At 70.8% G+C, this 57671-nt stretch carries 45 protein-coding genes and 5 pseudogenes (2 of these 50 cut by a window edge); 15 read left to right on the plus strand and 35 right to left on the minus strand.

Features of this window, described 5'->3' with window-relative positions:
* The 4 genes and pseudogenes from OHA25_RS36990 to OHA25_RS37005 all read left to right on the plus strand — a co-directional run.
* Window positions 1–2227, plus strand: partial view of a glycoside hydrolase family 2 TIM barrel-domain containing protein gene (locus OHA25_RS36990; protein WP_327581559.1) — the 3' portion only. The gene continues 734 nt to the left of window position 1, outside the view; only the last 2227 of its 2961 coding nucleotides appear in the window; the start codon falls outside the window, past its left edge; its stop codon occupies window positions 2225–2227.
* Window positions 2224–3918, plus strand: a complete 1695-nt coding sequence (locus OHA25_RS36995; RefSeq protein WP_327581560.1) for an acyltransferase — start codon at window positions 2224–2226, stop codon at window positions 3916–3918. Before OHA25_RS36990 ends, OHA25_RS36995 begins: the two co-directional genes overlap by 4 nt.
* Before the next feature lie 303 nt (window positions 3919–4221).
* Window positions 4222–4482: pseudogene (locus tag OHA25_RS61560) on the plus strand (protein kinase domain-containing protein); the annotation flags it as partial.
* 646 nt (window positions 4483–5128) lie between these two features.
* The gene (locus OHA25_RS37005) at window positions 5129–5392 is read left to right on the plus strand and encodes a hypothetical protein (protein WP_327581562.1); all 264 of its coding nucleotides are present in this window, start codon (window positions 5129–5131) and stop codon (window positions 5390–5392) included.
* Here OHA25_RS37005 and OHA25_RS37010 read toward each other — a convergent pair.
* A complete protein-coding gene (locus OHA25_RS37010) occupies window positions 5389–7170 on the minus strand; it encodes a glycoside hydrolase family 127 protein (protein ID WP_327581563.1) in 1782 nt (593 codons plus the stop codon). The genes OHA25_RS37005 and OHA25_RS37010 overlap by 4 nt on opposite strands.
* Before the next feature lie 42 nt (window positions 7171–7212).
* On the opposite strand from OHA25_RS37010, the gene OHA25_RS37015 reads away from it, so the two are divergent.
* Both OHA25_RS37015 and OHA25_RS37020 read left to right on the plus strand, forming a co-directional pair.
* The gene (locus OHA25_RS37015) at window positions 7213–8871 is read left to right on the plus strand and encodes a hypothetical protein (RefSeq protein ID WP_327581564.1); all 1659 of its coding nucleotides are present in this window, start codon (window positions 7213–7215) and stop codon (window positions 8869–8871) included.
* Window positions 8865–11477 carry a glycoside hydrolase family 78 protein gene (locus OHA25_RS37020; protein ID WP_327581565.1) on the plus strand — a complete coding sequence of 871 codons (2613 nt, stop codon included), beginning with the start codon at window positions 8865–8867 and terminating at the stop codon, window positions 11475–11477. The genes OHA25_RS37015 and OHA25_RS37020 overlap by 7 nt, the downstream gene beginning before the upstream one ends.
* On the opposite strand, the gene OHA25_RS37025 is transcribed toward OHA25_RS37020, so the two are convergent.
* From OHA25_RS37025 to OHA25_RS37165, 29 genes and pseudogenes are all read right to left on the minus strand, one after another.
* A complete protein-coding gene (locus tag OHA25_RS37025; protein WP_327581566.1) occupies window positions 11461–12732 on the minus strand; it encodes a glycoside hydrolase family 28 protein in 1272 nt (423 codons plus the stop codon). The genes OHA25_RS37020 and OHA25_RS37025 overlap by 17 nt on opposite strands.
* 2 nt (window positions 12733–12734) lie before the next feature.
* Entirely contained in the window at window positions 12735–14507 is a 1773-nt protein-coding gene (locus OHA25_RS37030; protein ID WP_327581567.1) for a hypothetical protein, read from the minus strand.
* Entirely contained in the window at window positions 14504–15463 is a 960-nt protein-coding gene (locus OHA25_RS37035) for a DUF5605 domain-containing protein (RefSeq protein ID WP_327581568.1), read from the minus strand. The genes OHA25_RS37030 and OHA25_RS37035 overlap by 4 nt, the downstream gene beginning before the upstream one ends.
* A 1-nt stretch (window position 15464) precedes the next feature.
* Entirely contained in the window at window positions 15465–16823 is a 1359-nt protein-coding gene (locus OHA25_RS37040) for a DUF5060 domain-containing protein (RefSeq protein WP_327581569.1), read from the minus strand.
* A gap of 11 nt (window positions 16824–16834) precedes the next feature.
* Window positions 16835–18253, minus strand: coding sequence for an ABC transporter substrate-binding protein (locus OHA25_RS37045; RefSeq protein WP_327581570.1), 1419 nt, complete (start codon window positions 18251–18253; stop codon window positions 16835–16837).
* The gene (locus tag OHA25_RS37050; protein WP_327581571.1) at window positions 18254–19414 is read right to left on the minus strand and encodes a sialidase family protein; all 1161 of its coding nucleotides are present in this window, start codon (window positions 19412–19414) and stop codon (window positions 18254–18256) included.
* Window positions 19347–20381 (minus strand): sialidase family protein, encoded by a 1035-nt coding sequence (locus OHA25_RS37055; RefSeq protein ID WP_327581572.1) that lies wholly within the window; start codon window positions 20379–20381, stop codon window positions 19347–19349. Before OHA25_RS37055 ends, OHA25_RS37050 begins: the two co-directional genes overlap by 68 nt.
* Complete coding sequence (locus OHA25_RS37060; protein ID WP_327581573.1) at window positions 20378–21400, minus strand: ABC transporter ATP-binding protein; 1023 nt, start codon at window positions 21398–21400, stop codon at window positions 20378–20380. Before OHA25_RS37060 ends, OHA25_RS37055 begins: the two co-directional genes overlap by 4 nt.
* Window positions 21397–22392, minus strand: a complete 996-nt coding sequence (locus OHA25_RS37065) for an ABC transporter ATP-binding protein (RefSeq protein ID WP_327581574.1) — start codon at window positions 22390–22392, stop codon at window positions 21397–21399. Before OHA25_RS37065 ends, OHA25_RS37060 begins: the two co-directional genes overlap by 4 nt.
* Entirely contained in the window at window positions 22370–23653 is a 1284-nt protein-coding gene (locus OHA25_RS37070) for an ABC transporter permease (RefSeq protein WP_327581575.1), read from the minus strand. Before OHA25_RS37070 ends, OHA25_RS37065 begins: the two co-directional genes overlap by 23 nt.
* Window positions 23654–23655: 2 nt before the next feature.
* Window positions 23656–24654, minus strand: coding sequence for an ABC transporter permease (locus tag OHA25_RS37075; protein WP_327581576.1), 999 nt, complete (start codon window positions 24652–24654; stop codon window positions 23656–23658).
* Window positions 24651–26648, minus strand: a complete 1998-nt coding sequence (locus OHA25_RS37080) for an ABC transporter substrate-binding protein (protein WP_327581577.1) — start codon at window positions 26646–26648, stop codon at window positions 24651–24653. Before OHA25_RS37080 ends, OHA25_RS37075 begins: the two co-directional genes overlap by 4 nt.
* 10 nt (window positions 26649–26658) lie before the next feature.
* Window positions 26659–28776, minus strand: coding sequence for an Ig-like domain-containing protein (locus OHA25_RS37085; protein WP_327581578.1), 2118 nt, complete (start codon window positions 28774–28776; stop codon window positions 26659–26661).
* 271 nt (window positions 28777–29047) lie between these two features.
* Window positions 29048–30052: a sugar-binding transcriptional regulator gene (locus OHA25_RS37090; RefSeq protein WP_327581579.1), complete on the minus strand. Its 1005-nt coding sequence runs from the start codon at window positions 30050–30052 to the stop codon at window positions 29048–29050.
* Window positions 30042–31373 carry an FGGY-family carbohydrate kinase gene (locus OHA25_RS37095; protein ID WP_327581580.1) on the minus strand — a complete coding sequence of 444 codons (1332 nt, stop codon included), beginning with the start codon at window positions 31371–31373 and terminating at the stop codon, window positions 30042–30044. The genes OHA25_RS37090 and OHA25_RS37095 overlap by 11 nt, the downstream gene beginning before the upstream one ends.
* Window positions 31370–31954 (minus strand): annotated as a pseudogene (locus tag OHA25_RS37100) (transketolase); the annotation flags it as partial. The gene OHA25_RS37095 and the pseudogene OHA25_RS37100, both read right to left, overlap by 4 nt.
* Window positions 31955–32101: 147 nt before the next feature.
* Complete coding sequence (locus OHA25_RS37105; protein ID WP_327581581.1) at window positions 32102–32644, minus strand: TIM barrel protein; 543 nt, start codon at window positions 32642–32644, stop codon at window positions 32102–32104.
* Window positions 32641–32901 carry a hypothetical protein gene (locus OHA25_RS37110; RefSeq protein WP_327581582.1) on the minus strand — a complete coding sequence of 87 codons (261 nt, stop codon included), beginning with the start codon at window positions 32899–32901 and terminating at the stop codon, window positions 32641–32643. Before OHA25_RS37110 ends, OHA25_RS37105 begins: the two co-directional genes overlap by 4 nt.
* The gene (locus OHA25_RS37115) at window positions 32898–33740 is read right to left on the minus strand and encodes a nucleoside hydrolase (protein ID WP_327581583.1); all 843 of its coding nucleotides are present in this window, start codon (window positions 33738–33740) and stop codon (window positions 32898–32900) included. Before OHA25_RS37115 ends, OHA25_RS37110 begins: the two co-directional genes overlap by 4 nt.
* Before the next feature lie 22 nt (window positions 33741–33762).
* Window positions 33763–34863 carry a hypothetical protein gene (locus OHA25_RS37120; protein ID WP_327581584.1) on the minus strand — a complete coding sequence of 367 codons (1101 nt, stop codon included), beginning with the start codon at window positions 34861–34863 and terminating at the stop codon, window positions 33763–33765.
* A 68-nt stretch (window positions 34864–34931) separates the two neighbouring features.
* Window positions 34932–36371, minus strand: coding sequence for a pectinesterase family protein (locus tag OHA25_RS37125; RefSeq protein WP_327581585.1), 1440 nt, complete (start codon window positions 36369–36371; stop codon window positions 34932–34934).
* A gap of 88 nt (window positions 36372–36459) precedes the next feature.
* Window positions 36460–37680 (minus strand): glycosyl hydrolase, encoded by a 1221-nt coding sequence (locus OHA25_RS37130; protein WP_327581586.1) that lies wholly within the window; start codon window positions 37678–37680, stop codon window positions 36460–36462.
* Between the two features lie 299 nt (window positions 37681–37979).
* Window positions 37980–39263: pseudogene (locus OHA25_RS37135) on the minus strand (glycosyl hydrolase); the annotation flags it as partial.
* On the minus strand, window positions 39158–40945 hold the full coding sequence (locus OHA25_RS37140; RefSeq protein ID WP_327581587.1) for a right-handed parallel beta-helix repeat-containing protein: 1788 nt from the start codon (window positions 40943–40945) through the stop codon (window positions 39158–39160). The gene OHA25_RS37140 and the pseudogene OHA25_RS37135, both read right to left, overlap by 106 nt.
* Entirely contained in the window at window positions 40942–41700 is a 759-nt protein-coding gene (locus tag OHA25_RS37145; RefSeq protein WP_327581588.1) for a hypothetical protein, read from the minus strand. Before OHA25_RS37145 ends, OHA25_RS37140 begins: the two co-directional genes overlap by 4 nt.
* A gap of 8 nt (window positions 41701–41708) precedes the next feature.
* The gene (locus OHA25_RS37150; RefSeq protein ID WP_327581589.1) at window positions 41709–43613 is read right to left on the minus strand and encodes a hypothetical protein; all 1905 of its coding nucleotides are present in this window, start codon (window positions 43611–43613) and stop codon (window positions 41709–41711) included.
* A gap of 1 nt (window position 43614) precedes the next feature.
* The gene (locus tag OHA25_RS37155) at window positions 43615–44421 is read right to left on the minus strand and encodes a carbohydrate ABC transporter permease (RefSeq protein WP_327581590.1); all 807 of its coding nucleotides are present in this window, start codon (window positions 44419–44421) and stop codon (window positions 43615–43617) included.
* A complete protein-coding gene (locus tag OHA25_RS37160; protein ID WP_327581591.1) occupies window positions 44418–45338 on the minus strand; it encodes a carbohydrate ABC transporter permease in 921 nt (306 codons plus the stop codon). The genes OHA25_RS37155 and OHA25_RS37160 overlap by 4 nt, the downstream gene beginning before the upstream one ends.
* Before the next feature lie 2 nt (window positions 45339–45340).
* A complete protein-coding gene (locus tag OHA25_RS37165; RefSeq protein ID WP_327581592.1) occupies window positions 45341–46609 on the minus strand; it encodes an ABC transporter substrate-binding protein in 1269 nt (422 codons plus the stop codon).
* A gap of 144 nt (window positions 46610–46753) precedes the next feature.
* Between OHA25_RS37165 and OHA25_RS37170 the strand changes: the two genes are divergently transcribed.
* The gene (locus OHA25_RS37170) at window positions 46754–47794 is read left to right on the plus strand and encodes an FCD domain-containing protein (protein ID WP_327581593.1); all 1041 of its coding nucleotides are present in this window, start codon (window positions 46754–46756) and stop codon (window positions 47792–47794) included.
* Here OHA25_RS37170 and OHA25_RS37175 read toward each other — a convergent pair.
* The 3 genes and pseudogenes from OHA25_RS37175 to OHA25_RS37180 form a co-directional block, all read right to left on the minus strand.
* A complete protein-coding gene (locus OHA25_RS37175) occupies window positions 47778–48254 on the minus strand; it encodes a glycoside hydrolase family 95-like protein (RefSeq protein ID WP_442941934.1) in 477 nt (158 codons plus the stop codon). The genes OHA25_RS37170 and OHA25_RS37175 overlap by 17 nt on opposite strands.
* Window positions 48215–48379: pseudogene (locus tag OHA25_RS61565) on the minus strand (hypothetical protein); the annotation flags it as partial. The gene OHA25_RS37175 and the pseudogene OHA25_RS61565, both read right to left, overlap by 40 nt.
* Window positions 48301–48774, minus strand: a pseudogene (locus OHA25_RS37180) (glycosyl hydrolase family 95 catalytic domain-containing protein); the annotation flags it as partial. The pseudogenes OHA25_RS61565 and OHA25_RS37180, both read right to left, overlap by 79 nt.
* A gap of 302 nt (window positions 48775–49076) precedes the next feature.
* Between OHA25_RS37180 and OHA25_RS37185 the strand changes: the two are divergent.
* From OHA25_RS37185 to OHA25_RS37205, 5 genes are all read left to right on the plus strand, one after another.
* A complete protein-coding gene (locus OHA25_RS37185) occupies window positions 49077–49523 on the plus strand; it encodes an amidohydrolase family protein (protein WP_327581596.1) in 447 nt (148 codons plus the stop codon).
* A gap of 86 nt (window positions 49524–49609) precedes the next feature.
* Window positions 49610–50254, plus strand: a complete 645-nt coding sequence (locus OHA25_RS37190; RefSeq protein ID WP_327581597.1) for an aspartate/glutamate racemase family protein — start codon at window positions 49610–49612, stop codon at window positions 50252–50254.
* 5 nt (window positions 50255–50259) lie between these two features.
* Window positions 50260–51546 carry a RuBisCO large subunit C-terminal-like domain-containing protein gene (locus OHA25_RS37195; protein ID WP_327581598.1) on the plus strand — a complete coding sequence of 429 codons (1287 nt, stop codon included), beginning with the start codon at window positions 50260–50262 and terminating at the stop codon, window positions 51544–51546.
* Complete coding sequence (locus OHA25_RS37200; protein WP_327581599.1) at window positions 51543–52727, plus strand: four-carbon acid sugar kinase family protein; 1185 nt, start codon at window positions 51543–51545, stop codon at window positions 52725–52727. Before OHA25_RS37195 ends, OHA25_RS37200 begins: the two co-directional genes overlap by 4 nt.
* A 276-nt stretch (window positions 52728–53003) precedes the next feature.
* Window positions 53004–53216, plus strand: a complete 213-nt coding sequence (locus tag OHA25_RS37205) for a hypothetical protein (RefSeq protein ID WP_327581600.1) — start codon at window positions 53004–53006, stop codon at window positions 53214–53216.
* 377 nt (window positions 53217–53593) lie between these two features.
* Here OHA25_RS37205 and OHA25_RS37210 read toward each other — a convergent pair whose 3' ends face one another.
* Both OHA25_RS37210 and OHA25_RS37215 read right to left on the minus strand, forming a co-directional pair.
* The gene (locus OHA25_RS37210) at window positions 53594–54859 is read right to left on the minus strand and encodes an ArgE/DapE family deacylase (protein WP_327581601.1); all 1266 of its coding nucleotides are present in this window, start codon (window positions 54857–54859) and stop codon (window positions 53594–53596) included.
* A gap of 1 nt (window position 54860) precedes the next feature.
* Entirely contained in the window at window positions 54861–55703 is an 843-nt protein-coding gene (locus OHA25_RS37215) for an MBL fold metallo-hydrolase (RefSeq protein WP_327581602.1), read from the minus strand.
* A gap of 118 nt (window positions 55704–55821) precedes the next feature.
* Here OHA25_RS37215 and OHA25_RS37220 point away from each other — a divergent pair, with 118 nt between their 5' ends.
* The 3 genes from OHA25_RS37220 to OHA25_RS61570 all read left to right on the plus strand — a co-directional run.
* Window positions 55822–56730 carry a LysR family transcriptional regulator gene (locus OHA25_RS37220; protein WP_327581603.1) on the plus strand — a complete coding sequence of 303 codons (909 nt, stop codon included), beginning with the start codon at window positions 55822–55824 and terminating at the stop codon, window positions 56728–56730.
* 350 nt (window positions 56731–57080) lie between these two features.
* A complete protein-coding gene (locus OHA25_RS37225; protein WP_327581604.1) occupies window positions 57081–57479 on the plus strand; it encodes a MarR family winged helix-turn-helix transcriptional regulator in 399 nt (132 codons plus the stop codon).
* A 90-nt stretch (window positions 57480–57569) separates the two neighbouring features.
* Window positions 57570–57671, plus strand: the beginning of a protein-coding gene (locus OHA25_RS61570) for a recombinase family protein (RefSeq protein WP_442941935.1). 405 nt of this gene lie beyond the right edge of the window; the window shows 102 of its 507 coding nt (coding positions 1–102); the start codon lies at window positions 57570–57572; the stop codon falls past the right edge of the window.

Raw genomic sequence — 57671 nt, forward strand, 5'->3', positions numbered from 1 at the left:
CGAGCCGTGGAGCGCCGAGCGGCCGCACCTCTACCACGGGACGCTGTCGGCCGCGGGAGAGACGATCTCCCTGGCGATCGGCTTCCGCACCGTGGCGGTTTCCGGGGGCCGGTTGCTGGTCAACGGGGCGCCGGTGTTCCTGCGCGGGGTGAACCGGCACGAGCACGATCCCACTCGCGGGCGGGCACTGGACCGGGACACGATGATCCGCGACATCGTGCTGATGAAGCGGCACAACATCAACGCCGTCCGCACCGCGCACTACCCGCCGCACCCGGAGTTCCTGCGGCTGTGTGACGAGTACGGATTGTGGGTGGTCGAGGAGTGCGACATCGAGACGCACGGATTCATCTACGCGGGATGGGAGGGAAACCCGCCGGACGAGCCGATGTGGCGGGAGGCGCTGCTGGACCGGACACGGCGCATGGTGGAGCGGGACAAGAACCATCCGAGCGTGATCATCTGGTCGCTGGCGAACGAGAGCATGGGCGGTTCGGCGTTCGCGGAGATCGAGTCGTGGATCCGCGCCCGGGACCCCGGACGGCCACTGCACTACGAACGCGATCCCACCTACCGGCACTCGGACTTCTACAGCCTCATGTACCCGTCGCTGGACGACCTCGCCCGCATCGGCACACGGACGGAACCCGCGCCCGACGGCATCTCGCCGTCCGACGACTCGCGGCGGCGGGGGTTGCCGTTCCTGCTGTGCGAGTACGCGCACGCGATGGGGAACGGGCCCGGGTCGCTGCAGGACTTCCAGGAGATCCTCGAGTCGTCGGAACGCTTCTGCGGGGCGTTCGTCTGGGAGTGGATCGACCACGGACTGACCGGGGTGGACGCCTCGGGGCATACGTACTTCCGGCACGGCGGCGACATCGACGCCCAGCCGAACGGCGGCACGTACTGCCTGGACGGGCTCCTGTTCCCGGACCGCACACCGTCGCCGGGCCTGGCCTCGCTGGCCGCGGCCCTCGCGCCCGTGGGGATCGCCTTCGGGGACGATCACCTGACGATCATCAACAAGTACGATATTTCCGGACTCGACCACCTCGCCTTCCGCTGGCGCGTAGAGGTGGACGGCATCCCCACCTCCAGCGGCGACCTCCCGGCACCGCCCTGCCCACCCCACGAGACCATCCACATACCCCTCCCCGCCCCCGCCATCGGGCCCGCCGCCGCGCCCCGCATCCCGGAGCGGCAGGGGGAGGCCTGGCTCACGGTGGAGGCTGTGCTGGCCGCCGACACGCCGTGGGCTTCGGCCGGTCACGTCGTCGCCTTCGCTCAGACCCAGCTCGCCCCACGCACACGCCACCAGCGCGCCTCCGAGCCTCCTGAGACGGCCTCCGCGTCCGGGCGCCCAGCAGATGCCCCTTCGACCGGCGGGGACGTGCTGCGGCTCGGGGAGGCGACGTTCGACCCGCGTACCGGACGCCTGGTCCGGGTGGGGGACGTCGAGGTGGACGGGCCCGTGCTGGACGTGTGGCGAGCGCCCACCGAGAACGACCGCGGCCAAGGCGACAGGAACGCGCTGGCCGCCGACTGGGACGCGGTCGGGCTGGACCGGTTCGTGCACCGTACGAGCAGCGTCCACCGCCCGGACCCAGACACCCTCGTGGTATGCGGAAGGAGCGGACCCGCCACCCGGACGCTCGGGTTCCGCACCACGTACACCTGGCAGTGGCGGGCGGAGGTGCTGCGGCTAACCGTGACGGCCGATCCGGTGGGCGACTGGGAGGACACCGCCTACGGTCACCTCCGGGTGAACCCGCCCCGGATGGGGGCACGGTTCCGGCTGCCCGGCGGATATCGGGACGTGACGTGGTTTGGACGCGGCCCCGGCGAGTCCTATGCCGACAGCCTGGGCGGCACCCGGATCGGACGGTTCGCGGCGGCGATCGACGACCTGCAGACGCCGTACGTGGTGCCGCAGGAGAACGGGAACCACATGGGCACCCGATGGCTGGAGCTGTCCGGGCCGGGGCTGGCGACGGTGCGCGTGGACGCGGAGCCGTACGTGGACTTCACCGCCCGCCGGTGGACCAGCGAGGCGTTGCGGGCAGCCCGCCACGTGCACGAACTGTGTGACTCGGGACATGTTTGGCTCAACCTGGACCACGGCCAGCAGGGAATCGGGAGCGCCTCCTGCGGTCCGGCCCTTCCCGAGCGCTACCGGCTGGCCGTCCGGTCCTTCTCCTGGTCGATGACGTGGAAGGTATGCGCATGAAACTGGACTACTGCCCTTGGTTGTACTGGGACCACGCGACGGAGGAGGACCGGCGGGCGCAGGAGTTGCACCTGGCCGAGCTCGCCGAGCGGATGGAACTGGAGGCCGCGGAGAAGATCTTCGTCTCGCCGCTGGCGGCCGTGCTCGCGGATCGGCTGGAGATGGGGGATTTCAGCTACATCGCGGCGCAGGTGTACGTCACGGATGAGCTCGTCATGGGGCGTGACTGCACGCTCAATCCCTATGCCGTGGCACGCGGGCGGGTGGTGATGGGGGCGGGGGTTCGCGTGGGGGCGCACACGTCGCTGCTGGGGTTCAACCATCAGGCGGCACCGGATCGGCCGGTGTTCCGGCAGCCCATCGTGTCGCGGGGGATCGAGATCGGGGACGACGTGTGGATCGGGTCGCACGTCGTGGTGCTCGACGGGGTACACATCGGCGACCACGCCGTCGTGGGGGCGGGGGCGGTGGTCACCAAGGACGTTCCGGCCTGGGCGGTGGTGGCGGGGAATCCGGCGCGCCGGATCCGCGACCGCCGGGATCCGCGGCCGGGTCCGGGCTCCGCGGGAGAGGCCGAAGCCGCTTCCCCGGTACGCCGGGAGGACAGTGCTTCCCTGATACGCCGCGAGGACGGTGGCCTGGAAGGGCGCCTTTCCGCGTTTGCCGATCTGGCGAGGGAGCAGGTGGCCGACGTCCTCGGCCGGACCTGGACCGGCGAACGGTACCTGGACCGGCCAGGCGCCGCCCCGACGGTTCGCGCCTGGTGTGACGCCGTGGAGATCGCCGACCTGCTGCTCGGCACTCCGCCCCCGCAGTCGTCACGGGACGAGATCGTGGCGTTCCTGCGTGACCGCCAGGATCCCCGCACCGGCCTGGTACCGGAGGTCGCCGGAGGCGGTGGCGGGCTGGAGCTGTCCGGCGTCGCCGCCTATCACGTGCTGTGCGTCGGCTACGCGCTCGACCTGCTGGGTACCGGATTCCAGCACCCGGTGCGCGCGGTCGGCGAGCTCGGCTCGGCGGACCTGGTGAAACTGCTGGACGGGCTCGACTGGCGGCGTGCAGCGTGGACGTCCGGGTCGATCGTGGACGCCGTCGGGACCGGGCTGTACTGGGACCTCGCCACGTTCGGCCGGCGCGGGGAGATCGAGACCCTGTACGGCTGGCTGCTCACCCGCTGCCGCCAGGAGCACGGGATGTGGGGCGATCCGGACCCCGGCTCCGGATGGCTGCACGTCGTCAACGGGTTCTACCGGCTCACGCGCGGGACGTACGCGCAGTTCGGGCTGCCGGTCCCGTATCCGGAGCGGGCCGTCGACACCGTGCTGACACAGGCGAGGGATTCGCGCTACTTCCGTCCGGGGGAGGGGAACGCCTGCAACGTCCTCGACGTCATTCACCCGCTCTGGCTGCTGGGACGGCAGACGCCGTACCGGCGGAGCGAGGGGGAGACGTGGGCGCGGACGCAGCTCGACCGGGCGCTCGGCGGGTGGCGGGACGGCGCGGGATGCTCCTTCGAGCTCGACGGCGGTGTGCCCCGGCTTCAGGGCACGGAGATGTGGCTGGCCATCATCTGGCTGCTCGCCGACTATCTGGGGGTTTCGGGGGCGCTCGGCTACCGGCCGCGCGGCATCCACCGCCCGGAACCAGCCCTTCACCTGCCCGATTTCAGGGCTGAGCAAGGCGGTCGCTGAGCGTCGGCCACCGCCGAGTCAGCCATGCGAAACCTTTGGCACTTTGCCATAATCCGTCGTCAAGGGCCCGTCGAAGCAGGTGAGGCCGTATGCCGCAGCGCCGACCGCTGGGCGCGGGAGACTCGACACACCTCGGTGCCTATCGTCTGACCGCGGTTCTGGGTGAGGGCGGCCAGGGCAGCGTCTACCTGGCCCAGGCCCCGGACGGGCAGCAGGTGGCGATCAAGGTGCTGCACGCCCGGCTGACCACCCATCCCGCCGAGAGGCGCCGATTCCGGCGCGAAGCGGAGATCGTGTCTAGCGGTGGCCACGCTGACCGCGCTGGATGCCATCCACCGGGCCGGGATCATCCACCGCGATTTCAAGCCCAGCAATGTGATCATGGGGCCGGTCGGGCCGATAGTCGTCGATTTCGGCATCGCCCGCCTGGCCGAGCGCCTCACGACCCGCTCCGTGACTGTCGGCACCCTGGCCTACCTGGCCCCCGAGCAGCTGGCCAACCAGTCGGCCAGCCCTGCCTCGGACGTGTTCGCCTGGGCCGCCACGATGGTGTTCGCGGCAACCGGGCACCGGGCCTTCCCCGGCGACCATGCCGCCGCGGTGATGGCCGCCATCCTCACGCAGGAGCCGGACCTGGACGGCCTGCCCGGGTGGCTGCGTCGACTGCAGCGGCACACCCCAGCCGGTTCCCCCGCCCCAGTCGATGTCCCACCTGTCAGGGACCGGCCCCTGCGCGTGGTGCTGGCTCTCCTGCTGGCGCTTCTGCTGGCGGCGATCCCGATCGGGATCCTCCAGCCGTGGGCTCCAACGGATGATCCACCCTCCGCCCGTACGCAGCTCCCCGGCTTCGGCGAGCGCATCGGTGGCCCCCTCAAAGTCCGGCCCCATGACATTCTGGACAACCCCGTGTTCACGCTGGTGCTCGGGAAGTTGAACGGGAAGAGCATCGCCGTCACCGGACAGAGTTCGAGCACCGTGGTGTGGGACCTGGCCACGGCCCAGATGCTGAGAAGGCTCCACACGGGAGCGGTGAGGGCGATCGGAAGACTGAACGACAAGCAGGTCGCCATCACCAACGGCCTCGACCGCAGGGGCACGCTTCGGGTGTGGGATCTCGCGACCGGCGAGATGCTGCGGACGCTGTCCGGCAACCCGGTGGATGTCTACGCCGTGGCGATTGACGCTTCCCGACCACAGCCGCGTAAGTGCGTTGGCGATCGGTCAGCAGGTCGCTGTCACCGGCGACAGCGACGGCACGGTCCGTGCGTGGGACCTTGCCACCGGGAAGCGACTGCAGTCGCTCACCGGTCTCAGCGACCCGACCGGTTCGGTGGGGCTCGGGGAGCTGAACGGCAAGCAGATCGTCATGGCCTCGACCGCCGCGGGAGACGGCGTCACCGACGGCGTCACCTGCGATGCCTACGGAGACGTTCAGCTGTGGAGCCTGGCCGGGCCCGTCCCGACACCGCGTTAGCAGTGCATGGGCGTCCACACCCGCATCGGGCCGGCGCCGCGGTTGGCCCAGGTGTGGTAGGGAACGAACGTCAGCTCGACCGGATCGCCGTGCTCGGCCTCCCGCGGTGCCGTCGCGGTCCGGTACGGCCAGCCGCCTTCGTCGCCGTGGACGTGGCGGCGACCTGGGGCGGTCACCGTACCGGCCGGCCCGTCACGAAGGTCCGAGGCGGCCACGCACAGGTCGTCCACGCTCACGCCCGGGTGGTCGGCCTGTTCCAGGCAGTAGACGAGCGGGCCGCGCTCCACGGCCACCTCGCCGCGCGCCACGTCCAGGCGGGGCACGGCGGCCGTCAGGCGGGGGCGTACGTCCAGGTCGAGGACGATCCGGTCGCCCGGCCGCCAGTGGCGGCGGATCCGGTGGTAGGCGCCGGGCGCGGCGGGGTCGCCGTCCACTCCGGCGTTCGCGGCCCAGGCGGGGATGCGGGCCGACAGCGTCCACGGCCGGTCCGGGGTCTCGCGGACCGTCACCTCGACGCGGCCGCTCCACGGGTAGTCGGTCTCGACGTCCGCGTGCAGCCCGCCCGCCTGGACGGAGCCGGTGGCGTACTGGTGGAGCTGGATCCCGTCGGCGTCCTGGGTGGCCAGGTAGTGGCCGAGGGAGGCGAGCGTGCGCATGACGTTGGGCGGGCAGCAGGCGGTGCCGTACCACTCCTGGCGGCCGCGGGCGGGCGTGCGCAGGTCGTCGGGGTCGGCGCCGGCGCGCACGCGCAGCGGGTTGGTGTAGAAGAACAGGGTCCCGTCGCCGGACACGCCGGAGAGGATCGCGTTGAACAGGGTCCGCTCGATCAGGTCGGCGTAGGCGGGGTCGCCGGTGGCCAGGAGCATGCGCCACGACCATTGGAGGCTGCCGATGGCCGCGCAGGTCTCGGCGTAGGCGGTGTCGGGCGCGAGCTCGTCGAGCCCGCCGAACGCCTCGCCGTACCAGAGGGAACCCAGCCCGCCGGTGAGGTAGGTCTTGTGGGCGACCATGCTGCGCCACTGCCGTTCGAGGGCGGCGAGCAGCCTGGTGTCGCCGGTTTCGACGGCGACGTCGGCGGCGCCCGCGGCCAGGTACATGGCGCGGACGGCGTGGCCCTCGACGGTGTCGGCGTCGAGCAGCGGCACCCCGTCCTGGCGCCAGCCGGGGCCGTGGTGGCCCTTGAGGGTGATCGTGGCGTGGCCGCGCTCGCGCACGTGCCGGGCGGCCAGGTCGAGGTGGCGGCGCTCGCCGGTCTGGCGGTAGAGCTCGACCAGGCCCATCTCGACGACCGGGTGGCCGTCCAGGCCGTGCGGCGTCTGAGCCAGGTGGTCGGCGAAGCGGGTGGCGACCTTCAGCAGCCCTTCCTCGCCCGCGGCCCGGCTGCCGGCGACGGCGGCCTGCATGAGGTGGCCCGCGCAATAGAGCTCGTGGTTGGAGGCCATGTCGGCGTAGCGGTCGCGCACGGCGGTGTTGAGGTAGCCGTCGGGGTGCTGCGCGCCGGCGACGAGCGCCACGGTGTCCGGCTCCCGGCCGCCCGACCAGTGGACCGCCTCCAGCCACTTGTAGACGTCGGAGTCGGCGAACACCTTGCCGCGATGGGCCGCGCCGGGGCGGAAGTTGCCGAACGCGCCGGACTCCTCGAGCCGTTCCCGGCCCAGCGGGATGGTGATCTCCTGGTTGATCCACCGCCGTTCGCCCCAGAAGCCGCCGCCGATGCTCCCGCGCGCCGGGCGGAGCGCCGTGGCCGCCCGCGGTTCCACCACCGAAAAAGCCGTCATGACATCTAGCATATACAACGATATATGAATATATATAACAGTATGATCCCTGACACCCTGCTGCTGGAGGAGCGCGCCGCGCTGGCGATGAACGCGGTGGCCGGGTTGCCCGACCCGGACCTGGGCGGCGTGCCGTACTTCTGGGCGAACCTGCTGGCGCGGCCGGCCTCCCTCGCGCACGGCGACTGGGACTACGGCTCCAGCCACGGCCGGCTCCTCGACGCGTGCCTGCTGGCCAGGCACATGACCGGCCGGGACGACTGGAAGGAGGTGGAGGCCGGGTTCAAGGAGCGGCTGCCGACCTTCTTCGGGCCCGACGGGCTGAGTTACCGGCGGCGCAACCCCCACGCCGACTGGGAGCCCAACGCCAACCTCATCGACCAGCGCGCCGTCATCCTGTCCCTCACCACCTGGTACGTCAGCGACGGCGACCCGGAGGCCAGACGCCTGGCCGACCGGCACGTGGCCGCGCTCAAGCGGATCGCGATCAAAGAACGGGACGCCTGGTACTACCCGGCCTCGGAGTACACGCCCGACGGCTGGCCCTCGGGCAACGCCGTGCAACTGCACCTGGCTCCGGATCCGGCCTCCTTCTGCGGCCGGCTCATCATGCCGCTGCTGCGCTACCACCAGGCGACCGGCAACGAGGACGCGCTGGAGCTGTGCGCCTGGTTCGCCCGGCTGATCGTCGACCGCAGCGGGGTGTTCCTGCCCGACGGCGGTTTCAACGCGGCGCTGGCCTACCGCAGCGGCCACTTCCACACCCGGCTCGGCACGCTGGAAGGGCTGGCCCGCTACGCCGCCCACGTCGGCGACCATGCCCTGACCGCCTTCGTGAAGCGCTCCTACGACTGGGCACTCGGCCAGGCCACCGCCTTCGGCTGGACGCCCGGCGACCTGGCCGGGCAGCGGTACGAGCACGAGAGCTGCTCGCTGGTCGACCTCATCGGCGTGGGCACGACGCTGGCGCGCAGCGGGCACACCGAATACTGGGGCGTGGTCGAGCGCTTCCTGCGCAACCACCTCACCGAGTCGCAGCTGCTGGACCTGGACTGGGTGGAGTCGGGCCCCGACGCCTCGGCCGACGTGCCCGGGTGGGTGACGCACGTGCGGGTGGGCGAGCGGCTGCGCGGGGCCTTCGCCGGGTACGGCGCGCCGAACGACTTCGTCTGCGACGTCGAGCTGGGCCGCGGCCACACCGCCGACGTCCAGGCGTGCTGCGTCGGCTCCGGGGTGCGCGGGCTGTTCTGGGGCTGGAACTCGATCGTGACGGGCAACCGGATCAACCTGCTGCTCACCCGGGCCACCCGGCGACTCACCGTGCTCAGCCACCTGCCGCACGAGGGGCGCGTCGACGTCGAGGTCCACGAGGAGCTGCCCGAGGTGCGGATGCGCATCCCCGCGTGGGCCGGGTACGCCAAGGTGCGCGTGGACGGCCGGGAGCCGGAGTGGGCGGCCGACGGCTACCTGCTGGTCCGTGTCCCGCGCGGGCGCTTCACGATCACCTTCCCGGTCGCCGAGACGACGTCCACCGAGGTCGCGGCGGATCGGGAGTATCGGGTGCGGTGGCGGGGCGACGACGTCGTCGGCATCAGCCCCGAGGGCACGGCGCGGCCCATGTACAGCGGGCGCAAGGTCCATCCCTCCGCGCCCGTGCGCGAATACGCCCTGAACCGTCCAGTTTCGGAGATCTCATGGTGAACCCGTATGACCTGAGGTGCGAGCACCGCCGTACCCCTGGCGAGATCGCCGTCGCGGCGCCCCGGCTGAGCTGGCGGCTGGAGGGCTCGGAAGACCCGTCCGCGTACCGGATCGAGGTGCGGCGAGAGGACGGCACGCGGGTCTGGGACAGCGGCTGGGTGGACGGCCGGGACGTCTGGGCCGACTACGGCGGCGCGCCGCTGGCCTCGTTCGCCCGCTACAGCTGGCAGGTGTCCGTCCAGCCGTCCGGGGCGAGCGCCACGTCGTGGTTCGGCACCGGGGTGCTGCACGCCGACGAGTGGGACGCCGCGTGGATCGGGCACGACCCGGACACCGAGCCGCCGTTCGAGCCGCCGACCGACTCGCGTGAGCCGCGCAGCCGGGGTACGGCGTCGCTCCCGGCGCCACGGCTGCTGCGCCGGTCGCTGGAGATCACGCGGCCGGTGGTCTCGGCCCGCGTCGCGTGCAGCGCCCGGGGGTTGTACGAGCTGCGGGTGAACGGGCAGCGGGTGGGCGATGCCGAGCTGGCCCCAGGGTGGACCGATTATCGGTACCGCGTGCCGTACCAGGTGTATGACGTCACCTCGCTGCTGCGGGAGGGCGCGAACTGCGTGGCGGCGATCCTGGCCGACGGGTGGTGGTCGGGGAGCCTGGGGTGGGACAAGCGGCAGGCGGCGCAGAGATACGGGCGGCATCCGCAGTTCCTGGCGCAGCTCGTCATCGATCACGCGGACGGCTCGCGTACCGTCGTCGGGACCGACGCGTCGTGGCGGGAGCGCACCGGGCCGTTCCTTTACGCGGACCTGCTGATGGGTGAGTACTACGACGCGCGGCTGGAGATCACGGGCTGGGATTCTCCCGGCTTCTCCGACGACGGCTGGGCGCCGTGCCGGGTCGTGGACACCTCGCTCGACGTGCTCGTCCCGGCCGGGGCGCAGCCGGTGCGGGTGACGGAGGAGCTGGCTCCGGTGGAGGTGCGCGACCTGGGCGGGCGGTGGATCGTCGATCTGGGGCAGAACATCTCCGGGCGGGTACGGATCACGCTACGTGATGCCCCGCCGGGGACGCGGGTGCGGATCCGGCACGGGGAGGCCCTGGACGAGAAGGGCGAGCTGTACACGGCCAACCTGCGTTCGGCCGAGGCGACCGACGTGTACGTGGCTCGCGGGGGCGCCGTCGAGACGTACGAGCCGCGGTTCACCGTGCACGGGTTCCGTTACGCCGAGATCAGCGGGTGGGCGTGCGAGGTGGCCGGGCGGGTGCTGCACTCCGACACGCCTCCCGCAGGGGAGTTCGCCTGCTCCGACGCGCAGGTGACGCGGTTGACGAGCAACATCCGGTGGAGCCAGCGGGACAACTTCGTGTCCGTGCCCACCGACTGCCCGCAGCGTGACGAGCGGCTCGGGTGGACGGCGGACGCCCAGGTCTTCCTGCCCACGGCGTGCTTCAACGCCGACGTGGCGGCGTTCTTCACGAACTGGCTGGCCGATCTGCGGCACGGGCAGTTGCCGGACGGCGCGGTGCCGGACGTCGTGCCGCACGTGATCACCGAGCGACACGGGGCGCCGGCGTGGGGGGATGCGGCGACCGGGGTGCCGTGGCACCTGTACACGGTGTACGGAGATGAGCGGATATTGCGGGACAGCCTGCCGAGCATGCGGGCATGGGTGGACTACGTGCACCGGCACAACCCTTCGCTGGTGTGGCGGCAGAAGACCGGCAGCCACTACGGGGACTGGCTCCAGGCCGGGGTGACGACGTCGCGGGAGGTGCTGGCGACCGCGTACTTCGCGCTCAGCGCGTCGTTGACGGCGCGAGCGGCGGAGGTGGTCGGCTCGCCCGAAATTTCGCGATATTACATCCAGTTGCGGGATGAGATCGGTGCGGCGTTCGCCCGCGAGTTCATCGCGCCCGACGGCCGGGTCACCGGCGACACGCAGACCGGCTACCTGCTGGCCCTGGCGTTCGACCTCGTCCCCCAGGACCTCGTCGAGGCGTCGGTCGGCCACCTCGTCGCCGACCTTGAGCGACGCGGGCGCCGCCTCACGACGGGCTTCGCCGGAGTGGCCCTGCTCTGCCCGATCCTGACCCGGTACGGCCACGCCGACCTGGCCTACGACCTTCTCCATGACGACCGGTACCCGTCGTGGGGGTATTCGATCCAGCGGGGAGCGACCACGATCTGGGAGCGGTGGGACGGGTGGACGGAGGAGCACGGCTTCGGGCCCGTGGCGATGAACTCCTTCAACCACTACGCGCTCGGCTCCGTGGGGGCATGGTTGTACGGCGGGGTCGCGGGTCTGGGACAGGAGTCGGCCGGGTTCCAGCGTCCGGTGATCCGCCCGGTGCCGGGCGGGCGGCTGACGTGGGCCTCGGCGGCCTACGAGACGCCGCTGGGGCGGCTGAGCAGCCGGTGGGAGATCGCGGACGGGACTCTCACGCTGGACGTGGGTATCCCGCCGGGGGCGGAGGCCACCGTCCACGTTCCCACCACCGCGCCGTCATCCGTGCGCGGGCCCGGGCATGTCGTGGCGCCCGGGGTGTTCCGCACGGGTGCGGGGACGTTCCGGTACACGGCGGAATGGGAGGTCAGGTGCCCACGCTGACCCCGGTGATCGACAGGTTCTCGACGTCGCTGGCCACGTCCGCGCGCAGCACGTGTGCGAACGTGCTGTCGGAGACCGAGATCCCGCGCAGTGGCTGCTCCGGATACCCGCGCAGCAGGTAGGCGCTGCGCGTCCGGTCGCTGCGGATCCCCGCCACGTGGATGTCGCGCACCACGGGCGGCTCGTCGCCTGTGTGGCCGTCGCCGTGGTAGAGGTCGATGGAGATCGCCTCCTTGGTCAGCTCGCTGATCTCCACGTCCTTGACGTGCACGTTCTCCACGAAGCCGCCGCGCACGGAGTTCGTCTTGATGTAGAGCCCGAAATACAGCCCCGGCCCGCCCCACCGGCAGCGGCGGACGAACACGTTGCGTATGCCGCCGGTGGTGTCGGTGCCGATCGCGACCGACCCGTACCGGTAGCGCATGTCGCAGTCCTCGATCAGCACGTCCTCGCACGGCACGTTCACCCGCCGCCCGTCCGGCCCGCGGCCTGCCTTGATCGCGATGCAGTCGTCACCCACGTCGAACGTGCACCCCGAGATCACCACCGAGCGGCACGACTCGGGGTCGCAGCCGTCGTTGTTGGGCCCGCGCGAGAAGATCGAGACATCGCGGACCAGGACGTTCTCGCACAGCACCGGATGGATCTCCCACATCGGGGAGCGGACGATCGTGACGCCCTCCACCAGCACGTTGCGGCACCGGTAGGGCTGGATCATGTTGGGCCGCAGGTAGTGCCCGGCGCCGAAGACGCGCTCCTCCACCGGTACGCCGTCGGCGGCCATCCGCTGCAGTGCGGCCCAGTCGGCCTCCTCGTGCGGCGTGCCGGGCCGCCAGCCGAACTCGGGCGTGCCCACCCACGGCCACCAGTTCTCGGGACCGGCGCTGCCGTCCAGCACGCCCGAGCCGGTGATCGCGATGTTCTCCTGGCCGTAGGCGTAGATGAAGGGCGAGTAGTTGAAGCACTCGATGGCCGAGAAACGGGTGTAGACGGCGGGCAGGTAGGCGGCCGGGTCGGTGCTGAACACGACGCGCGCCCCGTCGGCCACGTGCAGGTCGACGTTGCTGAGCAGGTGGACGGCCCCGGTGTGGTGCTCGCCCGGCGGCACCAGGACGTGCCCGCCTCCGGCGTCGTGGCAGGCGCGGATGGCCTCGCCGAAGGAGCCGTGGTCGGTGACGTCGAACCAGCGGTCCGGGAACTCCGGCGGCGTCACCCGCGCCTTCAACTCGTCGGCGTAGGTCCAGGGGTCGTGCATCGTCAGTCCCACCTCAGGGCGTGATAGAGCGGCAGCGCGATCACCCAGGACGGGTTCCACGTGTTCGCCTCGCCCTTGCGCTGCCAGTTGGTCTGGAAGAACCCCTCGCCTTGCTCGCCGGGCGTGGCGAACCCCCAGTCGCCGGGCTCGCGGCAGATGCCCTGGCCCAGGGCGTGCATGATCCGGTCCGCCGCCGCCACGTAGCGGTCGTTCCCGGTCGCCAGGCCGAAGTGCCGCAGCTCGGCGGTGGGGAAGAAGACGTCGAGGTGATGGTTCTGCACGCTGACCGCCGGCCAGCCGCTGGCCTTGAAGCCGCGCCGGTGGAACGTGCTGTCCGCGTCGAACTCCGGCGACCACGTGTAGACGAAGGTGAGCAGCCAGTCGGCGGCCGCCTCGGCCCACCGGGCGTACCGGTCGTCGCCGGTGAGCTGGAACAGCTCGGTGACCGCCTCGAAGTAGGCCATGCCCGCCTCCTTGTCCTCGCCGGAGGCGTCGAGGGTGGCGTGGGCGAAGGGCCGCTCGAAGGTCTCGGCGTGCCGGCGGTGATAGGCCGCGACCAGCTCGGCGGCCCGCCGGAGCCACACCTTGTCGCCGGTCAGCCGGTGGGCGCCGAGCATGGCCCGCGCGCACGGGATCCCCGCGGCTCCCTCGGGCCCGGGCACCGGCGTGCCGGACGGGGTCCAGCCGAGCGGCAGGATGCCCCCGTGCCGCCAGAAGAACTCGGCGGCCTCCACGACGGCCTCCGTCCACTCACCGAACTCCTCGGCGAGCAGGGCCAGGTCCGCGATCGTCTCGCCGTAGGCGCGGCTGGAGACGAACGGTTGCCCCTTCCGGTCGAACATGGCCCAGCGCTCCTCATCCAGCAGGTAGCGGCCGTGCCGCAGCCCGGGCACGGGCGTACCGCTGCCGGAGACGTAGAACTCGGCCGCCGCGAAAGCCCGGTCGGGACGGCCGAGCCGGGCATCGCACCAGGCGAGCTTGAGGCACTGCCCGGTCCACCCGTACAGGAACGTGCGCGGGCGCGGCCGGGTGGGGGAGGCGTAGGCCAGGTAGCCACCGGCCGGGTCCCACCGCGCGTCCAGGGCGTTCGCCTTCAGCCGGATGATCTCGGCGATCGTGAGCGGCCTGGCCCCCTCCTCGGCGACGGCCTCCTTGACCAGCGCGCGGAAACCGAAGCCGCGCGGCTCCACCCTCCCGGTGTCCAGCCGGTAGCGCGAGGTGATCGAGGCGCCGGGCGCGAGGTCCGCGTAGCCGATCTCCATCGGCGTGGTCTCGGCCTTGCTGGTGTAGCAGACGTCGGGCCGCCCGTCGAACATGATCACGCCGCTCATCGCCGCGATCACCGGCCCGTCCAGGATCCCGAGCGAGCCGTAGGCGACGGTCCCGTCGGCCGCCCGGCGCGCGACCGGCTGGGCGTACAGCGTCACGTACTGCCCGTCCCAGGCGGCGTTGACCGCCGGGATGGGCAGCCGGTGCTCCTCGCATACGAACCCCGATCGCGGCACCTCCAGCGCCGGGTCGGAGGAAGGATTGCCGTTGTAGAGCACGCCGGGGATGGTCACGTACGCGTCGTCCGTCGGCAGCTCCAGCAGGAGCCCCGCCGCGACGTCGCGGACGGTCCGCGTGCCCTCGTTGCGCCAGGTGAGGGTGAGGCTCTTGTCCGAAATCTCCAGCAGGGCGGTCAGCGGCCCCACCCCGGCCGGTACGCCGGGCGAGACGTCGACAGGGGCGACCCGCCAGGGCCGCCCCGTCGACAGCGTCAGCCGAAGCCTCACGGCACCCGCCGCACCCGGATGGCCTGGTGCTCGGCCGCCGGCAGCGGCACGGTCACCGTGCCGCCGCCGTCGTGCACGCCCAGCGACCGGACCGTCATCTCCCAGGCGTCGATCACCTCGACCGCGTACCGGCCCTCAGGAAGCTCGTGCTCCCGCTGCGGGAAGCGGTGCTCCCCGCAGAACTCCAGGTAGTACTCCCCGTCCAGGGCCAGCATCGGCGCGTCCCGGTCGCGGTAGACGGCCTCCCGCGGCGTCTGGCCGACGATCCCGTCCAGCAGGCGCAGCCGCTCGACCGCCGCCCCGCGCAGCGTGCCGCCGTCGGCGGACCAGGTCAGCCCGTCGTCGTCGGCGTACCACTCGCCGTGCGTGACCGGCCGCCGCCGCAGCGCGCCGTCCCACGCCTGGTCCACGACCTCCTCGGCGGTGAGGCTCTGCCACGGCTCGTCGCCGTCGCCCTCGTAGCCGCTCTGGTCGATGTGCACCGGCTTCCAGTGGTCGCGGGTGGCCACCCACGCCTGACGCGGGCTCGCCCCCACGACGCTGCCGTGGGTGAAGATCCGCCGCCACAGCAGCGGCGAATCCTGTGCCGCCGAGATCGACAGCGGGTGGTGCCCGTGGTCCTCCTCGGCGACCAGCTCGGCCAGGCGCACCCACTCGTGCTCGCCGACCTCGGGGAAGAGCGCGGCGTCCGCGGCCAGCGACCACCAGACGTTCTCGTGCCCGGACAGGCGTCCGACCACGTCGCGCACGTGCTCCTCGGTGGCCGGCGGCGCGAGCACGAGCTCGGCCGTCACCTCGATCGCGGCCAGCTCCGCCACCCGCTCCTCCAGGGAGACGGCGGGGAAGGCCGCCATCCTCACCCGGTCGAACGGCGAGGCCGCCAGCGTGGCCAGCGTCCGCGCGCGGCGCTTGTCCTCGTGCAGGTGCCACCCGAGCGCGGTGGTGGCCATGCCCATGTCAGACCCTCCTCATCCGCAGCGCCAGGTACGGCCGGCCGGGCAGCCCGACGCGCACCCGGTCGCGGTGCGTGCCGGCGACCGCCTCGATCGTCATGTTCCAGGTGTCGACCAGGTCCACCTGGTAGTCGGCGCCGGGCGGCAGTTCCACGTTGACCACGGCGGGCTGGCGCCGGCCGAGATATCGGAACCCGCCGCCCTCCTCCATGAGCCGGCGCAGGAACGCGATGCGCGGCGGGCTCTGGCCGTGCAGGGACCCGCCGTTGCCGATCCAGGGCCGGCCGGGCGAGTCGATGTACACCTCGCCGTGCCCGGCGTAGCCGCCCCGGGTCATGGCCTCCCAGAAGCGCGCGACCAGCTCCTGCGCGCTCACGTTGCCCCACCGCCGGGTCGCGTCGCCCTCGTAGGAGATCTCGTCGATCACCACGGGTTTGCCGGTCTTGACCCACTCCGTGGTGAGCGTGGCGTCCCAGTGCTGGATGCTCTGGTGCGTCACCCACGGCTTGGCGAAGTCGTACACCGAGGCGACCTCGTACATGCGAGTCCCGTTGTGGATCGACAGGAGCCGCTCGTAGGGGTCATGGCGCTTGACGGTACGCAGCAGGTCGTCCCAGTCGTCCATCGTCTTGTCGCGGTTGAAGTCGTACTCGTTGGCCACCGACCACCACACGTTCCGGAAAGCCGCCAGGCGGGCCACGACGTACCGGACGTAGGCGTGGTCGAGCTCGCGCCCCATGTTCTCCAGCCCGCGCCGGCCGCGGTCGTAGGGGTGGAAGAGGATCACGTCCGCCTCCACGCCGATCGCGCACAGGTCGGCGATCCGCGCCTCCAGGTGCCGGAAGAACACCGGGTTGTACCGGGTCTTGTCCTCGCCGGCGAACGGCAGCTCCGGCGGGTCCATCTGGCCGGTCGGCAGCACGCACATCCGGATCTTGTTGAACGGCGACTCGGCCAGCGACCGCAGCGTCTCCCGCTCGCGGTCGCGGTCCATGTCGTGCGTCCAGTGGTAGCAGGTCGTGCCGAACGACAGGTGGGGCGTGCCGTCGGCGTACTCGAATCTGGTGCCCACGGCGCGGACCGGCCCGCGAGAGGTCGCCGGAGTGGCCTCGAAGGCCCCGGTGTAGCCGTCGAGCTCGGGCACGTTGCTCCGGGTGACGAACTCCCAGGAACCCTCCCGGTCCGGCATGAAGCGGATCCGGTAGACGCCGTCGCCGTCGTAGAAGCCCTCCGCCTCCACCGTCCGGTTGCGGTAGGTGTAGCGGGCCGACAGCTCCACCTCGGCGAACGGGTTGCCGTCCGAGGGCCCGGTCAGCTCGATCTCGTGGACGCACCAGCGCTCCACCGAGCGCTGGTGCTTCATCCGGGGCGGCGTCACCAGTCCTTACCCGCCGCGGCCTGCGCCTTGATGTAGGCGGGGATGCCCTCCTGCTCGGTCACGGTCAGCGACTGCTCCGGCGTCATGCCGTCGCGCAGGACGTGCTGGCGGAAGACCTGCCACAGCGGCAGGTCCCAGTATTCGGTGTTCTGGTAGTTGGAGACGGCGGCGTTCTGGCCCCAGTAGACGGCCGAGGTGTCGATCTTGGCCAGCTCGGGCACGGCCGTGCCGAAGGCGGCCTTCACCGCGTCGGTCTGCAGGACGCCCTTCATGCCCTGCTTGGAGAGCTCGACCTGGCCCTCCTCCGACACCAGCCACTTGATGATCGCCAGCGCCTGGTCCTTCTTGGCCGAGGCGGGCGGGATGAAGGCGGCCCGGGTGTTCGGCTGGTAGATGCTCGTCGAGCCCGCCTTCAGCACCGGCACCGCGGCCACCCCGATGTCGACGTTGGCGGTGTCCTGCTTGAACTGCTCCTCGTCGCCGTCCTCGATGAACAGCTCGCGCCCGGCGTACATATTCAGCCGCGACAGCGTGTCCACCGCCATCGCCAGGTGGCCCGGCTTGGCCATGTCGCCGCGCAGGAAGTCGTTGACCGTGGTGAACTCGTTGCGCGGGATCATCAGGAATCGGTACAGGCTCTCCACCTGTTGCTTCCAGCCGGCGGAGGTGATGTTCACCTTGACCTCCTCCGGCTTGGGCTGCTCGCTCGTCGTCGGCAGGAACGGGTAGAGGCCGAGCTGGTTGAACTCCAGATACTGGTCCGGGTGCTGCATGTAGCCCTTGTAGTGGTCCAGGCCGTCGTCCCGGGTGAGCTGCTTGGCCAGGCGGTAGGCCTCGTCGTAGGTCATGCCGGGCTTGGGGTACTTCACCCGGAACTTGTCGAAGATCTTCTTGTTGTAGAGCAGGATGTGCTCGTCGACGAAGAGCGGCACGCCGTAGACGCCGCCGTCCGAGCGTGACTTGACCAGCTCGACCGCGGCCTTGTTCAGCGTGTTGAGGTCGATGCCGGCCTGCTGCAGGGCCGGGGTGAGGTCGCCGACCCAGCCCAGCGGCTCCAGGTCACGGTCGATGCGGGTGCGCGGATCGTCGATGACGATGTCGGGGGTGACGCCGGCCGCCTTGAGGTTCTCGTAGCGGATCGGGTAGTCCCACGTGGCGTACTTGATCTTGACGCCCGGGAAGGCGGCGCGCAGCTTGTTGCCGATGACCTCGTCGAAGACCTTGGTGGCCTGCCGGTCGGCGTCGCTCGCGGTGGCCTCGAAGGGCTTGTAGTTGGCGGCGAAGATGAACAGCTCGTCATCGCACACGCTGAACGGCTTGTTGTACTTGTTGGGGACGTCCGTGCAGGCGGCGGCCGTCGTGGCGGCGGGCACGACCGTGGTGGCCGCCAGGGTGAGCGCGAGCAGGGCCTTCATCTACTTCACCTTCCAGGAGCACTCGTCGACGACGTTCTTCCTGATGCCGTTCTTGAACTCGGTCGTGGTGTAGCCGGGGTAGTTCGAGATCAGCCCGACGGCGTCCTTCAGGTAGGCCTCGTTGAAGACGACGTGGCGGATGGTGTTGCGGTTGTTGGAATAGACCAGGTGGATCGAGCCGTCGCCGCCCTGGACCAGCGCCGGGTAGGTGAACTGCGGCCCCGACTTCGCCTCGACGTCCACGGTGTTCTCCCAGGTGCGCCCGTTGTCGGGCGACAGCGACAGCCGCATGGGGGAGCGGTGCTGGACGTAGGGGTTGTAGGCCAGCACGAGCTTGCCGGTGTTCAGCTTGGTCATCGCGATGCGCGAGTTGGGGTTGCCGATGTCGTGCGGCACCGGCGCGCTCCACGTGCGCGCGTAGTCCTTGGACTCGCTCTGGTAGATGCGCCCGTCACCGGTCCGCATGTACGCCAGCAGATGCCCCGGCGTCGCGAGCTCCACCACGGTCGGCTGGATGGAGCCGCTGGGGGAGCGGATCCACTTCCCCGGCTCCGGGAAGGCCTGCCACGACGACAGGTCGGGCGTGAAGACGTAGAAGCCGGAGGTGGACTCCTCCTCGTCGTAGATCGGCAGCAGCAGCTCCCCGTTCGACATGCGGATCGGCTGCGTGCCCGTCATCCACCCCCACTCCTGGCGGATCCACGTCGGCTGACTCCACGTACGGCCCGCGTCGTCGGAGGTGATCAGCCGCAGCCCGGACTCGCCCCAGCCGTGCCCGAAGATCGTGGCGAAGAACAGGTAGAGCCGCTTGCCGTCCGACCACAGCACCGGGTTGCCGTCGGCCTTGCCCGGCTCGTCGAAGACCACCTCCGGAGCGCTCCAGGTGTGCTTGCCCCGGCCCAGCCGCGAGATGTAGAGCGCCTGGTCGGCCGAGCCCTCGTTGTAGCCGCCGTAGAACACTGTCAGGATGTCGCCGCCCGGCGCCTCGGCGACCGTGGCCGCGTGCACCCTGCGGTACTTCTCGGCGTCCGGTTTCATGACGTCCTGGCGGCAGGCGTAGGAAGCGGTCGGTTCCACCCGCACCTCGCCGTCGTCACCGCTCAGTGTCAGGTACGGCACCGCCGCCACCGTCAGCGCCAGCAGGCCATGCGATAACTTCATGTCTGATCGTCTTTCGTAGGTAGGAATAAGCGACGTGGATGCGGCCGCGGACCTCGGCGACGGACGGGTAGGAGTAGCCGTACTCGTTGTCCCAGTACTCGTCGTCGGTCTTCCGGACGACGACGCGTGACGGCCAGCTCTTCCCGCCGTCGGCGGAGACGGCGACGTTCAGCGGCGTCCGCAGCGCCTTCTTGCGCCGCTGCCCGTCCTTGGTCACCCAGCGGTACTGCTCGAGACTGGCGTGGTTGTAGACCAGCGCCAGCCGCCCGTCACGCAGGGCCAGGAGCTGCACCGAGGAGTCGTTGTTGGGGAGTTCGGTGGGTTCGGGGATCGACCAGGTCAGGCCGTCGGCCGAGACCGAGGCGTAAATGGAGTCGGCGCGGCGGCTGCGGAACAGCCCGAGCAGGGTGCCGTCGCCGCGGTCGGCGATCGTCATCTGGACCAGGCCCTCGCTGCCCGGCACCGGGTGCTCGGCCCAGGTCTCGCCATGGTCCGCGGAGACCATCACCGAGCTGGCCGCGCCGTACACGGGAAGGATCCACGCGTCGTCCCGGATCAGCGGGGGATGGCGGACGATCGTGCGGTCGAAGAGCACCCACGGGGCGCTCCAGGTCCGGCCGCCGTCGCGCGAGGTGCGGGCGACGACGTGGGCGGTGGGCAGGTCGTACGGCTCGCTGGAGGTGTGCAGCAGCCAGATCGTGCCATCGGCCTCGAAGAGCACCGGGTTCTGCTCGCTCCTGGCCGGGTCGGCGGCGATCACCTGGGGTTCGGACCAGGTGTCGCCCTCCAGGCCGGACAGCAGCACGTCCGTGCCCGGGTGGCCCTCCTCCGGGCCGCTGAACCAGGTGCACAGCAGGTCGCCGCCCGTCGTGTGGAGGAGGTTGGCGGCGTGGCTGTCGGGGCCGTGCGGGGCGGGCAGGAAGGCGCCGCCGTACCGCAGGACACCGTCGAAACGCGGATCCGTCACGACACCCCCGCCTGGACGGTGACGCCCCGCAGGCTCAGATCGCTCGCCAGATGGCAGGCCACCTGGCGACCCTGGATCTCCCGCAGCGGCGGCACGTCGGTCCGGCACACGTCCTGGGCGTAGGCGCAGCGCGGGTGGAACGGGCAGCCCGGCGGCGGGCTGGCCGGATCGGCCGGGTCGCCGCGCAGCACCACCCGGTCGCGCCGCTTGGCCGAAGGATCCGGGTCAGGGACCGCCGACAGCAGCGCCTCGGTGTAGGGGTGCAGCGGCCGCTCGTAGAGCGACTCCTTGGGGGCGAGCTCCACGACCCGGCCCACGTACATGACCGCCACCACGTCGGCCACGTGCTCGATAACGCTCAGGTCGTGGCTGATGAACAGGTAGCTCAGGCCCGACTCCTCCTGCAGGTCCATCAGCAGGTTGAGGATCTGCGCCCGCACCGACACGTCCAGCGCGCTGACCGCCTCGTCGGCGACCACCAGCCGGGGCGAGAGGGCCAGCGCCCGCGCGATGCCGACGCGCTGGCGCTCGCCCCCGCTGAACGCGTGCGGATAGCGGTCGGCGTACTCGGGCCGCAGCCCCACCCGCCGCAGCAGCTCGCGCACCCGGTCGCCGATCTCGTCCTTGGTGCCGTAGCCGTGCACGCGCATGGGCTCGCCGATGATCTCCCGCAGCGTCTTGCGCGGGTTGAGCGAGGAGTGCGGATCCTGGAAGATCATCCGGACCTCGGCGCGGTACGGCTTGAGCTCCTTCTCCTTCAGCGCCGCCAGGTCCACCTGCGTGCCGTCGGCCCGGTGGAACAGGATCCGGCCGCCGGTCGGCTCGTAGGCGCGCACCACGCAGCGGCCGAGCGTGGTCTTGCCGCTGCCCGACTCACCGACCATGCCCAGCGTGCTGCCGGCGCGGATGGTCAGGCTCACGCCGTCGACGGCCTTCACCAGGCCGACCTGCCGGCCGAGCAGGCCGCTGCGGATCGGGAAGTGCTTGGTCAGGCCGTCGATCTCCAGCAAACCGCTCATGAGGACTCCGAGTCGTACAGGAGGCAGGACACGCGCCCGCCGTTCACCGGGAAGCTGCCGGGCACCTCGACGTCGCACCGCCCGGCCTGGAAGCTGTCGCAGCGCGGGTGGAACGGGCAGCCGGCCGGCCGGTCGTAGGGCGGCGGCACCATGCCCCTGATCGCCTCCAGCCGGGTCCGTGAGGGCCGGCCGAGGCGCGGGATCGACTGCAGCAGCGCCTGGGTGTAGGGGTGTTTCGGCGCGCTGAGCACCTGCTCGGCCCGGCCGTACTCGACGACCCTGCCCAGGTACATCACCGCCATGGTGTCGGCCACCTGCGCGGCCACCCCCAGGTCGTGGGTGATGAGCATGACGGCCATGCCGAACTCGCCCTGCAGGTCCTTCAGCAGCTCCAGGATCTGCGCCTGCGTGGTGACGTCGAGCGCGGTCGTCGGCTCGTCGGCGATGAGCAGGCTCGGCCGGCAGACCAGCGCCATCGCGATCATCGCCCGCTGGCGCATGCCGCCGCTCAGCTCGAAGGGGTAGGCGTCCACGCGCCGGTCCGGGTCCGGGATGCCGACCCGGTCCAGGATCTCGATCGCGCGTTTGCGCGCCACCTTCTTGTCCACGCGCTCGTGCAGCCGGACCGCCTCGACGATCTGGCTGCCGATCGTGTGCACCAGGCTCAGCGAGGCCATCGGCTCCTGGAAGACCATCGCGATCTCCTGCCACCGGACCTGGCGCAGCAGCTTGCTCTCGGCGCCGACCAGCTCGACGCGGCCGCCGTCCCGGTGCAGGACGATCCGCCCGCTCTCGATGTGCCCGGCCCGGTCCACCAGGCGCAGGATCGAGCGGGCCATCACGCTCTTGCCGCAGCCCGACTCGCCCACCACCGCCAGCGTCTCGCCGCGGTGGACGCGCAGGTCCACGCCGTCCACCGCGCGCACGACGCCCTCGTCCATGTGGAACTGCGTGCGCAGGTCCTCGATCTCAAGCAGCACGTCCGCGGGCACGCCGCCTCACCCTCCCCGATCGACTGTGTGGAATGGTCGCGCTCCCTAGTCGCCCTCCGCGGTTACGCCTAAAGGGCTGCCATCTCCGGGCTCGGCTCGCCGCTCCATGTTGAATGGTCGCGCTCCCTGGTCGCCCTCCGCGGTTACGCCTAAAGGGCTGCCATCTCCGGGCTCGGCTCGCCGCTCCATACGGATCGGCGGCGTCTCTCAGCCCGTCGCCGAAGAAGTTCATCGCCACGACCACGACCACCACAGCCACGCCCGGGGCCAGCAGCCACGGGGCCGTCGCCACCACGCGCACGTTCTGCGCCGCCTCCAGCAGCACGCCCCAGCTCACCGCCGGCGACTGCAGGCCGAGGCCCAGGAAGCTGAGGCTGGTCTCGCCGAGGATCATCGCCGGGATCGCCAGCGACAGCGAGGCGATGATGTGGCTGGCGAACGACGGAACCATGTGCCGGAAGATGATCGACAACCGGCCGAGGCCGTCCAGCCGGGCGGCGGTCACGAAGTCCTCCTCGCGCAGGGCCAGGAAGCGGCCGCGCACGTCCCGGGCCAGCCCGGTCCACCCGATGAGCGACAGGATCACCGTGATGGCGAAATATCGTGTCAAGGGGCCCCAGTCTTGGGGGACCGCCGCCGACAGCGCCATCCACAGCGGCAGCGTCGGGATCGAGATGATGAACTCGATGCACCGCTGCACCACATTGTCGACGCCGCCGCCGAGATAGCCGGAGACCCCGCCGATCAGCATGCCGAGCACGAAGCTGACCGCCACCCCCACCAGCCCGATCGACAGCGACACCTGCGCGCCGTAGATCAGCCGGGACAGCAGGTCGCGCCCGTTGCCGTCCGCGCCGAGCGGGAAGAACGGATCGCCCTTGTTCACCGGGCCGAACAGGTGGATGTCGGCCGGGATGAACCCCAGGATCGTGTACGGCTCGCCCTCGACGAAGAAGCCGACTCGGATCGGCTTGCTCTCGTCGATCGTGAACGTCTGCTCGAAGGTCTCCGCGTCCCGCTCGCTGCGGTAGCCGTAGACGTGCAGGCCGTGCTCACCGGAGTAGCGCACCAGCTGCGGCGGCGCGTAGGTGAGGCTGGTGTGCGCGTCAGTGCTGGTGGTGGGCGCGAAGAACCCGGCGAAGACCGCCACCACGTAGACCGGGATGAGGATGGCCATGCCGGCCATGGCCAGCCGATGGCGGCGGAACTGCCGCCACATCAGCTTCCACTGCGGAAGCGTCGCCGTTTGGCTGCCGTGCATCGCTACTCTCTCTTGTATCGCTTGCGGATGCGCGGATCCCACCAGGCCAGCGCGAGGTCGCTGATCATCGTCCCGATGACCGTCAGCGTGCTGAGGATGATGATGAAGCTGCCCACCAGATACATGTCCTGGGCCATCACGCCGCTGAGCAGCAGCGGGCCGCCCGTGGGCAGGCTCATCACGACCGACACGATCGTCTCGCCGCCGATCAGGCCGGGCAGCAGCCACCCGACCGTGCTGAAGAACGGGCTGAGCGACATGCGCACCGGATACTTCAGCAGCAGCTTCCACTCAGGCAGCCCCTTGGCCCGGGCCGTCGCGACGTACGGGCGGTAGAGCTCGTCCAGCAGGTTCGCGCGGGTGACCCGGATCATCCCCGCCGTGCCCGAGACGCCGATCACCAGGATCGGCACCCACAGGTGGCCGATGAGATCGAGGACCTTCCCCAGGTTCCAGTCCGCGTCGGCGAACTCCGGGGAGAACAACCCGCCCACGCTCTGCCCGAAGAAGCGGAACCCGACGTACATCAGCACCAGCGCCAGCATGAACTCCGGGATCGCCATGCCGATGAACCCGAGGAACGAGGCGGAGTAGTCGCCCCAGGAGTACTGCTTGACCGCGCTGTAGATGCCGATCGGGAAGGCGATCGCCCACACCAGCAGCAGCGAGCTGATCGACAGGGTGGCCGACAGGGCCACCCGCTCGCCGATCAGGCCCGCCACCGGCTGGTTCCAGGCGAACGACTGCCCGAAGTCGCCGTGGAAGATGATCGCGGAGAACCACTTCCAGTACTGCACGAGGATCGGCTCGTCCAGGCCGTACCGCGCCTTCAGCGCGATGACCTCGGCGTTCGTCACCTCCTCGCCCCGCGCCGACGCCTGGGCGACCAGCGTGGAGACGTAGTCGCCCGGCGGCAGGTTGATGATGACGAACGTGACGATCGAGATGACCCAGAGCGTGACGACGACGTAGAGCAGGCGGCGCAGGAAATAGTGGATCATCGGATGAAGTACTGCTCGGGCTGCGTCGGCCCGGGAGAGACCGCGGCGCTGGCGATCTTGTCGGGCACGTTGTGGAAGTTCTCCCTGGCCACGCCGTACTCGTTGGGGAAGGTGCTGATGCCGATCGCGTAGAACTGCTCCTGCGAGATCCGCAGCACCTCCTTGGCCGCGTCGAGCGCCTCGGTGTAGTCGAAGGTCGTGCGCATCTTGGTGAACGCCTCGAGCTGCTTCTTCACCTCCGCGGGCGGCTCCTCGCCACCCGGCGCCTTGACGTACCACAGGGCCCACTTGATGGCGTAGCGCGCGCTGCCGGAGTTGCTCGGCACGTAGTAGTGGTCGCCGCCGGTGCCGGTGATCAGGTCGAAGTCGCTGCAGGTGTAGGTGGAACACTGCGGGTCGTTGCCCTCGCTGCGCTCCACGAACAGCTCGGGGGCCACCGGGTCGGCGCGCAGCCCGACGCCGACCGCCTTCCACGCCTTCGCCACGAACTCCAGCGCCTCCACGTGGTGCGGGAACTCGGTGCTGGCCATGACGGTGATCGTCAGCGGCTCGCCGTCGGGGCCGAGCCGCATCCCGTCGGAGTCCTTCTTCGTCAGCCCCGCCTTGTCGAGGTACTCGTTGGCCTTGGCCGCGTCGAATTCGGTGTACTGCTTGGCCAGCGTCTCATTGAAGACCGCGTTCGACCGGGACGGCGCCGCCTGCCAGGGCTGGCCCTGCCCGGCGTAGACGCCGTCGATGATCTCCTGCCGGTTGATCGCGTGGGACAGGCCGATGCGGAAGTCCTTGTTGCGGAACAGTTCGCGCAGGTCCTTGTCCGCGTGGGTCTGGTTGAACTGCAGGATCATCGTGTTGACCAGCCGGTTCTCCACGTCGATCAGCCGGTACTTGCCGGTGGTCCGGTTCTTGCCGACCAGCGGCTTGTTCTCCGGCGTGGAGAAGTTGCGGAACTGCAGATCCAGCTCGCCGTTCATCACCCGCAGCAGCTCGACCTGGACGTCCTGGAAGATCTCCGTCCGGAACGTGTCGATGTAGGGGAGCTGCCGGCCCTGCTCGTCGACCTTCCAGTAGTACGGGTTGCGCTGCGCGATCAGCGCGGGGCCCTTGCCGATGGCGTTGGTCACCTTCCAGGCGTTCAATGTCGGCTGGTCGGCGTTGTGCCAGGGGTCCTGCTTCTGGGCGAACAGCACCGTCCAGCTGTCGAGCTGCGCCTCCTTGGCCAGCTTGTCGGCGTCCGGGTTGTACTTCTTGTGGAACTGCTTGAGGTAGTGCTTGGGCAACAGGAAGCCGACCGGGCCGGGCCGCTCGAAGGTCGCGTTCGCCACCTGGAACAGCAGCCCGGCCTTCGGCTCCTTGTAGAGGTAGCGGACGGTCCGCTCGTCCAGCTTCTCCACCTTCACCAGCTCGTCGAGGCTGCCGTTCTCCAGGAACAGGTCGTAGATGCCGGTCGGGTGCAGGTCCTTGTCGACCTGGACGTCCTCGAAGGCGAACAGCAGGTCGTCGGCGGTGCACGGCTGGCCGTCGGACCACTTGAGCCCTTCACGCAGGCGGAAGACGTACTCCCTGCCGTCTTGTTTCACCTCGAACTCGGCCACGTTGGGAACGATGTCGTCGGGGCCCTTCTGGCCGTTCGTGCCCGGCTTGAGCCGGACGACCGGCTCGTAGCCGATGGTGTTGGTCAGCCAGCCGATGTCCTCCTCGCCGACCATGGCGTTGCGCCACGTCCCGCCGTAGACGCCCGCTTCCTTGTACGGCTTGACGACCAGCGGGTTCTTCGGCAGCCGCTCGGCCAGCGGGGGCAGCTTGCCCTGCTTGACGAGCTCGGCCAGCGACGGGGCCTCCTTGGCGTTGAGGTCCACCGCCTGCGCGGCGCCGCCGCCCGTGCTCGGCTTGGTGTCGAAGAACCCGCAGCCGGCCGCGGCCGAGGTCAGCAGGAACAGGCCGCCTCCATACAGGAGCTCGCGCCGTGACGGTCGTGGGGGGTGGTGTGCGTGCATGGATACTCCGTTACTGGGTGATCTTCACGGCGCTGAACCGGGCGGTCGTGTAGCTGTGGACCGCGTTCGCCTCCTGGCCGCCGTCGACGGCCAGGCCGATGAAGAACCGGCTGGGATTGATGTAGATGCGCTCGTAGCCGATGCGGGTCCATGCCAGGGACTCATCGGCCAGGAAGGCCTGGAACTCGGTGTCGCCGCCGGGCAGGAGCTTGGCGACCAGGCGCAGCCAGTGCCGCTTGCCCGCGTCGAGGGGGTCCTCGGCGATCGGCGGGTACGGCCCGGCGGCCATCGTGCTGCCCTTCTGCGCGACGCGCAGCGCCATCCCGCGCTTGCCGCCCTCGTAGAAGGTGAGGCCGCCCATCATGAAGGGGGAGTCGGGCTCGAGGCTCTCCCGGATCATGACGCCCGCGACCGCGCCGGCGTAGGCCCGGCTCAAGCTCTCGGCGCGGGCGATGATCTCCACCTGCCCCTTGGACTCGACCTGCTGGTGCAGGAAGAAGAAGGAGTCACGCCACCCGGCGACCTTCCCCGAGCCGCGCACCGTGATGACGTCGCCGTCGATGGCCGCCGTTCCCGGGATCGGCACCCGGCCGACGTCCCGCCCCTGCCAGGCCCCGGTCGCGGTGGTGGTCACCACGTGCAGCGGCACCATCGAGGACGCGGTCATCGTCCCGGTGGAGTCGGTGGCGCGCGCGGTGAGATGGTGCGTGCCCTCGCTGAGGTTCGCCCAGGTCATCCGGTACGGCGCAGCCGCCGCCTCACCGATCTTCTCGTCCTCGGCGAAGAACTCCACCTTGGCGATCGCGGCGCCGTCCAGAGCCTTGGCCCTGGCCTCCAGGGTGAGGCTCTTGCCCGCGGTGAGGACCTGGTCGGGGTGCTGGGTCAGCGCGACCTCGGGGTTGCGGGCGCCGGCGCGCCGGATGGAGTTCAGGTAGCGCTCGAGGTTGGTGTAGCCGTCGCGGCCGACCGTGTTGCGGTCGGCGGGATCGGCCGGGTTCAGGCCCTGCGCGCGCTCCCAGTCGTCCGGCATGCCGTCGTGGTCGCCGTCGGCGGGCGGTTCCTCCTGGGGGAGCAGCGCCCAGCCGCCGACCTCGCGCTGGGAGTTGATGACCCGCCCGGTGCCGGTCCGCACCTCGTTGATCAGCCGGGCGTCGATCGAGTCGCGCCGCGGCAGGATCGCGCCCGCGCCCTCCAGCACCGCGGCGTACGCCTGGGCGGGCGTCTGCGCGTCGATGCCGTGCTCGAACGGCACCGGCTGCGGCAGCAGCGTGATGCCGCCGGTGGGGAAGGTGATGCCCTTGACGTTGTCGCGGGTGACCTCGGGGTGGTCCTCGACGTGGTTGCCGGAGACGTGCCACTTGCCGAAGCGGCCCGGCGCCACGATCACGGGGGCGATCGCGGCCAAGGTGTTGGGCCCCGGCTTGTAGTAGTTGCCGACCATGTTGACGCCGTTGGCCCACTCGCCGCCGTAGCAGGAGGTGAACCCGTGGTTGTAGATCACGTTGTTGCGGTGGTCGACGATCATGTCCAGGCCCTCGGTGAAGCTGAAGCGAGGGTTCCGCGAGGAGTTGTGGACCAGCAGGTTGTGGTGGTAGGTGATGTGGTCGCCGCCCCACAGTCCGCCCATGCCGTGCCGGTCCTTGGGGTGCACCGACATGTCCAGGCCCTCGGAGATGACGCACCACTGCACGGTCACGTTGGTGCAGCCGTAGACGGATAAGCACTCGTCCACGCCCCAGCTGATCGAGCAGTGGTCGATGACGATGTCCCGCACGCCCCGCCCGGTCAGCGTGTCGATCGGGGTGCCGAGCACGTCGCCGCCGCGGAAGCGCAGGTAGCGGATGATGATGTTGTTTCCGGCGATCTTCGTCTCGTTGCCGACGACGCTGATGCCGTGACCGGGCGCGGTCTGGCCGGCGATCGTGATGTTCGACCCGGTGATGTCCAGGCCGCCCTTGATGTGGATGTTGCCGGAGACGCGGAAGACGATCGTCCGGTCCGAGCCGGCCACCGCCTCGCGCAACGAGCCGGGGCCGGAGTCGTCGAGCGTGGTCACCTCGACGACCTCGCCGCCCCGGCCGCCGGTGGCGTACATCCCCGCGCCCTCGGCAGCGGGGAAGGCGGGCACGGCGGCTCCTGTCGAGGCACTGGCTGATTTCGTTGTCCAGGCGACGGCGGGCGCCGCCAACGCTGCGGAACGCACAAAATCGCGACGGTTGATTTCCAAGTCCATGTGAGCGCTCACCTTCCGCCCCGAATATGCGAGCGGCGTCTCGTGAGAATGTTTATTCACGCTTGAATGGCTGCGATTCATCACATCGTGAACGACACAGATGTGACTGTCAAGACACGAAAAGAAACCGCCGTGGATTTCCACGGCGGTTTCGGGGGTGGGCGCGTCAGTCCTTGAGCAGCTGCTCCGCGACGCCCACGTCGGTGATGAGCGTGTTCACCCAGCCTCCGCGCAGCGCCGCGCGGATGGCGGCGGTCTTGCGCCGTCCGCCGGCGATCGCGATGCGCCGTGGCACCCGCAGCAGGTCGGCGGTGGGGATGCCGAGGACGCACTCCTCCAGCGGGGAGCTCACCGGGCGCCCGTCGGCGTCGAAGAAGCGCAGGCAGACGTCACCCACCGCGCCCAGGCTGCGCATGGCCTCCATCTCCTCCTCGGATATGGCGTTGCCGCTGTCGCGCAGCAGCGGCGAGGGGTCGAGGCTGCCGATGCCGACCAGCACGGTCGTCAGCCGCCCCCACCCCTCCACGACCTGGCGCACCACAGGGTCGTCCAGCAGCGCCTCGCGCGCCGCCGGCGAGCTGACCAGGCCAGGCGCGGGCAGGAAGACCGGCTCGGCGCCGGTGAGGTCGGCCAGATGCGCCGCCAGCCGGGTGGCCTGGACCTGCGCCGAGCCCTTCCCCACGCCGCCGAGGAGCTGGATGACCTCCTCGGCCACGTGGACCGGCCGCCGCTGCATCGCCTCGACCGTGGCCAGCAGGCTCGTGCTCCACGAGGAGATGCCCAGGTGCTCGCCGCCGATCAAGGTGGTGTCGAGATAGGTGGCGCCGGCCACGCCCAGCGCCGCCACCACCTCGCGGTCGTCGCCGAGCGCGTCGACGACGACGATCTGCTGCAGGCCGTACTTGCGCTCGAGATCCTCCTCCAGCAGCGCGTGCACGCCGCTGGGCACCACGACCACGGTGCGGACGATGCCCAACTCCGCGGCCTCCTTGAGCAGCCGCGACACCCGGGGCTGCGAGATGTGCAGCTGGGCGGCGATCTGCGGCTGCCGGACGCCGTGCTCGTGGTAGAGGCGGGCCACGCGCACCAGCAGGCGCATCCGCTCCGCCTCCTGGCCGAGCCGGCGGCCGCTGAGGCGCACGCCCCGCTCGGACTGACTGTCAGCTGCCACGATCGCCGGCCTCCGCTCCGGTGGTGCGGTGGCGCGCCCTGGCCACCGCGGAATGCCATTGTGCGAGCAGGTCGCCGCGCTCGCGCGGCGACAGGCCCGGCGTGTAGCGCCGGCTGTGCCGCGGCAGGCGCGCCAGCTCCTCGCGTGACCAGACCCCCGCCGCCGCTCCGGCCAGGTGCGCGGCCCCCAGTGCGGACAGCTCCGGCCGCCGGGCGGCGCGGACCGGCTGCCCCGTCACGTCGGCGTGCCACTGCATGAGGTCGGCGTTGCCGCTCGGCCCCCCATCGGCCAGCAGTTCACCGACGGGACCCGCCGCCCGCTCTATGGCCGCCACGACGTCGCCCACCTGGAGCCCGATCGAGTCGACCGCTGCCCGGGCCATGTCCTCCCGCCTGGTGTCGAGGCCGAAGCCCGTCATGATCGCCACTGCCTGCTCGTCCCACCACGGCGCGCCTAAGCCGCCGAAGGCCGGGACGATGTGCAGCTTACTCCTGCGGCCCCCGGCCGCGAGCCGCGCCACCTCGGCCGGCTCCACGTCCAGCACGCCCGCCAGCCAGGTGAGGGTGGCGCCGGTGGACAGGATGTTGCCCTCCAGCGCGTACGCCGGGACATCCTCCTGCCAGGCCACCGACAGACATAGGCCGTCCGCGAGGCCCGTGAAGGGGTCCTTATCGACCAGGCCCATGACCGACGAGCCCGTGCCGTAGGTGACCTTGACCTTGCCCGGCTCCCAGGCCGCGTGGGCGAACAGGGCCGCGTGCGAGTCGCCCAGCACCGCCGTGACCGGGGCCCCGGCCAGGCCGGGATGGAGCCCGCCCGCGTCGGCGAGCGTCCCGCACGACGGGACGACCTCCGGCAGCGTCTCCTCCGCCACGCCGAAGAGCTTCAGCAACGCGGGGCTCCAGCGGCGTTCACGCACGTCCAGCAGCTGCGTCCGGGACGCGCAACCCACCTCGATCACGTGGCCGCCACCCAGGCGGAACAGCAGCCACGAGTCGACCGTCCCCAGGCACAACCGCCCCTGGCCGTGGGATCCGCCATGGTGCCCGAGCAGCCAGGCCGCTCGCGAGGCCGAGAACATCGGGTCCAGCGGCAGCCCGCTGATCTCCCGCACCAGCCCGGCGCCGACGCCGACCAGGTCCTGCTCGGCGATGCCGACGTTGACCAACCGGTCGGGGAACTCCGCCGCGAACGGCCCGAGCTTGCTCGACCCCACCGAGTCGTTGCAGACCGCGACGATCCGGCTGTCGAGGCGGGCCAGCCGTACCAGCTCCTCGGAGAAGGCGTCGCGGCAGTCGTGCAGCACCCCCGCCGTGGTCACCGCAGTTCCTCCAGGGCGGCCCTGGCCTGCGCGGCGTCGGGCACCCGGTGGTGCCACTCCACCCTGTTCTCCATGAACGACACTCCTCGCCCCTTCACGGTCCTGGCGATGACGCACCTCGGGCGGGTGCGCGGCGCGGTGACGGCCTCCAGCAGGGCCAGGTGGTCGTGGCCGTCGACCTCGGTGGTCTCCCAGCCGAAGGCCCGGAACTTGGCTGCCAGCGGCTCCAGGTCGTTGGTCTCCCGGGTGGAGGCGCCCTGTTGCAGTCCGTTGCGGTCGACGATCGCGGTCAGCCCGGTCAGCCGGTGGTGTGCCGCCGCCATGGCGGCCTCCCAGTTGCTGCCCTCTTGCAGCTCGCCGTCGCCCAGCACCACGACGGTGCGCGCGGGCGAGCCGCGCAGCCGCAGCCCGACCGCGGCGCCTACGCCGACGGGCAGGCCGTGCCCGAGCGGCCCGGTGCTGGTCTCCACTCCGGGTACGGCACGGCGGCTCGGATGCCCGTTGAGCGGCGACATCGGGGCGGCGAAGGTCGCCAGCCGGTCGGCGGGGAAGAACCCGCAGGCGGCGAGCGTGGCGTAGAGGGCGACCGAGGATGCCGCCGGCCAGCTCGGCCAGCACCGCCGCCCGGCCGCGGGCGTCGGCGGCGGCCAGCCGGGCCCGCAGCAGCCGCCACGCCTCGACGGCGCCGGGGTCGGACGTGAGAAGGTCTCCGGCCGCGTGCGTGAGCGTCACCGCGCTCCGATCGCCGACCACAGCACCTCTTGCGCGGCGAGCGCGTCCTGCCGGTCCTGGGCGGCGCGCAGCTCGTCCAGGTCGATCCGATCGCAGACCTCTTCCAGGCGGCGGATCGCGGTGATGCTGGCCGACAGCGCCCGCACCGGATCCTCGCGGAAGGCGAACTGGTCGAGCAGCACGGGCTCGGTCCACCCGATGCGCCGGACGGCCAGCAGGAACTCGATGGTCTCGAACAAGTGCACCGAGGCGACCGGCAGGTCGTCGTCCCAGCCCCGCCAGCTGTCGTTGAGCTCGACCGACACCAGCTTGCCGCGCCGGTGCACGAGTTGCAGCGCCTCTGCCGGCGTCTCCCCGGCCAGCAGTGAGTGGCCGAAGTCCAGCACGATGCCGACGTTGTCCACTCCCGCCTCGTCGATGGCCAGCAGGGTGCGCGCCGCGTCGGCGAGCGTGATCCGTACCCGCGGCTCCTTGGCCTTGTACTCGATCGCGAACTGCACGTCGGGGTGGGCGGAGGCGGGGTCGCGGATCGCGGTCACCGTGAGGTCCCACAGCTGGGCGTAGTCGGCCTGGCCGGGCAGGTCGAAACCGTCCTGGCCGGGGCGCGGAGCCCGCGATCGGCCAGGTCCGCCCGGGTGAGTGTGGTCGGCACGTTGACGTCGAGGCACTCCAGGCCGTCGACGGCCGCCGCCAGGTCGAGCATCTCCGGCTCGGTCCTGGCCGGGCCGTAGCCGTCGGTGGCGTATCTGTCGATGATCTGCCCGAACGCCCAGATCCCGGCACCGAACGTTGTCATGGTTGTCCGTCCCCTCCTGTGAAGGCCCGCAGCTTGGCGAAGAAGTCCTCGTGGATGAAGCGCGCGTCGATCGACTCGTAGACGCGGATCGGCCGGTTGTCCCCGGAGAAGTCCGGTGTCCCGTCGTAGCGGAAGGTGGGCGCGGGCCGTTCCGCCCACTGGCCGCAGTCCGGGTGGAGCAGCAGCCCGACCGCGGGGGAGTCGCCGAGCACGCGGAACTCGATCGACCCGCCGTGCGCGCGCTCGTTCCACTCCACGAGCTGCCGGACCAGGTAGGCGCCGATCTCGCCGCACGGGGCGACCTTGGCGTCCAGCTCGGCGTAGCCGACGGCCATCATCCGGTACGTCGCGCTCGGCACCTGCCACACCTTCAGCCGCGAGGAGAACACCAGGTTGGCGGCGACGATGTCGTTGGACAGGTTGAACTCCGGCCCCGCGCCGCCGCCGATCCAGACGACCGTCACGTCGCGCTCGGCGATGCGCGGCTCCAGCAGCAGGGCGGAGGCCATGTCGGTCAGCGGTCCGAAGAAGGCGACGTAGAGCGGCTCCGGCACGTCGCGCATCGCCTCGTCGATGATCAGCCGGGCGCCTTCCGACTCGACCGGCCTGCGGACGTCGGGCAGCGCGTACGGCGCGCCGTTCACGACGTTCGCCTCCAGCTTCATCAGCCGCAGCAGGAGATCGATCTCCTCGCGGCTCTCCTCCATGCTGCGGCGGGTGCGCCGGTTACCGAAATGCGCGGCGATGAATCCGCGAATGTCCAGGCTCGGGGAAAGCAGCGCGTGCACGATCGCGAATTGGTCGTCGGCCTCGTTTTTGGCGTCGGTGTCGATTATCACCCGACGCCGGTTGAAAAATTCTCTATTCGGCATTGTCGAGATCCCAGAGAATGACGGAGAGCGCGTATGGGGAAATGGTGTGACCGCCGTGCGTCGCGTCTTCGAGAATGTCCCAGCGCCCGCCCAGCAGCGCGGCGCGATCGCGGACGGGAAGGTGGTAGACGCGGTGACCGACCCCGTTGAAGCAGCACTCGTCGAAGCGGTTGAGGATCTGCAGCTGCCCGCGATCCCGGCCGACGGCGGCCATCACGTACATGTCCAGGTAGTCCACTCCGGCGTAGAAGCCGGGCAGCGCGTCCCGGGTCTGCTCGAAGTCGCCGATCGTCGGCCGCGGCTTGGGCGAGGCGGGGCGCAGGAAGAACGGCAGCGACCCGGCCGCGTGGTAGCTCCGGGTGATCCGCGGGTCGAGCGCGGAGTAGACCGTGGTCGTCCAGCCGCCGCCGGACAGCCCGATCATCTCCACCGACAGGGGCCGGTAGGCGTCCAAGGCGTAGTTGAGCGTGACGGTCAGCGGCTCCAGGAAGAACGTCAGCGTCGAGAACCCCGCCGACTCCCACGGGGGGAGCTCCCGGTGGGAGGGGCCGGGCAGCAGCTTGCCGGGATCGTTGGGGTCGGCGATCTGCTGGGCGTTCCAGTGATGGAACGGCATCGCGTACGCCATCACCCGGTAGCCGCGATCGAGCAGCGCCTGGACCGTGCGGAGCATGGTGTCCGGCGGCTCGCCGTGGCCGTTGTGGTAGAGCGCCAGCCGATGGTTCCAGGCGCGGCGCGGCACGATGTCGTACACCTTGTTGGCCACCCGGTAGCCGAGCGGCACGGTCAGCTGGTCGATCCGCTTCACCCCGGTCAGGGAGGCGAACTGCTCGGGGCCCGTCACGTCCTGCTCGACCGCGGGCATGCTCCGGGGCAGGCCCGCGCCCTTCCAGATGTAGTCGGCCATGGCGGCGCGCTTGGCCTCGATGTCGCCCAGCGTGTTGACGCCGATGAGCGGCTCCATGTCCACGCCGACCACCGCGGCGGGCAGCGTCTTGTACTCGGCGCCGAACTGGGCGGCCACCTCCTGGTTGACGGGTGCGACCGGCCGCGGCCCGCCCTTGGCCGCGAGCGCCGGGGTCGCGGTCACCGCCGGCGCTGTTACACCCATGACCGTTGCCGCGCCGAGCAAGCTCCGCCTCGATAACCTGTCCATTCCTACCCCTTCTTCTCGGGATCCCAGCCGCCCAGGACGAACTCCGGGTCGCTCCACCGCTCCGCCTCGGCCGCCGTGAGCTGCCGCGAGCAGGCCAGCCGCTGCGACACGTCGATCGGCCGCCCGGCCGGGTCGGCGCTGCCGTACTCCCAGAAGGCCAGGTCCGGGGCCTTGGCGCAGTCGTCGGGATCGATCAGCCAGCCCTTGAGGGAGATGTGCGCGTCCATCACGGTGTCGATGAACACCGTCTGGCTGTGCGTGAAGCGCCACACCGCGCTGCGGCTGAGCACGACCGAGCCGTCGGGGACGCCGGGCGCCCGCGTCAGCCGGGTACGGACGAACACCGTGCCGGGCCGCGTGGCGTCGTTGCGGCTCTGCGAGATGTAGCCGGGGCCGGTCGACTCCAGCACCGAGTCCTGGATGAAGACGGTGCCGGTGCCCCAGACGAAGTCCACCTGGCCGCTGATGCGGCTGCGCGAGACGAAGCCCTTGCCTTGCAGGCGCAGTGTGTCCTGCTGGCTGCGCAGGTCCACGCGGTCCAGCGCGATGCGCTCGTTGTTGCCGCGGAACGCCTCGGCCTGCGAGCCGCCGCTGGGCGTGGTGTTGTGCAGGGTGAGGTCGCTGAGCCGGAAGTCGGCCGCGTCCACCCCGAACATCGCCCGCCAGCAGTTGTGCACGTCGGAGGTCTCCAGCACGCGGCGCGGGCACACGTCGGCGGGCCCGCCGCTCTCGCGCAGCGCCGCGTCGCCGTTGCGCAGGTCGTTGTTGGCGTAGCGGATCACGGTACGGCCCGCGCCCGCGCCGCGGACGGTGATGTGCGGCCGGTCCTCGCGGACGTAGACGATCTCGGTGTAGACCCCGGGTCGCACGTCGATCGTCACGGGCCTGGTGTTGCCGAGGGGCACCGCGTCGACGGCGCCCTGCACGGTGCAGAAGTCGCCGGTCCCCGCCGCCGCGACGGTCAGGTGGCGAGGCTGCCGCGGCGCCTGCTTCCTGGTGGAGAAGCGCCAGGAACCCGAGTATCCCGGGAAGACGCCGGGGTCGACGGTGACGGTGTAGTCCTGGCCGTAGTCGAGCTGCCGGTGCAGGTGGACGCGGGCCGTGCGGCCCTCGACCATGATCGACTCGTAGGAGAAGTCGTGCGGCAGCCCGGTGTCGGAGACCGCCTGGCCGATGTTCTTCCTGTCGGCCTTGGCCGTGGCCGCCTCCACGCGGTCGGCCAACGACCCGTCCGCGCGGCGCACCTCGATCACGCCCGCCGTCCCGGGCGCGGGCCGCGCCGGGAAGGTGAACTCCAGGGGCGCGTCCACGCACGCGCCGTCCGCGCCGCCGGGCGCCGCGAAGCGGACGCCCTCCGCCTCCGCCTCCGCCTGCGCCGGCCCCGGCCCCGGCCCCGGCCACAGGGCTAACACCACCGTGGCGAGGGCTGCCGTGATCCGCACCCTGAACCTCCCGGCTGAATGTCTAACGTATAATGAATATGTATTCGGCACCCTATGTATGCGGAAGTGATCGGTCAAGAGCGCGGGCTCAGCCGAGCGCGGCCTCGCCGTAGGGCACCAGTCGCACCGGGCCGAGCAGCCCGTACGGCTGGCGGGCCAGACCGCTGTAGACCGCGGGGTCGGCCACCCGGAGCCGGTTGCCGAGCGGGGTGGCGACCTCGACCTCGACGGTGTTGCGCCCGGACCGCAGGTACGGCCCCGCGTCCACCACCCGGACGATCTGGTCGACGGGGTCGAGCCGCCGGCCGTTGATCCGCACCCGGCAGGTGTCGGTCACCTCGCCCAGCTCCAGGTAAGCCCCGTCCGCCCGCACGTCCTCCACCCGCAACCGCCACGACGACAGCTCGACGGGCTCGGGGACCGGCCCGATGACGGAGGTGACCACGCGCCCGCCGGCCAGAGTGGTGGCGTAGGCGCCGGCTCGCGACACGCGGGCCACCAGGCGGCCGCCGGCGTACCGGACGAGGTCGGCCTCCGTGGCGACGGCGTGCGGGAGCCTGCCCCCCGTGCCGGGGCGTCCGACGGCCACGATCGTGGCCTGCCCAGGCTGCAACGCCACCCGCAGCCGGATCCCGTCGGCCTCCTCCGCATACAGCGCGATCGGCTCGACCCTGCCGCTCCACGAGTCCATCCGGTACGGCACGCCGCCGCCGCGGGGCAGCGTGACGTCGTGGTCGATGGGCGCCACCGGCGGTTTGACGTTCTCGCCGTGCTTGCCGTTGCAGAAGTAGTAGTAGTCGGCCTCCCCGGTCGTCCGGCGCGCGTGGAGCAGCGTGGAGGAGGTGGCGTAGCGCACGTCCGGCCGGACGCCGAGCTCGGCCAGCGCCTGGGGCACGTCGGCCTGTGCGGCGACCACCCGCACCGACGGCCGCGCCAGCAGGTCTGCCAGGAGCGCGCGCAGCTCGGCCGGATCCCCGAGGCCCGGCAGCGAGGCCTGGTGCCAGGCACCGAGCAGCACGATCGGCAACCCCTCGGCGGCGTATTCCAGCAGCCGCCGCGCCACCGCGACGGTCATCGTGCACTCGTTGGCGGCGAAGCGGTCGCCCTCCACGAACAGCGCCTTGTATCGCGGCCGCCCGAGCCTGCCGTGGGTGACCCGCGCCAAGTCGAGCAGAGGTTCGCTGACGAACTGGTGGGTCCAGCCGGTGGGGATGCCGCTCGCGGTGAACCAGGCGGCGCCGATGCCGGTCTTGGTGTAGCCGGTCTGCCGGAAGACCGCCACGTCGGCGCGGGGTTCGCCCTGCCGCATGGCGAGCTGAACCCGGGCGACATATCCCGAAATGTCGGGCGTGTGGCGCCAGGTGGGATGGCCGCCGCGTACGCGCCGCCCATCGTCCGCAGCAGCTTCGTCCAGGTCGTGGTATAGGCCCCGCCCTGGTACGCCCCGGCCTCGCAGGACAGCAGCTCGTGCCCGGCCACGTCCCTGCCTCCGGCCAGGCAGCGGTAGTCGTCGAGGTTCTTGAACCCCAGCGACTCGCCCTCGGGGATGTCGAGGATGGCCGCGCTGGCGATCGCGTCCGTCTGCAGCCCGTACGGCTGGGCCCGCAGCCGCAGGCCCAGCGAGTGCGCCCAGTCGCGCAGCGCGGTCACGTGGTGCTCGTTGAACAGCTCCGAGACCGTGTCCCAGTAGTCCTTGCGTACGTGCCTGGTCAGCACGGGCTCGAAGGTGAAGACCGGGTCCTCGTCGCGCAGCAGGACGACCGGCAGGTAAGGCGTCAGGTCGTAGCCCCTGCGCCTGCGGAACTCCGCGGGCAGGGCGGGCGTCCACTGCAGCGCGTCGGTCTCCAGCTCGATGGAGTCCTCGAACAGCGCGCCGCCCGAGCGCCGCAGCAACCTGCGTATCGAAGGGGTGAGCAGGCGCGACTCCCAGAAGTCGACCACCGCCTGGGTTCCGGCCCTGCTGAAGTGATCGACCACGTACGACTCGGGCGCGGTGTGCGGCCCGGATTCGGGCCGCTGTCCCGAGCCTCGTTCCCAGCAGGCGATCAGCACCCACTCGCCCTCGCCCGGCGCGGTCCAGGTCACCGTGCCGCCCGTGACGGGCACCTCGGTGACGGAGGCGGCCTCGAGCCCGGTCTCCTCGCGGGTGGACAGGGCCGGGTCGATCCTGGCGGCCAGAACGATCACGAGCTTCGCCGTGGCACTGGTGAGAGGAGGCGGCATCGGCCCGGAGTAGGTGGCGCCCGCGGCTGGAGGTGGCGGCACAGGCCCGGCGTACGTGGCGCCCCCGGCGACGGTGACCGTCCCGTGGGCGAGCTCCTTGGCGGCTCCCTCGCTGTCGGGCGTGATCGTCGGAACGGCCGCCGGCCAGGAGGGGCCGATCGTGAGGTCGATCGCGATGCCGCGCCGCGCCGCCTGGTCGAGCGCCGCCTCGACCGCCTCGACCCAGGCGGAGGTGCCCCAGCCGCGGGCGGCCGGGTCGAGCACGGACTTGTCGCGGATGCTGTGGTGCGCCGCGGCGATCTCCGCGCCGCCGAACCCGGCGTCCGCGATCTGGTCCACCTCGCGCCGGATCTCCGCGGGGTCGACCTGCGCGTCCGGCCACCACCAGCGCACCATCGGCCGGGCGGCGGTGCCCGGCCTGGCGAACCAGGACCCGGGTGCGGCGGATGCGGGCGAGGCGGACCTGGGCGAAGCAGACCCGGGTGTGGCGGATGCGGGCGCGGCGGACAGGGCCAGCGGGGAGACCGCCGCCGCGGCCAGGAAGCCGCGGCGGGTCAGGCCGTTCACGGGATCGGGTAGGGGAAGGCGGCGGTCACGCCGATCTTGTCGTACTCCATCTTCGAGGCGTCGAAGCCGGCCTGCCAGTTGCCGTTCTTGACCTCGTTGCACTGGTAGGCCTGGTACTTGTCGTCACTGACCTGCCCCACCTCGACGTTCTCGATCGAGAAGCCGCAGCCACCGGCGTCCATGTGCACGCCGCGGGTGCCGCTGTCGGGCATCTTCCCGGCTGGGTCGTTGAGCACGTCGCCGATCACCATCTGCGAGACGAAGTTGTCGATCGGATGCGGCTCGGTGTTGTGCACGCCGTAGGTGTAGAACGCGCCCATGTCGCCGCTGTCCAGCCCTGCCTCCTCGATGCGGATGTAGGAGAAGCGGTTGTTGCGCGCGTAGTTGTCCTCGTTCTTGACCTCGGGCCGGACCTCCAGGCTGATGCCGTACCGGGCGCTGTGCTTGACGACGACGTTGCTGACGGTGTTGTTGCCGGTGTTCATCAGCTCGATGCCGGAGGCGTCGCCGGGGACGAGCTCGCCCACGTGGGAGATGTAGGTGTTGGAAATCATGTGATGTCCGGTGATGTCGCCTTCGCCGGGGTAGCCGCCCTCCACCTTGATGCCGTCGCCGCCGAGGTTGACCAGCAGGCTGTCGGTCACCTTGATCCGCTGATTGGCGAAGAGCAGGAAGATGCCGGTGAAACCGGAGTCGGAGATGTTCAGGCGGGTGAGGTCGACGTCGCGGGAGTTCGTCACCGTGATCATGCCGAAGCGGTTGCGCGGCATCTCGATCTGCCGGTCGTACACCGGATACTTGTGCGGGTAGCCCGAGTCGCCCGCGGCGTTCCAGCCGTAGCGATACCAGTCGACGAAGTCGGAATACTGCAGCGCCAGCCCGTCGAGCGCCACGTCGTGCACCCCGTCCAGCGAGAAGATCGTCTTGACGGTCGGCGCCATCACCTTGTCGATCGAGCCGCGCGGCCAGTAGTAGACCTCGCCGCCGGCGAAGTCGAAGTAGTACTCACCCGGCTGGTCCAGGAAGCGCAGCGTGTTCTGCAGGAAGTAGCGTGAGCCGCTGCGGCTGTTGACCAGGTGGAAGCGGGCGTCGTAGCTCAGGGTGAAGAAGTTCTTGCGGAAGTCGGCGCCGCCTAGCGGCACGGTGTCGGTGAACCAGCTCCACGACCCGCCCGACCAGACGACCATCTGGGCGTTCTTGTCGAAGTCGGGGTCCCACTCCTTCGGCACGTCCTTGGGGTCGAAGAAGAGCCAGTTGTGCACCGCCTGATACTCCGCCTCCGGCAGCACCGAGAACAGGTAGGGCGACCAGAGGTCGTCGCTGGTGCGGTTGGGGTAGCGGGCGGTGGTGGCGCGCTTGCCGTCCTCGAAGAGCGTGTAGGAGGTCCGGTCGATCTTGGTCTTGTAGACGTTCTCGTCGTGCTTCTGCCAGCCGGTCAGCGGCCTGGCCCCGAGGAAACGGGCCTTGCCCGGCCCGTCGGCGCTCCGGTAGATGATCTTGTGGCCGTTCTCGCCCGAGTCGGCCGCGCCGAACGCGATCGTCTTGTCGACGACGTAGTCGCCGCCCTTGACGTTGACCACGATGTCGCACTTCTGCTGGCGCTTGAGGACGCGGATCGCGTCGCGGGCCTGCTCGATGGACTTCCACGGGCGCCGCGCGCTGCCGTCGCCCCGGCCGTCGGCCGACGGGGAGACGTAGTAGTCGCACTGCGCCATGGTGGCCGACGCCGGTGCGGTCAGCGCGGCCAGCAATAAGACGACCGCGGTCAAGCCCTTGATGATCACTGTGTTTCCTTCCACCGCTCGTACTCGGCGCGGGTCTCGGGGGTGAGGGGGTAGTAGTCCGACAGGGCTCCGCCGTCCTCGATGCGGGCGCGGCTGTAGCGCTCCCACTGCTCGTGCTCGGCCGCGGCGGCCAGCACCGATTCGGCGCGGCGGAGCGGGACGACGACGGCGCCGTCGTCGTCGGCGACGACCAGGTCGCCGGGAAGCGCCAGCGCCCCGCCGACGGCCACGGGCACGTCGTACGCCCAGGGGAACAGCTCGGCCTGGGAGGCGTAGTGCGGGGTCGAGCCGGTGCACCAGATCGGCACGTCCAGCCCGGATACCCGCGGCTCGTCCCGGATCCGGCCGTCCACGACGATGCCCGCCCCGCCCTTGCGTTTGAAGTAGCGCACCAGCATGTCGCCGAAGCAGCCCGTGCGGGCGCTGCCGTACGCCTGGACCACCAGCACGTCGCCGGGCCTGATGTCCTCCAGGACCGCCCAGAGCGCGGTGTGCCGCTCCACGTACTCCTGGCCGAGACCGGAGGCGACGTCCTCGCGCTGCGGCATGAACTGCAGCGTCCGGACCCGGCCGGCGACCTTCTGCCCGCGCGTCAGCGGCCGCGGGCCCTCGACGAAGGTGCGCCGGATTCCCTGGGCGTGCAGCTTGGCGCAGGCGGTGGCCGAACTGATCCGGGCCAGCCCGGTTACGAGGGCGGGATCGGGTTCTGCGGGCAGCTGCCCGCGAACGGGAAGATCCCAGATGGCCTCGTCCATGTGACTCCTCAGTAGTGCTGGTGCGACGGCGTGCGGGCGCGCGCGGTCGTGTGCAGGTCGAGCCGGATGCGGCGGCCGGGCGGCAGCTCGACGAGGAGCCGCGGCCCGGCCACGAGCACCTCGCGCTCGGCCTGGGCGATGGGGGGTGCGGTGTAGGCGCGGGGGTCGCCGGGGTAGTCGGAGGCGGCCTGCGTCACCACCGCGCGGTCGATCCGGTCCTCGGCGAACGCGCCCGCCTGCACCACGACCTTGCGTGTACGGCCCAGCCCCAGGTTGACCAGCTCGACGCGGACGTGACCCGGCTCGACGACGTCGACCAGCGCGGCCACATCCGGCGGGAGCCCGGGGCGGCGGCGCTCGGCGTCGAAGTAGGCCAGCCGCGCCGGCAGCAGCCCGCCGTTGTAGAGGACCTGCGGCGTCCCGGTCACCAGCTGCAGCAGCGCCTCGGTGACCACCGGGTTGAGCCGCTGCCAGTGGTGCACGTGGATCGTGGCGAGGTCGGCGTCGTCGGCCTCGATGAGCGCCATCCGCCGCTGCACCTGGCTGAGCGCTGCGCTGAGCATGGCCTCGGGGAAGCCGGGGTTGGCGCCGCGCAGGAACTCCAGCCACGGCGCCTCGTGCCCGGCCTCCTCCTTGTTGCGGAAGTCGCGCACGGTGCCCCAGTCGTAGCCGGAGGCGGCGCGCAGCCGGTCGAGCCGGGCGGCGTCCTGCTCCGAGCGGGTCATGTGCCACAGCCACACCGGCAGGCCGAGCTGCGGCGGCTGGAAGTCGAACCAGCCGGAGTCGTCGCGCCGGTTCGGCACCAGCATCGTCGGCTTCCCGGCCTCCTCGCCCAGCTCGGCCAGCCACCGGTCGCTGATGCTCATCTCCGTGCCGGTCACGCTGCCCTGGATCGCCTCGGCGTACACGGTCTCCAAGGGATCGCGGCCGATCGCGACCGCGGCCGGGTCACCGGTCAGCAGGTGAGCGTTCACAGCGGCGATCGCGGCGGCGGCGCCCACGCTGTAGAGGCCGTGCGGCCACTGCCAGCCGTAGGTGCCGCCGTACCAGCGGCCGCCGTGCAGCTCGCCCACTTCGCCGGACGGGCCGACGTTGTCGGGGATGACCCCGCCGTTGGCGGCGGCCCGCCGCTGCCAGGCGTCGATGTAGCGCAGCGCCCAGTCGCGGTAGAGGTCGTCGCCGTCGTACAGCCAGGCGTTGACGGCCAGGCTGGTGGCGGCCAGGTTGATCGCCACGTCGCCGCGGCCGAGCCGCTCGCTCATCGCCGCGCCCATGCGGGCGGCGTTGCGGGGGTCGCCCAGGTCCTCCCAGGCCGCGATGCCCGGCAGGTCGCGTAACGGCAGGCCGTAGATCCGCATGCTGGTCAGGTCGGTGTGGTAGGAGGCCCACTCCCACTGCAGGCCGTAGCGGGGGCCGGCCGCGCCGTTGTGCGGGGCGCGGATGAGGTCGTGCTCGGCGTCGTAGTTCGCCGAGCCCGGCAGGTAGAGGCCGGCGAAGCGGCGGGCCCGCTCGCGGAAGAACTCGTCGCGCGGGTCGGCCGCGCAGATGCCGTAGAACAGCAGCATCGACTCGCCCTGGTGGAACCAGTCGTAGCCGCGCTCGTACTCGTCGACCAGGTAGCCCAGCTCGGTGAGCTGCGCGGTCACGCCCTCCCAGTGGTGCTTGGCGGCGTCGAGCAGGTCGTCGGCCCCGCCGAGCTGGTAGAGCGTCGGCCAGTTGAAGAAGGCCTCGTAGAAGTCGTCGGCGCCGTCGCGGTCGGCGGCGGGACCGTGGTAGGTGAGCCGCCCGTCGGGCTCGCAGTAGCGGGTCTCGAAGGCCCGCCAGGCCTCGTCCAGGACGTCGAACAGCCGGCGCTCGAGCACCGCCCACGCGGGCGGCGTCCCGAGCGGGACGGTCGCGGTGAGTCGCAGCATGTCATCCCTTCGTGGCCCCGGCGGTGAGGCCGCTGATGATGTGCCGTTGCATGAAGACGAAGAAGACCAGCAGCGGGGCGATGGCCAGCAGCAGCGTCGGGAAGACCACCGTGTAGTCCGTGGCGTACTGGCTGACCGCGGCGTAGACGCCGGTGGTCACCGTGTAGAGGCCGCTGCCGGGGCCCAGGATGATCTGCGGGTTCACGAAGTCGTTCCACACCGAGAAGGTGTTGAGGATGACCATCGTGGCGACGGCGGGCTTCATCAGCGGGAACACGATCCGCCAGAAGGTCCGCAGCCGTCCCGCGCCGTCCACCGCGGCCGCCTGGTCGAGCACGGCCGGGATCGTGGCGATGTACCCGGCGTAGAGGAAGATGGAGAAGGGAAGGGTGAGCGTGGTCTCGAACAGCACGAACCCGCGGATCGTGCCCATCAGCCCGAGCGTCTTGAGCACGTAGACGACCGGGATGACCAGTACCTGCCCGGGGATGAACGTCCCGGCCAGGAAGAACAGCATGAGCACGCGAAAACGGCGCTTGGGGCTGCGCGCGATCACGTACGCCGCCGGCGCGGCCAGCACCACCGACAGCACGTTGACCGCCACCACGAACAGCAGCGTCACCGCGTAGCCCTTGACCACGTTGAACTGCGGGTTGGTCAGCGCCCGCCCGAGCGGCTCCAGCGTGAGCGGCCCCAGGCCGAACGGGTCGGCCAGGATGTCCTGCTGCCCCTTGAAGGCGTTGACCGTCAGCACGTAGAGCGGGATGACCATGAACGCCGTGGTCAGCCAGAGGAAGCCCTTTCTCACTGGTCCACCGCCTGCTTGCGCAGCCTGGTCACGACGTAGGCGAGGGCCGCCGTCACCACCATGAGGATCACCGACTGCGCCGAGCCGAAGCCCAGGCGGCTGTCGTGGAAGGAGTTCCACAGGATCAGGTACGCCACGGTCTGGGTCTGGCCCGCCGGGCCGCCCGCGGTCAGCGACACCACCAGGTCGTACGTCTTGAGCAGCGTCACCAGCGACAGCACGATGTTCACCGTCACCGACGGGCCCAGCGCGGGCAGCGTCACGTGCCGGAACACCTGCCACCGCGTCGCACCGTCGATCCGCGCCGCCTCCACGAGCGAGTGCGGCACCGCCTGCAGCCCCGCCAAATACAGCACCACGTTGACGCCGAACCCCGCCCACACCAGGACCGCGATCATGGTCACCGTGGCCCACGCCGGGTCGGACAGGAACGGCAGCACCTGCCCGCCCCCCCTCGTGACCATGCTGTTGACCGCGCCGGTGGTGCCGAGGATCGCCGACCACAGGAAGCCGACCACCAGCGCGCTCAGCACGTGCGGGTAGAACAGCACGATCCTGAAGAAGGTGTTCAGCCGCGACGCGCCGTTCACCAGCAGCGCGAACCCGAGACCGAGCAGGTTCAGCCCGGCCGTGCCCGCCGCGGCGACCAGCAGCGTCACCAGGGCGGCGCGGCCGAGGTCAGGGTCGTCGAGCAGCTCGGCGTAGTTGGCGGCGCCGACGAAGGCGGGGCTGGCGCTGAACCCGTCCCAGTCGGTCAAGCTCAAGTAGAGGGCGAGACCGACCGGGACGATCAGCATGACGGTGTAGAGCACGGTGGCCGGCGCCACCATGATCGACGCGGCCAGCCACTCGCGGGTCCGCGGCCCGGCCGGTGCGGCCTGCCTGGCGGCCACGACGGGCGGTGCCTCGCTGGTCAACGTCATGATCGTCCGGCCAGCCAGCGGTCCACGCCCGCGGCCACGTCCTTGGGCGACTTGCCGACGTACAGCCCCTGGACCTCGGTGTTCCACGCGGCGTTGAACCCCTTGGGCAGGGTGGCGTCGCCGTACCCCTCGCCCTGCGCGACCCCGGCGGGCGCCTTGTCGAGGATCTCCTGGACCTGCTGCTCCAGCGGGGTGAAGTCACGCTGCACGCCGGTGCGGAAGTTGCCGTCCTGCTGCAGCTGGCTCTTGACCGCCGCCGGGTCGGTGACCAGCCACTGCACCAGCTTGAGCGCCGCCGCCTGCTGCTTGCTCGACTTCATGACCATGTACGGCGCCGCGAGCGTGGCACCCTGCGGGCCGGGGTAGGCCTGGCCCTCGTTCACCGGGGCGGGGAAGACGCCGACCTCGAAGTCCTTCTTGGCCTTGGCCTCGGAGGCGGTGAACCAGCTTCCCATGACGTACATGGCCGATTTGCCGGACAGGAACGCGGTCTCGGCGTCGGCGTACTTCATGCCGAGCGCGTTCTTGTCCACATAGCCCTTGTCGATCCAGGTCTTGTAGCGCTCGAGGTACGGCAGGAGCGACTCGCCCGCCTTGAGCTTGCCGGCGGAGACGTCCTGCTGCCAGGACGGGTGCAGTTGCGCGCGGGAGGGGTTGGACAGCTGCAGCAGCTGCAGCCCCGTCAGGAAGTCGCCGCCCGTCTGCAGCGGCAGGAAGCCCGCGTCCTTCAGCTTGGCCATCGCCGCGTCGAACTCCTCGAACGTGGTCGGCGGCGCGCTGATCTTCGCCTTCTCGAAGGTGCTCTTGTTGTAGAAGACCAGCGACTGCGCCTGCACGCCGACACCGACCGCGTAGATCTTGCCGCCGAGCTTGGCCTGGTCGGCCAGCGGAGTCTGCGCGGCCCACGGCTGGCCGGTCAGGTCGAGCACCTGCGCGGCCAGCTTCTGGTCCGGCATCAGCGTCTCCACCACGTCGGGCGGGTTGCCCGCGGCCAGCTGCTGGGGGAGCGTGTCGGCCACGCCCTTGCCGGTGGGTGCCTCGATCTTGACGTCGATGCCCGGGTTGGCCTGCTCGAACGGCTTCACCAGGCCTTCCCAGTAGGCCTGGGTGAGGTTGGGGGAGATGTTGATGAGCATGCGGACGGTGGCCGTGCCGCCCGGGGACTGGCTCTGGCCCTGGCCGCCGTCGGAGAATCCGCCTCCGCCGCATCCGCTGAGGACGAGGACGGACAGCAGCGCGAGGGATGAGGGGTGGGGGGTTCGCATCGCACCTCCAGGAGGCGACCCTCAGGTCGTACTCGATTAGCGATTATTTAATATGATGGTCACATACCCTGGTCAAGAGCCTATTCCATGTGATAAATACGTATCGAGCGGATTGCTGAGTCGTAAATACGTGAGGATCGCGACATGATGCTGACCGCTGAGGAAACCAACGCGTTGCGTGCCTGGGCCCGCGAGGGCGGCGGCCGGAGCCTGCGCAGCCGCATCGTGCTGGCCTGCGCCGAGGGCCTGTCGCGCAAGGAGATCGCCGAGCGCCTGGACGTGAGCCCGGCGACGGTCGCCAAGTGGTGCGCGCGGTTCGTCGAGCGCGGCCTCGACGGGCTGTCCGACGCGCCGCGCCCGGGCCGCCCGCGCAGCGCCGAGCGGCAGGAGGCCGAGCGGGTGATCGCCGCGGCCGCCGGGCGCGTCGCCGTGCCGTCCACCCGGACCATGGCCAGGCAGCTTGGGCTGTCGCAGTCGACGGTCGCGCGCCTGCGGCAGGAGCACCGGGTCGCCCCGCCCGTGCCCGCCCAGCCGGTCGCCCGCGAGCTGCTCTCCGACCGCGTCTACGCGCAGTTGCGCGGCTGGATCGTCGCCGGCGAGCTGACCGCTGGGCAGCGGCTGGTGGAGGCCGAGGTGGCCCGCCGGGCCGGCACCAGCCAGGCGCCCGCCAGGGAGGCGATCAAGCGGCTGGCGCACGAGGGCCTGGTCGTCTCCTACCCGAACCGGGGCAGCTACGTCGCGGAGATCTCCGACGAGCAGGCCCGCGAGGTCCGTGACGTCCGCGTGCTGCTGGAGGAATACGCCGCCCGCGAGGCCGCCACCCGCATCCAGCCCGAGACCCTGCGCCTGCTGGCCGGGGACGTGGACGAGATGCGCGCGGCCGCCGCCGGCGGCGACATCGGCGCCTTCCGCGACGCCGACCTGAGCTTCCACCGGCGGGTCTGCGGCGCGTGCGGCAACTCCTTCCTGCTGCGGCTCTGGCGGACGCTGGAGTCGAGCCTGTGGAACCTGCACGTGGTGAGCAACCCCCTCTACGACGGCGACTGGATGGTGATGGCCGGCCATCACGATGTGCTGGTGGAGGCCCTGGCGGCGGGCGACCCCGACGAGGCCGCCCGCCTGTTCGCCGCCCACGCCCGGGGCGAGGCCTCCCGCACCCCCCTGAACGTCAGGAGGCCGGCGTGAGGTCGTAGACGGCGCCCTGGCGGGTTTCCACGACGATCACGCCGGGCTCCGGCCTGGAGCCCGGCACCGGCCTGCCGTGCGCGGTGACCGTGACCGGGGAGGCGGTCCGCAGCGTGAGCGTCCCGCCCAGCGGCGAACGGACGCGCCCGCCGGTGAGCGCGCCGCCCGCCCACGACAGGTCGACCTCGAAGCCGCCGCGGGCGCGCAACCCGCGGAAGGACCCCTCCGGCCAGGCGGCGGGAAGCGCGGGCAGCAGGTGCACCTCGGACGCGTGGCTCTGCAGCAGCATCTCCGTGATCCCCGACACCCCGCCGAAGTTACCGTCGATCTGGAACGGCGGGTGCAGGTCGAACATGTCGGCGCCGACCGGGCGGGCACGAGCAGGTTCGACAGCCGCTTGTACGCCTCGGCGGGCTCCAGCAGCCGCGCCCAGAAGTTGATCTTCCAGGCGAGCGACCACCCGGCGGCGCGTCCCGCGCCCGGGCCACCCGCGGGTCCGGGTCCAGTCCGAGGACGGCGGCGGCCGAGGCGTAGGCGCCGAACAGGTCGCGCAGGATCTGCATGTCCATCGTCGGGCCGGCGCAGATGCTGACGTTCTCCCCGCCGTCCTCGTGGTGGCCCACCTCCGGCGAGTGCGACGGGTTCGTCACCAGGTAGCCGGTCTTCGGGTCGGTCTGCAGCGTGTCGAGGAAGAACTCCACCGACCCGGCGATGAGCGGGAAGTGCTCGCGCAGCCGCTTCTCGTCGCCGGTGTAGAGGTAGTGCTCCCACAGCACCTCGTTCTGCACGGTGCCGAACGCCGTGCGGAACATGGCGATGACCTGGATCTCCCACTTCGGCGTACCGTCCCGCGTCTTCTCCTGCTCTCGGGGCGCGTCCTTGATCGGGTTGAACTTGGTCTTCGGCTCGCACGACAAAAAGGCCACACCTGCGAAGGTCGTACCAGAGGACGAGAGGGGAAGGGCCGGCGGTGGCGGCATTGGCGGTGCCGTTGACCAGCATGGATCCGGCGGTGGCCGCTAAGCCGGTGGCGAGGACGCCTTGGCGGGTGATCCCTTCGGACACGGATACTCCTATCGTTACTCGACATGACTCGCATCGACGCGCACCACCACGTCTGGGACGTTTCCGCCTGATCGCACGGCTGGCTCGAACCGGAGCCGATGGCCCCGATCCGCCGCACGTTCACCCTGGAGGACCTGGCCGGGCCCGCCGCCGCGGCGGGGGTGAGCCGGACCCGCAGTGGCTCAACCGCGACGACGTACGCCGGGGGCTGGCCGCCGTGGCCGCGGCCGGGCTCGCCTACGACCTGCTCACCCTGCCGCACCAGCTGCCCGCCGCGATCGAGACCGTGCGCGCGCTGCCGGAGCTGACGTTCGTGCTGGACCACCTGTCCAAGCCGCCCATCGCGGCCGGCGAGCTGGAGCCGTGGCGCGCCCGCATGGTCGAACTGGCCACCTACCCGAACGTCTACTGCAAGCTGTCCGGGATGGTGACCGAGGCCGACTGGGCGTTCTGGCAGGTGGCTGATCTGCGGCCGTACGCCGAGGTGGTGCTGGAGGCGTTCGGTCCTGAGCGGGTGATGTTCGGGTCGGACTGGCCGGTCTGCCTGCTGGCCGCCGACTACCTGCAGGTCGTGTCGGCGGCTGACGAGCTCTGCGCGAACCTGTCCGCGGCCGAGCGCGAACAGGTCTTCGGTGGTACGGCTGAGCGGGCCTACCGGCTCTGAGTTTCCGGCAGATTGCACAAGCCGCACACTATCCGGATGATCCGAAGTTTCCTAGACTTCATCCGATGAAAGGGGAATTTCATCCGATGAAGAAGCTTGGACTACTTCATACCTCCGCCACGCTGGTCCCGGTCTTCGCCGAGCTCTGTGCCCGCCACCTGCCCGGCGTCGAGACGTACAACCTGGTGGACGACAGCCTCATCAAGAACACGATCGCCGAGGGACGCCTGTCCCCGGCCACCGCCCGCCGGGTCGCCGCACACATCGGATCCCTGGAGGCGGCCGGCGCCGGCCACATCCTGGTCACCTGCTCCTCCATCGGCGCCGCCGTCGAGGCGGCCGAGCCGCTGACCGGCGTCCCGGTGCTGCGCGTGGACCGCCCCATGGCCGACCGGGCGGTCGCGCTCGGCCGCCGCATCGGCGTCATCGCGACCCTGGCCACCACCCTCGAACCCACGGCAGACCTGGTACGGCGGCGCGCTCTGGCGGCCGGTCGCGAGATCGACCTGACCGTCGCGGTGTGCGACGGCGCCTTCGAGGCGCTCATGGGTGGCGACCCCGAAGCACACGACGACTCCGTAGCGCGCACCCTCGACCGGCTGGGCGCCGAGGCCGACGTGATCGTGCTGGCCCAGGCGTCGATGGCGCGCGTCCTCGACCGCGTCCCCTCGCCTGTCCCGGTCCTCACCAGCCCGGCGCTGGCGATCGAGCACCTGGCGGGCGCGCTGTGAGGACGGTGGCCACGTATCGGATCCTCACCCGCCTGCCGCTGGAGCGGGCGGCGGCGGCGATCGCGGGCGAGCAGAGCACCGGGACGTTCGTCAGCGTGCCGGGGGAGACCGCGGACCTGCGCGCACGGCACAGCGCCGTCGTGGAGGAGATCACCCCGATCCCCGCGTCCGGCGAGGCCCTCGCCGGGGCTTCCTCCGAGGCCCTGCCCGGCGCCTCCGGCGAGGCTCTTCCGAGCGCCTTCGGTGAGGCTCTTCCGGGTGCCTCCGGGGATGGCCCGCTGACCGCCGGGCTGGTGAAGATCTCCTTCCCGCTGGCCAACACCGGCCCGTCCCTCACGAACCTGCTCCCCGTGATCGCCGGCAACCTCTACGAGCTGCGCGAGCTGGCCGGGCTCAAGCTCGTCGACGTGGACCTGCCCGACGCCTTCGCCGCGGCGTACCAGCCGGCGCAGTTCGCCGTCGAGGGCACCAGACGCCTGGCCGGACGCCCCGACGGCGTGCTCGTCGGCACGATCGTCAAGCCCAATGTCGGACTGCGCCCCGACGACTACACGCGCCTCGTGCGCGAGCTCGGCCTGGCCGGCATCGATTTCATCAAGGACGACGAGGTCAACGCCGACTGCCCGCCCGCGCCCCTGCCCGACCGCGTCCGCGCCGTCACCGCGGCACTCGACGAGGTGGAACGGCTAACCGGGCGGCGCCCGATGTACGCCTTCAACATCAGCGACGAACCCGACCGGATGCTGCGCCACCACGACCTGGTCGCCGACTCCGGCGGCACCTGCGTCATGGTCACCCTCAACATCGTCGGATTCCCGGCCACGGCCATGCTCCGCCGCCACGCCCGTGTCCCCATCCACGCCCACGTCACCGGCATCGGCGCGCTCGCCCGCCACCCCTGGCTCGGCATCGGGCACGTCGCCTACCAGAAACTCGCCCGCCTCACGGGCGTCGACCACCTGCACTGCGGGGGGTTCAGCAGCAAGTTCTACGTCACCGACGACGAGGTGGCCGCCACCGTCGAGGCCGTGCGGACGCCGCTGCTCGGCGGCTTCCCGTGCCTGCCGGTGCTGTCGTCGGCGCAGTGGGCCGGGACGGCGCCGACGACCTGGCAGCGTACCGGCACCACCGACCTGCTGGTCCTGGCCGGCGGCGGCGTGCTCGGACACCCGGACGGCGCGGCGGCGGGAGTGGTCAGCATCCGGCAGGCGTGGGCCGCCACGCTCGCCGGGGTCCCGCTGCGGGAGTCGGGGGAGCCGGAACTGGTCCGCGCCCTGGAGTACTTCGGATGACCCGCTTCGCCTTCGTGGCCGACGACTTCACCGGCGCCACCGACGCCCTGTGGCAATTCCGGCGGTTCGGGCTGACGGGGTCGCTCGTCACGGACGTGGCGTGGATCTCGCCGTCGGACGACGTGGTCGGCATCGCCACCACGGCGCGGGCCGCGGCCGATCCGGTCGCGGTCGCGCTCCCGCTGCTGACGGAGCTGGCTCGGCTGGGGCCGCAGATCCTGCAGTACAAGATCTGCTCCACGTTCGACTCCGCGCCGTCGGTGGGGAGCATCGGCGCCGTCATCGCGGCCGCGCACCGGACCGGCCTGGCCCGGGGTCCCGTCCCGGTCGTGGCGGCGCAGCCCGAGCTCGGGCGGTACACCAGCTTCGCGACGCACTTCGTGCGCGTGGGCGACTCCGTCGAGCGCCTCGACCGCTATCCGCCGATGCGCGACCATCCCGTCACACCGGCCTCCGAGGCCGATCTGCGGGTACGGCTGGCCGAACAGGGGGCCGGTCGCGTGGGCTGGTTGCCGGCGCGGGCGTCCGCGCGGGAGTTCCGGGAGCCGGCCGGATACGCGGCGCTCGTGGCCGACGCGACCACCTCGGCCGACCTGCGGGCGCTCGGCGACCTGCTGCTCGCGGAACTGCGGGACGGACCCCATCTGTGCGTCGGCTCCGGCGGGCTGAGCTACGCCCTGGCCTCCTCCCTGGGCTGCGCTGAACGTCCCGGCAGGCGGCTGGATCCGGTGGCGCCGGTGCTGGTCGTGTCGGGAAGCCGCTCGCCGATCACCCTCCGGCAGATCGAGGTGGCCGAGCGCGCCGGGTGGCGCGTGCTGGACGGGCCGGCGGGGGCGAAGGAGAGCCTGCGCGCGGGACGGCACACGATCGTCCAGACCACGCGCGGGCCCGCTCGTGACCCCGGCGACGTCGGCAAGCTGCTCGGCGCCGTCGCGCGCTCCGCCGTACGGGCCGGGCTCGTCCGGCGGCTGGTCGTGGCGGGCGGGGACACGTCGGGGCAGGTCGTAAGTGCTCTCGGAGCCCGGTCGCTGTCGGTGGTCGCGGAGCTGGCGCCGGGCGGGCCGGTGTGCGTGCTGACCTCCGGGGATCCGGCGTGCGACGGGCTCGAGGTGGCGTTGAAGGGTGGGCAGGTGGGCGGCGACGACTTCCTCCTTCGGGCGGCTGACAGAGAAAGTCCCTGACCTTTACGCTCGGGATGTGCCGCGCTCAACGGCGGATGTCGTACTTGGCCCGGCGCTCGGGTCGCCGCCACCAGGGGCAAAGTAGCTCTACGTAATCGTGGTTCGAGTGGCTCGCAGGATGGAAAGCCAGTTTGAGATGGAGGCAATGTAACTGATTGTTGCGTCTCAGGTTCGCTACGTCGCGATCACGGCTCGGGCATACCCATCGGTAGTCGAGTGGTTACAAACCAGCTTTCTCCTGACCCTCCGTTGGAGATCGGGAGAAAGGGTGCGGGCATGCGACGTGACTGGGAGTTAGAGGACCTGATCGAGTGCTGGACGCTGGATGAGGAGGAGTTCGCGCTGCTGGCGAACAAGTCTGGGGCGACTCGGCTCGGGTTCGGTCTGATGCTGAAGTTCTTCGAGCTGGAAGCGAGGTTCCCTCGCCGGGGTTCCCTCGCCGGGAGGACGTGCCCCGCCGGGCGGTGGAGTTCATGGCGGGGCAGGTGAAGGTCGACGCGCAGCTGTTTGCCGCCTACGACTGGTCCGGCCGGACCATCAAGAACCATCGTGCTCAAATCCGGGAGTTCCAACTCGTCGGCTGCCACGGCTGTCGCTCCCGGCGTCATGATGCTCGTAAGGAGCGCGGTGCGGTCAGCCGGTCCGGAGGTTGCGATCCGCACCGCGTAGCCCGCGCCGCCTGCCGTAGAACTTGGTGAGTCCCACGGTCTCCACCACCGCTGTCATGGCTGCATCTCGCAATCTCCCGTCCTGTGCAGACAGCAGTCATGGTGCTCCGTGAAACCCTCCGCCCGGTATGCCCGACGTCGGATAGTTGCAGGTCCGTTCCTTTCCGGCTCCCGGCAACATGCCCGAGTCGGCGCCGCTCAGCGAACTCCGCAACGTCGCACCGCGAGCAGCGCGAGCGCCCTGGTGGCCTCCCGCAGTTCCCTCAACTCCACCTGTTCTCTGGGCGCGTGCGCGTACCGCACGTCTCCCGGTCCGTAGTGCAGCGAGGGGATCCCTCCCGCGGTGTAGAGCCGTAGGTCGCTCCCGTACGGCGCGGCCGCCTCCACCGGTGTGCCGCCGGTCGTGTCGGCGACGGCCCTGGTCATCTCGTCGAGCAGCGGATGCCCCGCCGGCAGGCGTCCGCTGGCGAACTGACCGCCCGGCCAGGAGACGAGGGGCGGGTTCTCCCGCAGCCAGGGGTGATTGATCGTTTGGACCGCCTCCTCGAAGGCGGAGCGGGCGTCGGCGGGGTCCTCGCCCAGCCGAACGCCCAGCCTGCCCTCGGCGACGAGCAGGTCCGGCACGCTGCTGGACCAGTCACCCGCGCGTACGGTGCCGATCTCGATCGGGTAGGGCATCGGATTGCCGTCGAAGACGGCGGGCGGCCTCGTGTTCCGTGCGGCCTCCAGTTTCCGGATCGCCTCGAAGATCGGCAAGAAGACCTCGACGGCGCTGACGCCCTCGTACCGGGTGGCGCCGTGCGCGGCCCGACCGGCGACCTCGATGCGGAAGGTCAGCGCGCCCGCGTTGGCGGTGATCACCCTGCCGCCGGTGGGCTCGGTGATGATCGCGACCTCGCCGGTATGGCCCCTGGCCAGGGTGCCGAACGCGCCGAGCCCTCCATCCTCCTCACTGACCACGCAGTGCACCGCCAGCGGGCGCGCCGGCCGTACCGACGCTCTCTTCAGGGCCTGGACCACGACAAGATTCGCGATGAGACCGGCTTTCATGTCGCAGGCACCGCGACCGTGCAGGACGTCTCCCGTGATCCTGGGCGTGAACGGGTCGTTGCCCTGCCACTTGGCCGGATCGCCCGTCGGAACCACGTCGACGTGTCCTTGCAGGATCAGGGCCGGCTCACCCTCTCCTTCGGTGACTCCGACCACGCCGTAGCCCTCGACGCGCGGCGCCTCGGTGCCCGGGAAACCCGCCATCTCCTTGAGCGTGCCCAGGTCGAGTTTCCATACGTCGACGTCGAGGTCGGCCTCCGTGAGCAGGCGGGCACACCAGTGCTGAAGCTCGGACTCGGCGTCGGTCCCGGTGACGCTGGGGACCCGCACGGCCTCGGCCAGCAGGCTCACGGTCACGGCATCGTCGATGGCGTCCAGGACCCGGGCTTCCACCGCGCTGATGGGGCGCGCCATCTCAGCTCCTCCCTTGCGGCACGGGCTGCGCGCTCACACCCGGAACGCCGCCGGGCCGGACGAACGGATCGGTCATATGTGAGGTGGCGAGCCACGCATCGCGGGACCGCACCTGATCGAGAAGGGCGAGCCGGGCGGAGCGGGCGGCCTCGGCGTCCTCGTCGAAGAGGTACGCCAGCCGCGGAGCGACCAGCTGGAGCGCGTTGAGCACGGCGTCGCCGGAGAACACCACCGTGTCGTCGCCGGATTCCAGGACCACCGAGGTGTGGCCGGGGGTATGCCCTGGCGTCGGCACCGTGGTGACACCCGGGCCGAGCCGTACCCTCCCGTCGACCAGGTCAAGCTGTCCCATCGAGGCCAGCGGCGCCAGAATCTCGTCACGTATCCGCGGATTCAGTTCCTCGATGATGTCGTGGTCGACTTTGGGGGCCACGTACCGGGCATTCGGGAAGTACGGTCGCCCCCCGACCACCGACCAGCCGACGTGGTCGGTGTGCAGATGGGTGAGCAACACGACGTCCACATCCTCGGGTGTCACCCCCAACGTCGCCAGGTTCTCGGGCAGCCGTCCCGGGGTCGGCGCCCAACCGCTCGCCGGCGCGTCCGCGTCACCGATTCCCGCGTCGATCAGCATCGCGCCGCCCTCGGCGGTACGTATCAGGAACGCGTGGAAGTGCAACCGCCAGCGGCCATCGGGGAGAAGAGCCTCGGGATCCAGCACGGTGGCGGCCGCGAGGTCGGCGACACCGGCCTCCGGGAATGCCGATGAGAGGGGCTCGAAGAACGTGCCGGCGCCGTCACAAAGCGCGTGGACGGAGGTCTCCCCGACCAGGAGGCTCTTCATCGCCTGACTCCCATCTCCAAACCTGCACCGCACCAACCCCGTGACCTGGCATGACTATGGCAGGCATGGTTTTATGAAGTCCAGCTACCTATCCTGCAAAGACTTTTAAGATTCGCTCATGATTGATGTGAAACGGCTGATCCTGTTGCGGGACCTCGCCGAGTACGGCACCGTCACGGCGGTTGCCGAGATCAATCACGTCACTCCGTCCGCGGTGTCCCAGCAATTGCGGGCGCTGGAAGCCGAGTCCGGCGCTGAGCTACTGATCCGGGAAGGCCGCTCGGTCCGGCTCACCGCGGCCGGCATCGCTCTGGCGGCCGAGTGCGAGCATGTACTGATGGCACTGGAACGCGCCCAGAGCACCGTACGGGCGCTCGACGATCAGATCAGCGGCGAGTTCGTCATCGGAAGTTTTCCCAGCGCCCTGAATCGGGTCGTTACCCCGCTCGTCGCCGATCTGCAGAGCCGCCATCCGTTGCTGCGTCTCCGCATCGTCGAAGCCGAACCTGAGGAGAGCCTCCCCCTTCTCAGGCGGCGCGCCCTCGACCTGGCCCTGATCTACAGATACGACCAGCTGGGCACCCCGTTGCCCGGCGGTGTGACAACCCACAAGCTGTTCGACGACCCGCTCGCGCTGGCCGTGCCCGAACGTCTGCGCCCAGTGGCGGAGCGGGACGGAATCGCCGGGGTCCGGGAGAGCCCGTGGATCGCCACGCCCGAGCCCGGCCCAGGCCGCCAGATCCTGCTACACACCTGCCGGAACGCCGGGTTCACCCCCGTTATCGCACACAGCTACCGCGACCTGCACGCGGCGTTGTCCCTGGTCTCGATCGGGCTCGGGGTGACGATCCTGCCTCGCATGCTTTGTGCCAACCCGCCCGAGGGAGCGGCGATCCTCCCCCTCCCTGGAGAGGGCCGCGTCGTCGAGGCGGCCATCCGCTCCGGCACGGACGCGCATCCGCGGGTGGCCGCCGCCCTCTCAGCCCTCGCGGCCCTGCCCGCGGTCAGCGCGGGGGCGGGGACGTGATGACCTTCACCTTCTCGGACGTACCGCGTGAGCCGTGGTGGGCCTCGGTGGAGGCCCCGCAAATGATCGACGCCGGCCGTGGACAGCCGGACAGGCGTAACCCGCCATGACCGGAAATACCTGATCACGCTAGGGTTATGGCTGTTGACGTTGGGCGCGCCCTGAGGGATTCGAACCCCCGACCGTCGGATGAGAAGCAAGATCCTTTAGTGCCATCACGTGCCGTTGAGTGATGGTTTGTGCCGTCTCAGCGCGTTTTACGTGCCAGGCCGTGCCGGGCCCTGACGGCGCATGACGGGGCGTACGAGCACACACCGAGCACGGCGGACACCCTGATGTGGTCATTGCAGGTGGCGCCACACATTGAATTCAGCACCGCACCCGAGCGCACGTTGCGGATGAGCGTGCTCGCCGCCTTCGCCGAGGGCTCACTGGCCCGGCTGTCACAGGTCGTCGCCCGACTGGAGAAACGCGGCTGGGTGCGCCGCACACCCGACCCCGCCGACGGGCGCTTCACCCTGGCCATCCTCACCGACGCCGGCATGGACAAGGTCGTCGCCACCGCGCCCGGATACGTCGCCGAAGTCCGCCGACTGGTGTTCGACGCCCTCACCAAGGCGCAGCAGCGCCAGCTACGCGACAGCAGCCGCCGCATCCTGCGCGCCATCGACCCCAACGACCCCTGCCTCGACGGGCTGCCGTTCGACACCGCCTCCCCCGCGACCGCACACCCCACACCCGACCAATGACAATGCCGCCTGGCTGGCACCGCGACGCCAAGTTCCACCAAGGCATCAGGCGGGCGGCAACCACGGCCAGGTGCCCGCCACCGCGTCGTTTTGGAGTCCTTCACCGGGGAGGACTCGCCGATGGCCACCCTGCTGCTGAGCGTCATGGGCGCGTTCGCCGAGTTCGAGCGCGCCCTGATCCTCGAACGCCAA

Origin of the sequence: Nonomuraea sp. NBC_00507, assembly GCF_036013525.1 — a bacterium.
GTDB lineage: Bacteria > Actinomycetota > Actinomycetes > Streptosporangiales > Streptosporangiaceae > Nonomuraea.

Bases quoted from the DNA above. Each gene is read 5' to 3' on its own strand.
- OHA25_RS36995 (WP_327581560.1), top strand. From the start codon at position 2,224: ATGAAACTGGACTACTGCCCTTGGTTGTACTGGGACCACGCGACGGAG.
- OHA25_RS37010 (WP_327581563.1), bottom strand. From the start codon at position 7,170: ATGACGGCTTTTTCGGTGGTGGAACCGCGGGCGGCCACGGCGCTCCGC.
- OHA25_RS37015 (WP_327581564.1), top strand. From the start codon at position 7,213: ATGATCCCTGACACCCTGCTGCTGGAGGAGCGCGCCGCGCTGGCGATG.
- OHA25_RS37020 (WP_327581565.1), top strand. From the start codon at position 8,865: ATGGTGAACCCGTATGACCTGAGGTGCGAGCACCGCCGTACCCCTGGC.
- OHA25_RS37025 (WP_327581566.1), bottom strand. From the start codon at position 12,732: ATGCACGACCCCTGGACCTACGCCGACGAGTTGAAGGCGCGGGTGACG.
- OHA25_RS37035 (WP_327581568.1), bottom strand. From the start codon at position 15,463: ATGGGCATGGCCACCACCGCGCTCGGGTGGCACCTGCACGAGGACAAG.
- OHA25_RS37040 (WP_327581569.1), bottom strand. From the start codon at position 16,823: ATGAAGCACCAGCGCTCGGTGGAGCGCTGGTGCGTCCACGAGATCGAG.
- OHA25_RS37045 (WP_327581570.1), bottom strand. From the start codon at position 18,253: ATGAAGGCCCTGCTCGCGCTCACCCTGGCGGCCACCACGGTCGTGCCC.
- OHA25_RS37050 (WP_327581571.1), bottom strand. From the start codon at position 19,414: ATGAAGTTATCGCATGGCCTGCTGGCGCTGACGGTGGCGGCGGTGCCG.
- OHA25_RS37060 (WP_327581573.1), bottom strand. From the start codon at position 21,400: ATGAGCGGTTTGCTGGAGATCGACGGCCTGACCAAGCACTTCCCGATC.
- OHA25_RS37070 (WP_327581575.1), bottom strand. From the start codon at position 23,653: ATGCACGGCAGCCAAACGGCGACGCTTCCGCAGTGGAAGCTGATGTGG.
- OHA25_RS37075 (WP_327581576.1), bottom strand. From the start codon at position 24,654: ATGATCCACTATTTCCTGCGCCGCCTGCTCTACGTCGTCGTCACGCTC.
- OHA25_RS37080 (WP_327581577.1), bottom strand. From the start codon at position 26,648: ATGCACGCACACCACCCCCCACGACCGTCACGGCGCGAGCTCCTGTAT.
- OHA25_RS37110 (WP_327581582.1), bottom strand. From the start codon at position 32,901: ATGACAACGTTCGGTGCCGGGATCTGGGCGTTCGGGCAGATCATCGAC.
- OHA25_RS37130 (WP_327581586.1), bottom strand. From the start codon at position 37,680: ATGCGGCAGGGCGAACCCCGCGCCGACGTGGCGGTCTTCCGGCAGACC.
- OHA25_RS37145 (WP_327581588.1), bottom strand. From the start codon at position 41,700: ATGGACGAGGCCATCTGGGATCTTCCCGTTCGCGGGCAGCTGCCCGCA.
- OHA25_RS37150 (WP_327581589.1), bottom strand. From the start codon at position 43,613: ATGCTGCGACTCACCGCGACCGTCCCGCTCGGGACGCCGCCCGCGTGG.
- OHA25_RS37165 (WP_327581592.1), bottom strand. From the start codon at position 46,609: ATGCGAACCCCCCACCCCTCATCCCTCGCGCTGCTGTCCGTCCTCGTC.
- OHA25_RS37170 (WP_327581593.1), top strand. From the start codon at position 46,754: ATGATGCTGACCGCTGAGGAAACCAACGCGTTGCGTGCCTGGGCCCGC.
- OHA25_RS37190 (WP_327581597.1), top strand. From the start codon at position 49,610: ATGAAGAAGCTTGGACTACTTCATACCTCCGCCACGCTGGTCCCGGTC.
- OHA25_RS37200 (WP_327581599.1), top strand. From the start codon at position 51,543: ATGACCCGCTTCGCCTTCGTGGCCGACGACTTCACCGGCGCCACCGAC.
- OHA25_RS37205 (WP_327581600.1), top strand. From the start codon at position 53,004: ATGCGACGTGACTGGGAGTTAGAGGACCTGATCGAGTGCTGGACGCTG.
- OHA25_RS37210 (WP_327581601.1), bottom strand. From the start codon at position 54,859: ATGGCGCGCCCCATCAGCGCGGTGGAAGCCCGGGTCCTGGACGCCATC.
- OHA25_RS37215 (WP_327581602.1), bottom strand. From the start codon at position 55,703: ATGAAGAGCCTCCTGGTCGGGGAGACCTCCGTCCACGCGCTTTGTGAC.
- OHA25_RS37220 (WP_327581603.1), top strand. From the start codon at position 55,822: ATGATTGATGTGAAACGGCTGATCCTGTTGCGGGACCTCGCCGAGTAC.